We start from the raw sequence: 55,265 nt of genomic DNA on the forward strand, positions 1-55,265 counted from the left end.
ACCGATCAAGACCGAGAGGCTCGTGCTGCGTGAGCCCGAGGCCGGGGACCGTGCGGCGTTCATCGAGCTGCATGCCTCGCCGGAGGTGCACACCTACCTCGGCGGCCCCCGCCCGCGTGACGAGCTTGAGCGTGAAATGCCCGAGGTGCCCGGGCGGCGGCCCGGGATTTTCGTCGTTGATCTCGAAGGGGCGATGATCGGCCAGATCCTCCTCAGGAGAGCAACAGAGCACCTTTGCCCCCCTGCCGTGGGGAAGGTCGATCTCGGCTACCTGTTCCTGCCGCGGGCGTGGGGATTCGGGTATGCCGCCGAGGCATGCGCGGCGGCACTGGACTGGCTCGAAGACGTCCTTCCGGGTGAGCCGGTAGTGCTCGCCACCCAGACCGCCAACGTCCGTTCGATGCGCCTCGCGGCAAAACTGGGCTTCACCGAAGCGGAGCGGTTCCGGGCCTGGGACGCCGATCAGTGGCTCGGCCTGCGGACCCCGGTCACGCCCTCTGACTGAGTTCGCGCAGTTGCTTGCGGCTAGAGACCTCCCGCACAACCGATGGCGATGCGGCGGGGGCCAGCGGGCAGGTCGGCGTTGTCGGTGGGTTGGCGAGGAGCTCGCGGGCGCCGGGCGTGTTCAGGACGACGTCCTGGAGGCGGGGGTTGAGGCCGTCGAGGTCGAGTATGTCGCGGGCGGCGGCCGGGTCGCGGAGCCGGTCGCGGACGTCCTCGATCCGGTCGGCGGCGGGAGGGGAGAGCCGTCCGGGCCGGTGGGCAAGTGCAGGTAGCCGAAGTGGATCGGGCGTAAGGGTGCCTCCTGCTCTGGGTGAAGGGCAGGAACGTGCGGGAGCGCCGCGCCCGGCCTGTAAGGGCAGGGCTCGGCGCTCCGGGGGTGGTGCTACTCGGTGGAGGCGTTGGTGACCACGAGGAACTGGTCAGTGGGCAGGTCCATCACGACGTGAGCGTTGGTGCCCTGGGCGCGCTGGGCGGCGGCGAACTTTTCGGCCGGCCAGGAGCCGCGGGGGCCTCCGGCGGGGAACCGCTCCAAGACGGTGCGGGCCTGCTCGAGAGCAGTGGCCATCAGGCGTCACCGCCGTTTACGCGCTCGTGGATGTCGATGAGGGTGGCGATGGCGTCGGGGTTGTCCGCCTCGCCGACCCACTGCCCGAGCGCGGTGAAGACGGGCACCTGGTCGCGGTCGGCGTCGAAGATGACGCAGTAGTCGCCGTAGCGGTCCATCACCATGTCCCGCAGGACCGGAATGAGTCCGGTGTCCAGGACCTCCAGGGCGTCGACGGTGAGCCGGGCGGGCTCGCTGGGTGCGGGCGGCTGGACCAGGGTGCCGGTGACGCGCAGCAGGTCGCCGGGCTGTATGCCGTTCAGCAGCTCGTGGGTGATTCGGGGGTCTCCGCTGGTGCAGGTGACGACCGTGTCGGGGGCGTCGTCGGCGAGCGCGTCGATGTCGGCGGGTCGGACGATCAGGTCGAACGTGGCGGCCCCGATGCGTGCGCCGGGGGCGGGTATCGCGTCGACCCAGCCGTCGACGGCGCAGTGCTTGGTGTCCATCAGCTGGCCTCCGCCAGGGGGTCAGTGGGGCGAGGGGAGCGGGGTCGGGTGGTGCGCTGGGCGATGTCCAGCAGCTCGCGATTGCGCCGCTGCTGGGCGGGCGTGAGCGGGCGGGCCTTCACGCCGCCGTGGCGGTGCCAGAGCGGGGAGGCCGGTGGCTCGGGGTAGGCGAGGGCGTGGTCGACTTCGCGGTCGGTACTGCTCATGGGTCCTCCAGGTGGAGGTCAGGCGTGGTCGCCTTGGCCCTTGGACTTGGGCTTCGGCGTGAGGTCGGAGGCGAACCGCCCGAGGCGGGCCTCCACGGGGTGGGCGATGATCCAGTCCTCAGCGCATGCGTGCAGGGGAGGTCCTGCCGGCGGTCGAAGTGCTGGCCGTCGCGCCGAGAAGTTCGCCGGGAGCCGGAATCAGACCTGGCTCGAAGGGCGTCTTCTGCTTTGTGCGTCCCCTGCGGGTCACGGCCGGAAGTTGGGCAGCTGCTGAAACACGCGGTCCAGCAGGTCCGGTGTCGGCTTCCAGGGCACGACCTGCCCGCGTACGGGGACGGGCAGGGGCAGCTCCTGGACGTCGTCGAGCACCAGGTGCCACGCGCCTGGGTACGCCCACTCCGAACAAGGGGGCGCTCCGTCGGGGTCCTGGTGGCAGTCGGTGATCCGGGCGATGCCGACCACCGCGCCAGTGACCAGCTGGCGGCCGCGGATCGTGCGGCCAATCAGCGGGATGCGCAGGGCGGGCTGGTTGATGGTCTTGCTCGTGTGCAGCAGCACCCAGCCGGTCCTCCACCGGGCGGGCCGGTTCTCCACCGTCTTGGCCCCGGCGAGAATGCAGGCCACGTACGGCTGCCGGATGCTGATGCCGCGGATCCAGTCGCCCTCGGGCAGGGCCGCGGGGCTCATGCGGCGCGCCCCCACACGCCGGTGCCCGGACGTCCGGCCCGGCGGCCGTTGATGGACGACACGGTGGCGTGCGCGGCGGTGGCGAGGTGAGCGCGGCCGGAGTGCTTGCCGTCGTACAGGGCCGCGTCGGCCGCCCTCTGCAGGGCGGTCAGGTCGCGGGTGCCGATCACGTCCGGCGTCGCGGCGCCGACTGAGGCGGCGACGTCGACGGTGCGGCCGTCGTCCAGGACGACCGGCGTGTGCAGCATCCGGACCAGCTGCGCCAGGCGCTGTTCGCGGCGGGTGGCGGGCAGCTCCAGGACGACTGCGAACTCATCGCCTCCGAGCCTGCCAACAGACGCGCACGGGCCTGCCCACGCGGTGAGCCGGGCGCCGAAGGCCGTGAGGACGGCGTCACCTGCTGGGTGGCCCATCGTGTCGTTCACGGCCTTGAAGTGGTCGGCGTCGACCATGACCAGGGCCGTGTCGTCGCCGTGGCGGGCCAGGAGTCGGCGGGCGCGGGCGGTGTAGGCGTCGCGGCGCAGCAGGCCGGTTAGCGGGTCGCGCTTCGTCGCGGCGAGCTGCCTGTGCAGCGCGACGGCATGGACCGCCCAGCCAATCAACGGCACGGCGGCGGTCGTCAGTAAGAGGGTGCGCTGGCCGATCCGGCCCTGAACGCGCAGGAGGGACGACATTACTTGGGTTCTCCGTCTCGTCTCGTACGGGATGGGTGGGCCCGGGACAGCCGTCAAGCCGCCAAGCAAGTGCGGCTGTCCCAGGGCGGAGCTACAGCGCGTAGTCGCTGCGGGTGGTCCAGCTGACGGGGTTGTGCCAGAGGCTGGCCTTCGCGGCGGGCCACTCCATCTGCCAGCCGGGCCGCAGCCCGCGCGCTCCCCAGCTGTCCGGCTGCTTGCCGGGGATCTCGAGTCCGGCCGTGTGCGCGGCGAGGGCGGCGTCGTACACCTCGTGCGCGCGGCGCAGGGCCGCGGCCGGGGAGTCGGCGACGCCGGTGAAGACGTGCACACCGTGCCGGTCGGGGTGGTTGGTGTCGTGTATGGGGACGTCGACCTAATTCCCCTAATTCCCCTGGAAGGACGGCCGGGCCAGCACGATGGGGCGTGGTGCGTTCGAACAGCGGGATCGTCACGCCTTTTCCCATGCGTGGCCTGTAGGCCTCAGCGGAGAGCGGCGGGCGGTCCTGCGCTCCATGTGGTGGTGGTCAGGCGGGCGCCGATCGGATGCCTAACGTCAACCAGGGCAGCAAGCACTCCTACGAGACTGGCGACGGTCGGCGCCTCACCTGGCCACCACCACTCGATCAACCGTGGTGCGCTGCGTGGGCACCGGGTGGACATCTCACGTCGACCAGGCACTCGCATGCCCTCTTACGAGACCGGTGGCGCCCGGTGTCCTCGAGCACACCGCGGCTGGCGGTTGTTGGCGCCCGCGGGCGTCGGGCGGACGACTTTGGTTCACACGTCCCTGTGAGGGCTGATTAGGAAGAGCGCTCGCCGCCCGGCGCCTCGGGACGTCAACACCCGCCACTTGATCACTCGTTGGAGTTGGTGGTGCGAGCCCGCCACACGGTGACCTCTTGTGAAGCCTGAGCCCTTGAGCTCCTGCCAAGACCGAGGCCCGTGAGGCGAGCTGGTGCCACGAACAGCTACTGAGGTGGCGGACCAGCCGTAGGGCGGAGTCCTGGAATTAGGTCGCTGCGTGGCCCGCATGTGCTCGCGACCAGCACAACAACGTCATGGGGAAGGAAGACCTTGATCTACTGCGGAATCGACTGGGCCGAGCGGCATCACGACGTCGCCCTGGTCGACGACAGCGGCCAGTTAATCGCGAAGCTGCGCATCACCGACGATGCCGTCGGCTACCGCACCTTGCTTGACCTGCTGGCCGAGCACGGCGACACCGAGCAGGCGCCGATCCCGGTCGCGATCGAGACCTCGCGCGGCCTGCTGGTGGCTGTGCTGCGGACCGGGAAGCGCAAAGTTTTTGCGATCAACCCGATGGCCGCTGCTCGCTACCGCGACAGGCATAGCGTGTCGCGCAAGAAGTCCGACCCTGGCGATGCCCTTGTACTGGCAAACATCTTGCGCACGGACATGCACGCTCACCGTCCCTTGCCTGACGACAGCGAACTCGGTCGAGCGATCGCCGTGCTCGCCCGCGCCCAGCAGGACGCGACGTGGAACCGTCAGCAGATCTCCAACCAGCTCCGCTCCCTTCTGCGCGAGTACTACCCTGCCGCGCTGGCCGCCTTCGAGCCTTGGAGGAACGCTCTCTGCCGACGGGAAGCACGGGAGATCCTGAGGGTCGCCGCCACGCCGACCCAGGCTGCACGGCTCACGCGCACGCAGCTGCAGGCCGCGCTGAAGCGCGCCGGTCGTGAACGGAGCATCGCCACCGAAGCGGACCGCATCCGTGACATCTTCCGGGCCGAGTGGGCCCACCACTCGCCGCTGGTCGAAGAAGCCCTCGGCAAGCAGATGCACGCCCTCCTGGTGCAACTGGAGGCGGCCTGCACGGCTGCCGACGACCTCGCTGGGGCGGTCGAAGATGCTTTCCCTCAGCACCCGGACGCTGACATCCTCCTCAGCTTCCCCGGCCTCGGCGTCCAACTCGGCGCCCGGGTGCTTGCCGAGATCGGCGACGACCGCAATCGCTTTGCCGACGCCCGCGGCCTGAAGGCATACGCAGGCTCCTCACCCATCACCAGAGCCTCTGGGAAGAAGTCAAGCGTCTCCCGGCGATGGGTGAAGAACGACCGGCTCAACCACGCCGGCTACCTCTGGGCCTTCGCTGCCATCACTCGATCACCTGGGGCCAAGGTGCACTACCGGCGGCGCCGCGACCACGGGGACTGGCACTCTGCGGCTCAGAGGAACCTCTTCAACCGCATGATCGGACAGCTCTACTGCTGCCTGCAGCACAACCGGACCTATGACGAGGCCGTGGCCTTCCCACAGGCCGGTGCCGCCGCACAGGCGGTTGCAGCCTGAATTATCGAGCCTTCACCGAACAACGCGAATGTCTGGCAACACCGAGGCGTCCACGCCTTCCCGGGCGAGAACGGTCCGCGCCAGTTCCCGGACAGCACTCCACCCGGGGTCGCTGCCAAGAGCCGCTGTCGTCCACCGGTTCGTGGTTTCGTCGCGTGTCATCCCGTCGAAGATCGAGTCGATCACCCGCAGGTCGGGCAGCGAGTCACGGCCGAGGAGCCCTTCCTCCACCAAGCGCTCGGCCATACGGAAGGCGTGCTCGAAATCGAGGGCGATCTCGTCCGTCACGACACCGTGTTTCTCCAACCACGTTGTCTGGTCCGATGCCGGTGCCGCCATCACCGTCAGCGACTCGATCAGGAGGCGCCGGCGAAACGAAGAACCGTGAGTATCCACAGCGGGATCATCCCACTCGTCTCGGAGAAAGATCCGCCTGTTCGACCGGCCCCCAGCAGCCGACTTGACCCGTTAACCGCCTGAGGTGTCTCGTAGATCCGCAGGTGCATGACGTCCAGCTCCTCTCGCTGTTCGGTGGTGAGGGACCACCGCGACCGCCCCGGCCTCGAACAGGGAGGCCTACTGGCTGCCGCCGAGCGCACCCGGCCCGGAGATCTGATCCCCGACACCGCCGGAACCTTGCGCAGAGCCGTCGCGCCCAAGGCCGCCGGGCACCTGGCCTGGGCCGAGGAGACCTCGACCGGGCGGCGGCGGAACCTCACCTACGAGGAGACCGAAGCCTTCTGGGCCTTCGCAGCGATCGAGGTCCTGCGCCTGACCGGCATCCGCAACGAGGAGCTCCTGGAGCTGACGCACCACAGCATCACCGAATACCGGCTTCCCAGCACTGGCGAAGTCGTGCCCCTGCTATAGGTCGCACCGTCCAAGACCGACAGCGAACGGCTCCTGCTGGTCAGCCCGGAACTGGCGGACGTCCTCTCCACCATCATCCGCCGCCTGCGAGGAGGCAGCGGCGCGATCCCGCTGGTGACCTCCTACGACGTCCACGAGCGGGTCTGGAACCCGCTGATGCCGCTGCTGTTCCAGCGCAATATCGGCACCGAACACCGCGCGTTCACCCCGACCGCGCTCCGGAAGCTGCTGATCAACGCGCTGGCTGCCACCGGCCTGACCGCTGCCGGCGGTGAACCGCTCGTCTTCTCCCCACACGACTTCCGCAGAATCTTCGTGACCGACGCCATCATGAACGGTCTGCCACCGCACATCGCCCAAGTAATCTGCGGACATCGGAGCCTTGACACGACGATGGGCTACAAGGCGATCTACCCGGCCGAGACCATCGAGGCCCATCGCGCCTTCATCGCCCGCCGCAGGGCCACCCGACCCAGCGATGAGTATCGAACCCCCACTGAGGAGGAATGGGACGCATTCCTCGCGCACTTCGAGAAGCGCAAGGTCTCCATCGGCACCTGCGCTCGTGCCTTTTCAAGCCCTTGTATTCATGAACATGCTTGCGTTCGTTGCTCGCTCCTCCGGCCGGACCCGGCCCAGCTCGGCCGGTTGGAGGAGATCCGCGGCAACCTCATTGCCCGCATCGCCGAGGCCGAGCGCGAAGGCTGGCTGGGAGAGGTTGAAGGGCTCCGTGTCAGCCTGGCCGGAGCGGAAGACAAACTCGCGCAGATCACCAGACGCGCCGCCAGTGCGTCGGTCGCCCTCCCGATGCCGACCCTCCGAAGGGAGCCGTGAGCATGCCCGGGATGACGGCGCCTGCGCCAACTGGACGGAGCGTTGGTGTTTCGCTATGCACCGGAGGACAGTCGGCTCACGGCCTGGGCCCATGGCTGAGGCTCGACCAGGTCGTCCCTGTCGAAGGCGTCCTCCTCGAACCAGCCCGTCCCCGCGAGCCATGTCTCCAGCCACGCTGCGAGGCTGGCGGAGTCGAGGAACCAACACTGCTCCCACGATCCGCCGCTGTACGGGTTCGGCTCGAAGAGCAGGACCTGACCGTCCTCACTGAGACAATCAACGCCTGCGTACATGGCACAGCCCCAGGTCAGGATCGGTACGACGCCTTCGGGCCACTCCGGGTGCTCCACTCCAACGGACGCCTCACGTCGCGTCAGGTATTCGCCAACGACGCTGGAGCCCGAACCAAGCAGTGGCAACAGTCGGTAGTCAGGGCCGAAGCCTCCGTCAGCGACCTCGCGATACAGGCGCGCAAGTAGGGGATGCAGCGCGATGCCCAGTTGCCCCTCGGCCTCGGCAATCTGGGCTTCGTCGACAGGCGCGGGAAGGTCCTTGCTGTCCGATGCGGCCCGGGTGGCAACGCGTCGCACGAGGTCATCAATATCAGTCATTGCCGTGATGCTGTCAGAGCTCACTGACATGTCGACGGTCAGGGCCGCCGGGCGGACAGGTGGGCGACAGGAAGTTCAGAGAAGCCTGCATCCGCTGCCCGATGCTGAGCATCAACCCGAAGATGTTGCCCCGCCTGGACGAACTGGAGGAGGACCTCCTGGCCCGCCGCGAACGCGCCGTCGCCGAAGACTGGCGAGGTGAGATCGATGGCCTCGATCTCACCCTCACCTTCCTGCGCAGCAAGCGAGAACAGGCCTGTCGCTTTGCGCGAACCGGGCCGGTCCCGCTCGGACTTCCCGCAGTCCCTCACCAGAATCCCCAGCTCACAGGAGGGTGATCAGGAGAGCGGAGGCCAGAAGCGCTGTCTGATGCAGGGCCTGATCGGTCAAATACATGCCGTTCATCCCCGCTGCCTTCAGCTCCGCGAAGCCCTTCGACCCGATGTGCTGCAACAACCAGCGCACCGGCCATCGGCGATCGAAGAACGCATGCGTCACCGCAGACAGAGCAAGCCCTGCGGCCAAGCCGGTCCAGGACATCTGGAGCGGAAGAACGGCCCAGACCAGTGCCAGCATCATGGCCATCACCAGGTGGTACTGGGCTACGTGTCCCAGGCACGCGCCCCAGCCCCGCCGCGGGCTCACCCCGTCGGCGACCTCGGCCGCCGACGGCGCCGCCTTACCCTCGGCCTGCTGGTCGGTCTGCCCGATCACGTGGTCAGCGAGGTTGTGACCGACGGAGAGAACCGCCCACACCGCCCCGAGGGTCGCCAGGGTCGCGATCTGCTCGATGGAGGTCATCGGGCACCTCCTGCCGCCGTCAGGAGACCGTGGTCCAGAATCAGGGCATGGACGTCCCCAAGCTGCTGGAAGCCGCTTCCCTGCTGGTTCCTGAGAAGATCGCCACTGAGAACGACATCACGGTGAGCGACGTCTGGGAGTACCTCGCTCACGACGAGTGGGAAGTGGCCCTCGATCTGCTGGAAGAACTCGGTGACGTCCGCCCGCTTCCGCTCAGCTTCTGGGAAACCCTGGCCACCGCTGCCGAACAGATGAGGCTGGAGAAGAGCGCGGCCTGGTGCCACTGGCGCGCCTTCGAGACCCGCCACGGGATTCTCCGAGCCGACCTCACCCTCCGCCCGGCCACCGAAGCGCGACGACAGACGCCCATCTCTGGCGCTGGCGTCCTGCGACCGATGTGGAACATCGGCCACCGGACCGCGACCGGCGAACCGGTTCTCAACATTGCCCGGCTCTGGGTGGAGTTCACGCCTTTCCTGGAGCCCGGGGGACATGCCTCGGTACGACTCGCGCCCCTGGACCCCTCGCAGTGGCAGCACCTTCAGCCCGGCCAGGTGATCACCATGCACGAGGACCAATCGGTGGCAGGCACGGCGGTTGTCCTGGAGATCCACCGACCCCCGGCCACGTTCACCACATAAGAACGAGCGCAGTCGACTCGTGCCCTTGGTGCAGAGAAAGTCCAGGTGGAACGCCCCATTGATTCCGTGCGAGGTCAGCTTGTAGAAGCCGCCCTTGCCGGTCTTGGTGGCGATCTTCTCCAACAAGCCCTTGCCGGGAACCCTGCGGTCCGCGGCGTAATGGGTTCCGAACGAGACGGCGAGCGCGGCCGCGGCGGCGGCCGGGTGGACCCGGATGCCGAGCGCGCGGGCGCCGGCCCCGGCGACGATCGCCTGCGTGGCCGTGTAGGTCAGGCAGTGGTGCAGGCACGCCATACGGCCATCGGCCGTGCCGTGGGTCGCCTTCTCCTTCGTGTCCGGGTCCTCGTAGGTGACCGGGTGGTCGTCGGAGGCGCCCTTCACACGGGCACAGAAATCGTCCTGGACCCAAAAATCGCCGATGGCGCTGGCGGCGCGGGTCAGTCCGAGCAGGGCCGCGAAGACGGCGGGGCGATGCGTCATGCTGGATTTCTCCTGATCTCGATGGGTAAGGGAGCGGGCGGCCGGCCTTTTGCCGGTGCTGCGGCCGCCCGGTGTGCCCCGTCCCGGCCTGTGTGGCCGGGACGGGGTTCGCGCTACGCGGCCAGCCGGTGAGCGGCGGGCATCGCGGGCGCGAGGTAGCCGCTGGGGTCCACGGGCGTCCCGTCGAAGCACTCGATGCAACAGCCGAGCTTCTTCGAGAGGCAGAAGAAGAACCGCCTCCCGCAATCGCCGCAGGTCTGGCGAGCTGCCATGGCTCGGTCCAAGGCCCATTCCTGAGCGAGCGTCGGAGTCCGCTTGGGTCTCGCCAGGTCGACACGGAGCAGGAAGCCGCGGGTGGGGTGAATGCACGACCACTGCGGCCGGTACGAGCACCACTTGCAGCGCACGATCGCGACCGGGCCCTTGTTGCCGCCGGGGCTGAGGCCCATGTCCCTCAACTGGCGCCTGGTGACCAAGCCCTCCGGCACAGCGCCACGGTCAAACTCCGGCAGGAGCGCGTCGCTGCGCGGCACCCGCTTCACCTCGCGGGGAGGCCGCTTCATCCGGGGGCGCGTCATCACCTGCTCCAGGCACCGGGCAACCGGTCGGGGCGGTGCGGGTAGCGGGGGCCGGGACGCTGCGGGCGGGGCCGGCCGATCCGGCGGCGCGGGCGGGGAATGAGCACGAGCAGTTCCTCCAGTCGTCGGTGGACAGCGCTGCGCCCCGCCGACGTCGTGCAGGTGTCGGCGGGGCGCAGCTGGTGGTGCGGCTGGGTTATGCGGCGAGGCCGTGGGGTGCTATCCGGGTGTGGCCGGCGCGGGCATGGTGTGGCCCGGCCGGGGCGTCTCCGGCTGTTGCTGGGGGGCACCGTGCAGGTGGGTACCGACCAGGTAGCCGATCAGCAGACCGGCGACGCCGAAGATGTTGTGGCGGTTGCCCTTCCACCAGGTCGGGGCCGGGGGCTCGGTGAGCACGCCTATGACGGCCGGTGCTTTCGCAGCCAAAACGGGGGCTCCTTCTCGCTCGGAACGGGGTGGTGCGTGTGGCCGGGCGGCCTGTCCGGTCCTCGCCCATCCCGCGAGGGCGGGGCGAGGACCAGGCAGGGCGTCAGGTCAGCGGGCGGTGCGGGTGCGGAACTGGCGGGCGGCCCACGACCGCAGTTGGTCGAAGCGGGTGGGGTGCGTGTGCCGCCAGGCGCTGGCCTCCAGGCCGTGCTCGGTGGGGAAGGACTCGGACACGCCGCAGGTGCACGTCCAGACGTACGGCTCGGAGCGGGTGTCGTCGCGGGTGGCGGTGACCTTGGCGGGGAGGCCGTCGTGGCTCCCGTGGAAGGTGCCCACCCAGAACTCGTTCTCCTGCAGCTGCGGCTTCATCGGATTTCCCTTCGGGGCTGGTGGTGGTGGATTGCGGGACGGGGTCAGCGCTGGAGCGGGTGGATGTCGCCGAAGTCGTCACCGGCCGGGGCGGGCGCGGGGATCGTGGCGTGCAGGTGGAGCGTGGGGTTGAACTGGTACTGCGGAGGGTGGTTGTGGACGATGGGCCGCAGCGTCAGGCCGCGCAGGGCGAAGATGCTGGCCAGTGCCCACATGAGGGCGGCGAGCCCGGTGGCGGCGGCACGGCCCCCGGCGGGGGCGGTGGACCAGATCATGGCCAGGCTGCCGATCCCGAACAGCAACCAGGCGATGCGGGCTCCGGCGTTGCCGAAGAACCCGCCGACGAGACCGAGCAGCCCGGTCAGCTGCCAGAACGCGGACAGGGCGGCCGGGGCGACGGACAGGTGCGCGGCCTGGTCGGCGAGGAACACGCGGACGGGGTGGTCGACCGTGCCCCACAGTCCGCTGCCGTCACCGCCGTTCGTGGCCGGGACGGCGGACAGGCCCTTGAGCGTGACGGAGGCGATGTCGCCGGCGGCGTCCAGCATCATGACGATGAGGCTGAGCCCGCCGAACAGTGCCGCCGCCTTGATCCAGGTTGCGATCTCGTGCCAGCTGGCGTGCCGGGCCTGGAAGACCTCTTCCCACCGCTGGTAGAGGAAGCCGCCCTCTTCCCAGGACGCCTTCCACGCTGCGCGGAGCTTCGCGAGGCGCCTGGTGCCGTGCGTGCCGTCCAGCTCGAGGACCGGCGGCGGGGGCGCCTGGTCGAACAGGTCGAAGAAGGACGGGTTGTCCTGGCCGTTGACCGGTTTGTCGTTGCTGGGCATGGCGTAGCTGCTCCCTTGGTGGAGGTGGGTGGTGAGCGGTGGTGGGCTGGCCGGGTCGGTCAGCGGATCTCGTTGCGGGTGCGGGAGAACATCCCGCGCTGGTTGCTGGTGTTGTTGATCTCGGTGTTCTGGGTGACCGGGCCCTCGTAGACGTTCGTCGTGCTGCTGGACTTCGCCTTGGCGATGGCTGCGCCGCCTGCGGTGAGCACCATGGCCAGGCCTGCAAAGGGGGCGATGACGATGAGCGCGAAGCGTTCGAGGCCGGGGACGCTGACGAGGGACAGTCCCCTGAAGAGGAGCCAGGACGCGCAGCCGAGACCGGTCGATCCGGCGCCGACGCCGATGCTCGCGACGGCGATCCCGGCCGCCCAGGCCGGGACGATCCGCTTGTCGTCCTGCTTGACGGGCGGGGCATCGCCGTAGGCCGGCGGCTTGGTGTCGTCGCGGAACGAGGTGGGGTGGTGACGTACGGGCTTGCTCGCCCAGTCGTCGATCAGGCGGCGGGCTTCGGCCGCGGCCTCGGACTCGGGCATGCCGTGCTGGGTGTTCAGGGGGTCCATCGGTCTCTCCGATCACGCGGGAAGGGGAGCGCCCTCCTGGCCGTGGTGGCCGGAGGGCGCGTGGGGGAGGGGCCGCGCGCAACGGCGAAGGGCGTCGCCGGAGTGGTGTCCGGCGGCGCCCTTCGGCGTTGTGCAGCAGGTGAGTTGGGGCTGGCGGGTGGGTAGTCACCGCACCTGCGCCCCGGGCATCCTCGATCCAACAGGCGCGGGGAAGGGGATCGGGTGGAGTTCGTCTTCGAGTGCGGGTGGTGCGGCGGGGACAACTTCTTCGTGGGCAAGCAGGTCGGCTTCTGGGTCGACAAGTGGGAGGTGCCCGCGGAGTGGGACTGCCGCTTCTGCGACGGGCTCAACTACACGCACGACCCGCCGTGGACCGAGGCGTAGTTCAGAAGCTGGAGATCAGTCCGGCGAGCGAGACCAGGCCGCTGTTGATGGTCGGGGCCAGGCCGGTCGCGGCGAGGGTGAAACCGAACAGCGTGCAGACCAGTGCGGAGCCGACGCGGACGTAGCCGCCCTTGACCAGGACGACGACGATGATGCCCAGCAGCACGGCGGCAGAGATCGAGAGGGCCACGGCGGTGGTGCTCCTTCACAAGGGGTCGGGTGGGGCCGGCCGCGCTCACGCGAACCGGCCCCGGGATTGGGTGGGTGTGATCAGGCGTCGGTGAGGTTCTTGATGGCCTCCAGCGCCTGGCGAGGAGAGGCGACCTGCTCGGAGCGGCGGCCGCCGCCCTTGGAGCCGCGCCCGCCGCCGCCCTTGCCGCCGCCTCCGCCGCCGCGCCGGCGGGAGCGGCCCTCGCCCTCGTCGTCCTCGTCGGGCTCGGGCCAGAACTCGCCGGGCCGCACAGGCTCGTTCCAGTCGAACCACAGGCCGCGCTTCTCCAGCTCGCTGATCTCGTAGTCGGTGAGCCGGTTGACCTCATCGGGGAACAGCTCGGAGAGGTCGGTGTCGAAGTCGGCGTACAGCGACCGCATGAGCACGGCGCGGCCGTTGTCGAGGACGATGACCGCGACACCGCCCGTGGAGACGCCGTTCTCCGGGTCGGCCTCGCCCTTCATGGCCCGCTCGATCGCGGAGCCCTCCTGGCGGGAGTAGCGGGCCGGGATGGTCGGCACGTCGTAGGCGTTCTCCATGGTGCCCTCCGCCGCCTTGCGGGTGGCGCCGGGCGAACCCATGTTGAAGATGATCGGCCTCGAGTTCTGCCGCAGGTTGTCCTTCATCTCCGTGGAGAACCCGTTGTGCGCGAACGGCGACTGGCCCGCCGGGTTGAAGCCGATCCCGTACTTCAGCCCGGTGACCGTGAGGTCATCGCCGTCCTTCTGGATGAACTCGCCGAAGTCCCCGTCCTGCGCCGCGGTCATGAACTCATCCGCGTACACGTTGAGCTGCCGGTAGGGGCAGCGCGTGTCGCCGGGCTTGTAGTCGTGCGGCTGGCCGTCGTGCGGCCAGGGCATCTCCGCCCTGATCTCGCACAGCGCCTTCGCCGCGCGCAGCTGCCGCGCCATCCACAGTGCGTTCGAGCCCTGCCGGTCGATGTACCGACCGAGCACGGTGGTCTTCTCGTCCTTGCGGACGGTCGACAGCCACACCACCTGGCCGTCCAGGGACTGGGCGGCCATGTTGATCGCGAAGAACTGCGTCTTGCCGGAGCGGGACACCCCGAGGATGAGGCCGTGGGCTGCGGCGTTCTTGTCGTGCTGGTACACCATGGTCTTCACCGGCTGGCCGGTGATGGTGAACCCGCACACGTACATGCCCTTGGCGTCCGGGGTGAGCAGCTCGCGGGTGGCGGGGAAGAACGCGCTGAGCGGCGGGGTGTCGAAGGCGCTGATCAGGAACTCACTGCCGTCGATGAGGACGAACACGCAGGAGTCGTCCTCGGGCAGGTTCAGCGCACGGCAGACCTTGGGCAGGTCGATGCGCGGCGACTCGGTGGAGTCGGCCATCTTCGCCCGGTAGAACGTCACCCCGCGTTCTTCGTCGCGGGTCTTGTGGACCAGCTCGGAGCCGGGGGCGCCGCCCTTGGGCCCGCCGACCCGGTCCGTCCAGCGCTCCTGCGCGGTCGGCTTGGTGCGGCGGCGCTGGTTGGCGTCGGGGGTGATGCGGGCCTCCATCCAGCCGGGCCCGCCCTGGCGGCCGGGCTGGATGGCGACCTCCGCCAGGACGACGTCGCTGGAGTGCACGCCGAACGGCGCGGCGACCGCGGCCTCCGACAAGCCGGTGATCGGCCGTCCGGTCTCCGAGGCGCGCAGCAGGATCGTCATGTCGTGCTGCATGCCGGGGTGCCGGGTGGCCTTGACGATGTGCGTGCGGCCGGGCATCCCGGCCTGCTCCCACAGCACGCGCGCGTCGCGGGTGAGCAGGTCGGCGCCGTCGTCCGGCTGCTCCACCGGCTCGTCGAGGACTTCGGCGGGCGCCGGCTGCGAGGCCGGGGCGGCAAGAGCGGGGCGGTGACGGCGGCGGGTGTGCCGGGAGAACGGCATCACCAGGTAGCCGGCCGCCGCCCATCCGGCGGCGAGCAGCCCGTCCATCCAGTACGGGCCCCAGCCGGTGGTGGTCTTGGCGGCGACGTCGACGGCGGCGGCCAGGACCAGCGGAGACCAACGCAGAATCTTGCGTCCGGCGCCGGGCTCGTCGCTCTTGGCGGCGAGGAACCAGCCGCCGATCCCGGCGGCGCCGGCCAGTTGCACGACCTGGTTGACGGGGCTGTCGGGGTAAAGGTTCGGGGCCACGGCCAGCACGGGCGCGGCGAGGGTGTAGGCGAGGCGTTCGAGCGCGACACTGCGCGGCGTGGTCACCGGCTTCTCCTTCGGCGAATGAGCACGGGCGGCCCCGCGATGTGCGGGGCCGCCCGTGGCGGGGTGGGGGTGGGGGAGCGGGGTCAGTCGTTGAAGAAGCCCGGCTTGGGCGTCCTCTCGCGCCGGTTGGAGCGGATGTCGTCCAGCGCGCCGTAGAGCTTGGAGTGGGTGCGCTTGGTCTCGTAGGTGAGGTCGGCGGTCTCCTGCGCGGTGTCGTGCAGCTTCTTGACCTGGACCCCGGCGCCCCCGAGGGCGACACCGACGTTGCTGGTCAGCTCCACGAACTTCGGGTCGAGTTCGGCGTTGGCGACGTCGCGGGCCGCGTCCTCGGCACGCTTGCGGTTCTTCGCGATGCTGCGCACGAGTTCCTCCAGGCCGAGCCCGGCGTCGTCGAGTGCGCGTCCGAGGGTGTCGAGCTTGGCCTGGACGGCCTTGTAGCGGTTGTCGCCGTCGGCCACGGCGGGCGCCGCGCTGCTGGGGCGGGGTGCGAGTTCGCTGCTCATCAGCGGGTTTCCTCCCTGGTCTTAGTCGTGGTGGGCGGCGGCCGACGTGTACTTCAGGCCCGCGTCTTCCTTCGCAGCCATGTCCTGGCCGTACACGCGGGCGACCATGGCGGCCGCGAGCTTGGCGGCCTCCAGGGCCAGACCGCACTCGGTCGCGCACCGTTCGGCCTGCTGCTTCATGCGGGCCGCGGCGTCGGCCAGGTCCGAGATCAGCTCGGTGACCTCGGTGGTGACGTTGTGGTCGCCGATCAGGTCGGCGGCCATGTCCCGCAGGGCGTCGGCGACCTTGTCGAGGGCCTCCCCGAGGGCTTCGGCCCGCTCTTGGTCGGACGCTGCCTGGATGGCGATGTTCGCCATCTCCACCAGGTAGTCGCCGAACGTGATGTCCGTGCGGTGCTGGGCTCCGAGGCCGCCCGCGCCGGACGGCCTGCTGACCTGCGAACTGCTCACGCTGCTCCCTTCCGTGCTGGTCGGCCGGCTGGTGCCAGGCCGCGCGGTGTGCTTCTCCGGCGCGGGCGGCAGGCCCTTCACGCCGGTCGTCATGGCTGCGGGCCCGTCAGGGACGATGTCCGCGTTGACGATGTCGTCCTCGCGCTTGCCGTCTGTGCGCAGCGGGCGGGCAGGGCGGCCGGGCCACTCCCACGTCGGGGTGGAGTCCTCCTCGCCGAACGGGCTGTCCGCCGGACGGTCACGCCGACCGGCACGACCCGTACGACCACGTCCCGCACGCCCGGTCCGGCCGGTGCGGCGGGTACGTCCACGCCGTCCGGCCCGGCCTGTGCCGCCGGTGCGCCGGCGCCGGAACCGGCGCCGCTTCTTCGCGTCGCCAGACGCCCCGTCACCGGCCGTTGAGTCGGTGCCAGGCGCATCGCCCGCCTTGCCGTCCTTCGCGGCGCTGGAGGCCCCGTCAGGGCCGTCCTTGGCGGACTTGGCGTCCTTGCCGTCGGTGCTCTTGCCGTCGTCAGTGCCCTTGCCCTTGGAGTCCTTGTCCTTGGTCAGGCTCACCTTCTCGGTGCCGGCCTTGACGTCGGCGTCCTTGGCGTCCTTGGCGTCCTTGGCGTCCTTGGCAGCCTTCGCGTCGGCGCGGCGCTTGTCCCAGCGGCGCTGGGCTTCCTCACCGACGGCCTGACCCAGCGTGGTGCGGCCCGAGTCGGCCGACGCCGCGGCTTCCCGCTTCGCCTTCCGTGCCTCCGCCCGCTCCGCCTTCTTGGCCCGGCGGGCCTCCCACGCCTGCTGCCGCTGGGCGCGCGCCTGGTCGCGGTCCTTGCTCCGGTCCGCGACGCCGGCGGCGTGCCCAGCTGTGCGCCGCTCCTGCCGCCCGGCCTGCCGGACCCCGGCGCGCTCCTGGCGGCCGCGGGCCCGCACGGCACGGGCGCCGGACGCCTGACCCCCGCCGTCACCCTTCGAGTTGCCGCCCCGGCCGGAGCCGCCAGAGCCCGTCTGAGAGCCTTTCGACCCCCCGGACGGACCGCTGCGCCCCGGACCGGATGCACGGCCGCCAGAGCCCGTCTGAGGGCCCTTCGCGCCGCCCTTGCCGCTCCCGCTGCCCCCGGACGATCCGGACCCCGAACGGCCGCCGGGGCCTCCGGAGTTGGAGCCGCGCGAGCCGCCGGGCCGGTTCGGGCCCGAGCTCGAGTTGCGGGACGGCCCGCTGCTGCCCCCGCCGCGCGAGGACCCGCCCCCGCCGCCGGCCTTCGCGCGGCCCTTGTCCGCCCCCAGGCCGGAGCCGGACGCTTTCGTGCGGTCGGCATCAGCCTTTCCGCGGGCCGCCGCCTTGTCGCCCTTCGCTTTCATCATCGCGGCGTGGAGCTTTCCGTTCTGCTCCATCATCGCGACTTCCTGCGCGGTGCGACCCTCCAGCAGCGCCGCCTTCCGCGCTATTTCAGCCTCACGGAAAGGCGCTTCGCTTTCATGGTTGGCCCGCGCCATTTCCAGCCGAAATTCCAACCAGTCACCGAGACGGTCAGCGAGAGAACGAGGCTGTTCATATTCACCTTCCTCGTATTCACCGTCATCTTCACCGGTTTCCGGTGCGGTAATTCCTTCGGAACGCAGCGCGGTCGCAGGGTCCGGGGCCGCCGGAATCGTCGGCAGTTCCATCGTCGCTTCCTCCGGGCGCTCCGGGGGAGCCTCCGGAATGTCTTCCGGCGGTGGAATGGTGTCGATGAAATCCGGGATCGGCGGCAGCGGGTACGTGGAATCACCGCTCCAGGGACCGTGGACCAGCGTTCCGCCGCCGGTGTCGTCGGACTCGTCGGACACGGTGCACCCCCCTCCAGGGGACTTGACAGACAGTGGGGTCTCGTGTGCACGCGCGTGCACGTGCACGTGTGCACGCTTTACGCGCGCGAGGCCCCGCCGGAGTCCGGCGAGGCCTTCGTGGGTGACGCTCAGTTACGCGGGCCGTGCTGCTTGAGGACGGTGTCCGCGTACTGCATGAGGTGATCGAACAGCCGCGGGTCACCCGCCTGCCGCTTCTCCAGCACCAGCTTGAAGAGGCGGCAGACCAGCGTGAACGCGGTGATGACATCACCGCGACCGGCTTTGACTTCCCTGGTGATTTCGGACCGAGTAACGCGAAGCCAGAATTCCATCCGGCCGATCTCGCCGCGACTTTCGATCGCCTTGCGCTCTTCTTCCTGCAGCCAGCCGTTCCGCCCTTGAATGGAGCGTTCGGCACTGCTGAGGGGGCGCGTCACGCCGACTCCCTCTTACCGAGGTCGTAAATCGACGTGGGGCCACCATACACGGAATTCTGGCTCTGCGCACCCTGCTGCGGCGGGTTGGGTGCGGCCTGGAGCGTCGGCGGGTTCTTCTTCCGCTGCTTTTCCAACTCCTTTTCCTTCCTGTCCTTGGCCGTATTTACAACGGCCTCGTCGTGGGCGCGGCGCTTATAAGCGCTCTTTTCGAGGCCCTCGGTGAGGTTGTTCAGGTTCTTGAGCACGTTCCCGAGGGCCTTTTCGACGGGCATCGCGCGCAGCCTGGCGTGGTACCAGCGGTCGCCCTCCACGTGCGTGTCGCGCAGGTGCACGCGGGTCTCGTGCGCGAGGGTCTCCAGGTTCTTGCCGATGTCCAGCAGGACCCGCTGAACGTCGGCCAGGTACCGGGCGGTTGCCTCCGGGTTCTGCGCGACGTCGCGCAGAGGGAAGTGGTTCGGGTCGTTGCTGTTCATGCGAGAAGACCTCCAGGTCTCGGGGGTTGGGGAAGGGGGAAATCCGCGATCCCCGAGGCTGTTGCGCGGGGTTGGGGCGGTACTCGGTCGTGCCTGGCCCGCGCCCCGCTCGGGGCGGGAGCGGGCGAGCGGCCTGCCGGCCGTGGCCGTCACCGGTCCGCGCTCGGGGTGCGAGCGCGGACCGGTGGCGACCATGAGCGGCAGGGGTTCCGCCAGGAGGGTGAGCGCGTCAGCGCTCACCGGGCGCTCACCTACGCGCCCGGGGCGGCCTCTTCGACCTGAGCGCGCAGGCGCTGAGCGGTCGGCCGGGAGACCGGAGTGTCGGACAGGCCCGCGTCGGTGAGCGCGTCGCGGATCTCCGTCCACTCGGGGCGGCGCCCGAGCTCGGTGTAGAGCAGACGGATGCGAGCGTGGCGGCGCTCGGTAAGCGCCTCCGTCTCGCTGCGCGTACGAGCGTTCTCCGCTCGCTGAGCGTCCGTCTCCTCCGTGGCGCGCTCACCCTCGTGAGCGCCGGAGGTGAGCGCCGGGCGCTCACGCTCACCGCGAACCTCCCCGGAGGTGAGCGCGCTCACGTCGGGGTGAGCGTGCTCGGTTTCCTCCACGCGCTCGGTGGTCTGAGAGTCCTCGGGGGTGAGCGTGTCGGCGAGCGCGGCGGGCGCGCTGCCGAGCTTGAGCGTCATCCGCTGCTCCAGCGGAGCCTTCCAGCGCCACAGCAGACCGTGCTCTTCCTTGAGCTGCGCTCGCAGGTAAGTCTCCTGCTGGAGGCGGGTGAGCGCGTCCTCGTAGGAGGTGATCTCCCACAGGATCATCCGGCGGCGCAGCCGGGCGGTGGGGATCGGGGCGAGGATCCAGCGGGAGCGGCGCACCGTCTCCATCCGCTTCTTGCCGGTGACCGCGCCGATCCGCGTGGCGTACACGTGGGAGGCGATCTCCGAGAAGACGACCCACAGCAGGGTGAGGGCCGCGTGACCGAGACGCCCCGAGGTGCTGTCCGAGGCGTTCCAGTTGAGGTAGACGGTCACCGCCGTCAGTGCCCTGGGCACCCAGCGGATCCAACGCAGCTCCATGCCCATGCGGATCAGCACCAGGTTGGCGCCGGTGAAGGCCGGGATGGCGACGTCGATGCCGACCGGCAGCAGCCACGGCCACTCCCAGCCCCACCCGGCCGCCTTGGTCTCCAGCGCGGTGTAGGAGGACAGTAGGCCGAGGGTGGAGACGACGGCGGCCGCCAGGACGATCGCGACGACCAGCACCAGTTCCTGCCCGGACAGCGGCGGGACCCCGCCGGCGGGCCGGGCGTCGGCCCGAGCCTTGCGGCGGGCGGCGCGCGACTCGGTCCGGATCTCGCGGCGGCGGGCCCGCTGCACGGTGCGCTGCGTCGCCGCCTCCATGACCCGTTCGGCCTCGGCTCGGGCCTGCGCGGCGGCGGCCTGGTCGGCCGTGGCCTTCGCCGCCGCCTCCCGGGCCGTCTTCGCGTCCGTCTCCGCCTGCTCGCGCAGCCGGGCAACGTCCTTGTCGGCGGCGGCCCGCAGCTCCTCAGCGGTGGACCGGGCGTCGGCCAGGGCGCGATCGGCGTCGGCACGAAGGCCCGCGGCCACCTTCTCGGCTCCGGCCCGCACCTGCACGGCCTGGTCGTCCGCGCTCTCGCGCATCCGGTCGGCCTCGCCCCGCGCCCGCTCCAGCACCTGTTCGGCGTCGGTGGTGGCGCGGGTGCGGGTCTCAGCCGCGGTGCGCTCCGCAACCGCGAGCAGCTCGGTGCGCTTGGTCTCCGCGTCGGTCCGGACCTGCTCCGCCTGCGCGGCCGCCGTGGTGGTGACCTCTTCCGCCTGGCGGCGGGCGTCGGCGAGCATCTGCTCGGCAGCCGCCTTGGCGTCGGTGAGGACCTGGTCGGCCTCGCCGGTCGCCGTCGTCGTGACGGTGTCGGCCTCGCGGCGCGCGTGGGCGAGCAGCTGCTTGGCCTTCGCTTCGGCGTCGGCAAGGACCTGCTCCGCGTCGGCGGCCGCGGCACTCGCGGCGTCGTTGCGGACCTGGTCGGCTTCGGCCTGGGCGTCGGCGAGGATGCGGGCCTGCTCGGTCGTGGCGGCCTCGGTGATCGTGGCGGCCTCGGTGCGCGCGCCGTCCAGCAGTTCGGCGGCGCGCTCCCGGCCGTCGGCGAGGATGCGGGCGGCGTCGGCGGCGGCCTGGTCCCGGAGGTCGGCGCCGCGGTCGGCGGCGTCGGCCAGGTGCGGGTCGGCCTCCGGGTGCACCAGCGGCGCGGTGGTCTCGGGGGCGGTGGCCTGGGCGGGGATGGAAGCCGGCGGCGTCGGCGCCTTGGCGCGCCCGTTGGCACGAGGCTTCGCAGCCGGGGCGGTCTGGCGCCTGCGGCGGGTGGTGCTCTTGGGGGCCACGGGGTGTCCTCTCTTACGTTGTGGCGCCTCCGTGCAAGAGGTCACCGCGGGTCGGCGTCGGTCGGTAGGGTCTTGACCAGGTCCTCCGGGGCCTCGGCAGCTCTAATGCCGGGGACTCGGAGGACCGTCTGCGTGGAGCAGGTGGTCAGCGCTGGGCGGGCAGCGCGGCGGCGAGGGGGCGGTGCGGGGCGACGACCCGGCCGTCGGGGAGCAGCTCGCCCGTGTCCTCGAACAGCAGGACGCCGTTGCACAGCAGGCTCCAGCCCTGCTCCGGGTGAGCGGCCACGACGTGCGCGGCCTCGCGGTCCGGGCTGTCGGCCGACGGGCACTTCGGGGTGTGCGTGCACAGCGAGTCCGGCATCCGGGTGGTGCCGGCGGTCGTCGCGGTGTCGAGCTGGGTGCTGCTGCGCATGGGCTCTCCTGCGGGGATGCGGGCCCGAGACTCTCCCGGGCTGGAGGCGTGCGAAAGGCCGGCCGCCCGTAGCGTGGGCGGCCGTTCGGTGGCAGTGCTGCAGGGCGGGCAGGAAGTTGCCCGCCGCTCCCGTCCGGCGGGAGTCAGGCGGAGGCGGCGGCGCGCTCGCGGGCCGCGCGGCGCTTGAGGGAGCGGCGCTCCTTCTCGGACAGCCCGCCCCACACGCCCGCGTCCTCGCCCCGCTCCAGCGCGCCCTCGAGGCAGCTCTCCATGAGCGGGCAGCGGCGGCAGACGGCCTTGGCCTCCTCGATCTGGAGGAGCGCCGGGCCGGTGTCCCCGATCGGGAAGAACAGCTCGGGGTCCTCATCGACGCAGGCCGGACGGGGCCGCTCGATCACGTCGGTGGAGACGGGCGCGTAGGCGTGGCTGCGTACGACGGCGACGGACACTCGCATCTTCATGTGGGCCTCCCAGAAGGTCCGTGTACGAGGCAGCCCCGGGGCGGTGTCCCCGGGGCTGCCTCATGGGTTGGCGGCGGGCTGAACTACCTGGCGTCGGCGATGCGGCAGCGGATCTGCTTGCCGACCGGAGAGGGCACGATGTCCCAGCCGGGCGCCAGCATGTCCAGCAAGCCCAGGCCGCGCCCGGACTCCGCGTTGTCGCTGTCCATCGCCACCGCGCTGCGGTGAGGCAGCAGATCGGCGGCGGGGTCGTGCACGTTCACCTGGACGCTGCGCCCGGTGACGTACACCTCTACGACCAGCGGCACGTGATCACCGCAGGCCCGCACGGCGTTGCCGAGCAGCTCCGAGACGAGCCACTCAGCGGTGTCGGCGGTCGCCTGGCCGGCCCCGTACGCCTTCAGCACGGACACGGTCAGACCGCGCACCGTGCTGAAGGCGACCTCGGAGGCCGTGATGTGGGCGACGAACCCGCGGTCGCGGTGCTGGACGTACAGGCCGGGGACGCATGCCGGAAGCTCCGGCCGCTGCGAACGGCGCTGGTCGTTCATGCGGGCCCGGCGCAACATGTCGTCCATGTCCGGGCTGCTGTCTCCCCGTGCACCGGGAGGCGCGGGAGATGTCATGATGGGACTCAAGGTTTTTCCTCTCACGGAGTGACCTGCTGAACGGCCCTGGGGCGGAATCCCGGGGCCGCTCGTTTTGGCTGGTCGTACGAGCAGCCACGGCCCCGGCCGCCCCTCGATGTGGGGCGGCCGGGGCCGTGGTCGTTCGTCTCGGCGTGCGGGTCAGACGGTTGACGTGCTCGGAGCCTTCCGCGCGTACTGCTTGCCCAGTTCGGCCTGGCGCCGGTCGTACGCCTCCTTGTCTCGCGGTGTCAGCGGGACCGCGGGGCCTTCCGTGGGGGCGGCGCCGGCGGGCACGGCACGGCGGTTCTTGTCGGCGTCTGCCACGCGGGGCAGCACGGCGTCCCAGTCGGCCACTCGCCTGGCCGGCGTGCGCTCCGCGCGAGCCCGCAGGGTCCGGTCGGTCTGCGGACTGAATGCCTTCGGCAGCACCGCGGTGGCCGTCCGGCTGGAGGCTTCCTTGATGGCGTCGGTCAGGGCCTGGCACCACTCGGGGATCGTCATGTCGAACTCGACACGGCGGTTGCTGCCCCGGCAGCGGACCGCATCAGCGACACCGGCCTCACCTTTGTGGTGCGGGACCAGCTTCTGCACCTTGTCCCGCATGCCTGTGATCGGGCACCAGGTCTTGCAGTACTCGCAGACCAGGACGGCCTTGAGCGGCTGCCGGAGGTCGATGTGCGACGGCGGGAGCTGGGAGAGCTTGATGGCGGGGAGGCTGCTGACCCGCTTCGTACGGGTCTGGGTCTTCCGCTGTTTGGCCTTGGGCATCGCGGACGTGATGGTCATGCGGAATCTCCTTGCGTGCGGAGGGGTTGGGCTGCGTCGCGGTGCTCTCTCCGCCCGCCAGGCGCACGGGAAGCCCGGCGTCCTGGAGGACGGACAGCGCATCAGCGCTGCGACGTACATGCAGGGAGTCGAGAACCCGGGAGTTTGGTGGTGCCACATCCCGGCCCCCTCTTGCGAGGCGGACGACTTACTGCGGTCTTGCTGGTAGGGGACCGACGTTCCGGCTCCCTCATCCGGCGCCGCCTGCGGGCGGTTCCAAGTGGGGGAGCCGGGCCTGTAAAGACCCGGCAGAACCTTACCGACTTACTTAGCTTGGTTGATACAGTGCAGCACGCAGCAAGACTGTGTCAACCAAGTTGGGGAAGCTATCTAGACTGATGAAGGAGCTCTACGATGTGGCTCATGACGGCCGAGGACTTGCAGCCCTACCAACGCATCACGCAGGACGTGAAAGACCAGGTCAGACTGGGTCGCCTGCAAGGCAACGACAAGTTGCCCAGCACCCGAGAGCTCGCCGACCACTATGGGGTCGCCCCCGGAACGGTGCAGCGCGCGCTCGCAGAGCTCCGCGCTGAGGGCGTCGTCTACTCCCACCAAGGGCGCGGATCCTTCATCCGTGAGTCGGCCATCGACGTCGTTGCCGACCCGACCGCCCAAGCGATCAAGCGCCTGGAGGAGCAGGTAGCTGAATTGACTGAGCGGCTGGAACGGCTTGAAGCCAGCAGTGACCCCAAGAGCTGACTGAGCGCCATGAAGAAGGGTGACCGGCATTGCTTCGGACACGGCTCTCACCGATCCCGCCTGCTGGAAGCCCCCAGCAGGGCTTTCCAAACCAGCCCTGTCAGGCCAGTGCTGGCTACGGCGATCACGATGTCGCGGATGACGACCAACAGCACCGATACGACCAAGCCGGCCGCCAGAATCGCAGCCACACGTATCACCACTGCGGCAGGCCTGCCGCGAGATCGGGGCCCTATAACCTGCCTCATGCAAGGGCAATTGTGCGTCGACGTCGCCTCTGTGAGCGCAAAGTTGATCTGTCGACCATGTGCATCAGCAACGGTGTGCGCAAGGTCGTGGACATGCCAGACTTGGGTCATCTCACCCTCCTGAGTGGCAGTTGAGAACGCGGGCTGGTGTAGTTGCCACTACAGGTGTAAGCGTGATCTTCCCCAGCTTCTACGGTGGGTTTGTATCCGTCGGACGGATACAGAGACTTGGATACATGGAGGGGGCCCGAAATGGGGCAGCGGCCCAATGTGCTGACGCCGGATCAGTCGCCCCAGCACCGTCTCGGCTACATGATCCGGGAGCTGCGCGAAGCGCGCGGCATGTCCATGCGGGACCTCGCTAAAGGGACGTTCGTTTCGCACTCCAAGGTGCAGCGATGGGAGAACGGCGAGCGGCCCCCGAAGGACCGGAGTGAAGTCGAGCTCATCGACCAGGCGCTTGGTGCTAGCGGGCTCCTGATCGAGCTGTGGCAGGAGATCGACCGGGGCGTCACCGGGACCGGACATGTATCCGATCCGGCGCTCCATGTATCCGATACATCGTCAGGCCTGGCCATGGCCCTGTCCCAGGCGGCAGCGTCGGACGGTGAGGGGATCTTCGTCCCTCGACGTCTTGACGATGGAACGGTGGTGCTCGTGGCACTCGATCGACGCGCGCTGTTGCGCGCCGGTGTGGGGATCGGCACGGCGGCGATGGCTGGTCTGCCCGCGCCAGCGGCCGCGGTGGTCAGTCCGGCCGACGATCCCTTCGGGTTTGCGAGAACTGCCTCCGAGGCTTGGTCCGGGCTCCGACTTTCCCGGCCAGTACCGGACTTCGGGGTCGACTGGCAGGCCTTGCTGCCGGGCGGCCGTTCCATGCTCGGCTCCCAGCTCTCCCTGCAGGTCCACCCCGCGCGCATCGAGGGGAAGCGGGTGGTCGTATCCATCCCCGATCAGCGACGTGTACAGGAGTTCCTGTCCCGGCCGCATCGCAGCCTGCTGGTCGGCGCGGTCAGCACTGAGGGCATCTCGAAGTTCTACGTCCTTGATGGGCGCGCGGCCCAGAAGAAGCTCGCACACAACGGCGGCATGTACGAGGTCGCCGCGCCCGCCGCGTACGAGCTGGACGATCTCACCTACGGCATCCTGTGGGCCGTCAGCAACTACGACGACGCACTCCAGGCCGATGACCAGTCTCTTTCTGAGACTCGCAGTGATCTCAAGGCCTATGAGCGGCTGTCCTCCTCCGCGGTCAGCCGGGAAGCCGCGCCCGGCCTGAACTCCGTGGCCCACATGTGGTTGGGCTCGGACTTCTGCGCCCGCCACATCCTGAAGGCCCTGCCAGAGTTCCCGGAGCTGCCCGCGTTCTGGACGCGGGAGCAACGCGGCGAGGAGGCCAGCGCCTGGCTGATCTTCGATCACAAGTACCCATACCTGCGGGAGACCACGAAGGCGCTCGGCAGCACCAGCACCCGGGCGTTCTGCATCCCAGAAGAGGTCGTCCGCTCGTCCCCGAGATACGAGCGGATTCTGCTGTTCCTGGCCGTGGCGCTGATGGAGTCGCTCGGGATCCACGCCCAGTTCACGTCCGATCCTGCCTACGAGGCGGTGGAAGGTTTCGTGGTCGCGCCCGATAAGGAAGCGATTATTGCGAACTGGGTCCGCGGGGACGGCATGTGGCACGTCGACGTGACCGCCCGGGCCTCGGTCGTCCGCGAGTTCACGATCGCGGCGCGCGACGTCGACGCTGACTCGCTCACTGCGGCACCGACAGCCGCCGGACGACTGCGTGCTCTGGCGCAGTACCTCGATCTGCCGTGGTCCTGGTTGATCCAGCGGTGCGGCCAGCTCTCCCGGCATGGATCGTCCGGGCTGATCCAGTCCCGCAGCCGGCTGGTCTCGGCAACTGGCGTCGACGCCGCATGCGCGTATGTGGCCTCACTTCCTGCCGATCACTGATCCCGCACCACTACCTGCCTGTTCATAAAGGAGAAAGAGGCCATGGCCGACAATGATCGGCGCGTCGCAGTGATCTCACTCGGCGGCACCATCGCGATGACCGCGCAGACCGATGGCGGCGCGACGCCGACGCTGTCGGCCGACGACCTCGTCGCCGCGGTACCGGGTCTCGCCGACACCGGCATCCACGTCCAGGTGCACGACTTCCGCCGTCTGCCCGGCGCATCGCTGGGTTTCTCAGATCTGATCGAGCTCACCGCGACGATCGAGACGCTCACGGTCGATGGCGTGGTCGTCACTCAGGGAACAGACACGATCGAGGAGACCGCGTACCTACTGGACGTCGTCACCACCGGCGACATGCCGATCGTGGTTACCGGCGCCATGCGCAACGCGAGCATGGCGGGAGCGGACGGCCCCGCGAACGTGCTGGCAGCGATCCGTACCGCAGCCAGCACCGAAGCGCGGGGCGCCGGCTGTGTGGTGGTGTTCGGAGAGGAGATCCACGCTGCCCGCTGGGTCCGCAAGACCCACGCCACCAGCCCCACCGCCTTCACCTCGTACCCGGGACCAATCGGCTACGTGGCAGAAGACCGCGTCCGGATCCTGGCCCGCCCCGACGCGACCCCGCCGATCAACCGCCCCAGCGCCGCCACCTCCATCCGCACCACCGTCTTCACCGTCGGAATCGGCGACGACGGGACGCTCCTGCAGGCACTTGGCGACCATGTCGACGGCCTGGTGGTCGCGGCATTCGGGGCCGGCCACGTCCCGATGGCCTGCGTGGACACCCTCACCGACCTCGCCAAGCGCATGCCCGTCATCCTGGCCACGCGCACCGGATCTGGCCCTGTCCTGCGGCAAACCTACGGCTTTCCCGGCTCCGAGTCGGACCTGCTCGCCCGCGGGCTGATCTCCGGCAACACGCTGGACCCGGTCAAGGCACGGATTCTGCTGCACCTGCTGCTGCTGTCCGGATCCGACAAGGACCAGATCACCCAAGTCTTCAGCTCCCTTTCGTAACCGCCCCAACAGCCCCGGGACTTCATCTTGCGTAGCTACGAGCTCACCACTGGCCGGACCTTCGGTGTGACCTTCGACCATGGCGACGACTTTTTTCCCACGCTCGCCGACTTCTGCCGCCAGAATGGCGTGAAGCACGGCTACATCCCCATGTTCATCGCCGGCTTCGCCGAAGCCGAGATCGTCGGCGCCTGCGAGAAGCTGGAGAACCCGGAGGCTCCTGTGTGGAGCAAGGTCCATCTGACCGGAGTAGAGGCGATGGGCTGCGGAACGCTCGCATACGACGCTGACACCGACGCGGTCCTGCCGCACATCCACACATCGCTGGGAGAGAAAGCTCGATCGGCCACCGGCCACACGAGCCACCTGCTCAGTGCCCAGGTGCAGTTCCTTGTGGAGATGCTCGTAGTCGAAGTCACCTCGCCCGTGATGACCCGGCCCAAGAACCCTGACCTCTACGACGTGCCTTTGCTGACCTTCGATGACCGGAGCAGGGCGTGACAACAGGGCGTGAAATACAGGGTCAGGTCTACGTGATCGGCTCGCAGGGCTCGGACATCGTCAAGATTGGCTACAGCAAGGCCCCGGCCAAACGGCTCTGGTTCCTCCAGGTTGGGTCGCCTGTCGAGTTGTCTCTCCTTGCCGTATTCGAGGGCGGCCAGAATTTGGAGAACGCGCTGCACCACCACTTCCGCGGCTGCCAGGTGCGTGGAGAGTGGTTCGATCTCGGCCACGACCCCGTGGAAGCCGTCCGTGCTGCGGTGGCGGTGGGATTGCCTGGCCTGCTCTCCGGGGCCGCGGCCAGGCCAGAGCATCGGGGTAATCGATGCCGTACCGCTCTGGACTCGCCCGAGTGGCGCTTGCACGGCCCCGACTGGGACGTCCGGTTCCCTGAATTGCCTCGTGGCCGTGCTGTGTCCCTCCTTGCGGTTCATGGAGTCCTGACTGCGCCACACGATGCTGTGGCTCATCCGCCTGAGGGATGTCCCGATCGACGCGCTGGCCATCCCGCGTATCTGTCGTCGCCTGAGTTCGTAGTACGCGATACAAGTTGGGAAGCCCAGTCCTTCGGTGATCGATTCCCCGAGATGCTTTCTTCGGGAAGGAGTTAATGGGTCTCCTCCTGGCTGGCCTCCCGTCTCGCAGGAAGCAGAAGAAGGTAGTTTCCCGCCTCACGGTATCCACGGGGGTCTTTGTGCAAATCCTCTTGGATTCCAGACCGCTTCCTGTTGGGATCATCGGCACTTGCCGTGCCTCAGCACAGTTGGTCCCCGTGAAGCGCGAATTCAGCAGGGAGGTAATGTCGTGATGGACCGTCAGCGGTTTGCCGGTACGACACGTGCACCCTGGGGAGGCACGGAGTTCGGCGGGAACGGTACAGTGGCCCGCAGCGTTGATCAAAAAGAAAAGTGGCCCCGTCGACCGGCCTTGGACAAGCCGGGAGGGGCCACGTGGCCGACGGACCTTGTAGTGGGGGTCCGAGAGCCTGCCGAGCACCCTTTTCGCGAGAAGGAAGGTGCCGACGTGATCAGGGTACCCGTACCCGTCACCCGACACACAGCACCCCGCCGTGGGGGCAGCAGCCATGCCGGTTGCTGGCTCTTCGACGGGGCGTTCGTGCTGTCCGCATACACCCCGGTCCGCCGCTCTATTGAGGGGGTCGGGATGACGTAGCTCTCGGGGGGGGGCGGCGCCTGCATCGCAGGACTTCTGACCGCCCCCGGGCGCGGTTCCCGGTGATTGCCGTCACCGCTACCAGCGCCCATCTGCTCTCCGTGAGGCTTGCCGGCCTCTTGGAGGAGCTGCCCGCCCCGGTGCCACCCGGCTGCGAGCGGTTCGATCTCGGTTCTCCCAGAACCCGAAGCTCTCCAAGGAGGGCTTCGTCCCACCTGCTTCTGTAGAAGGAGGGCATCGTCATTCTGCACGACTGCTTGGGCCTTCGCCAGCCCACACATGCCTGTTTCATCCATATTTGGGGCCCTATTGCGCCCCGACTTGAGGGATTTCACAGCCCGTTTTGCCCTGTGTGTCCTGCTCTGAAGCGGGAAGGGGCGCAGCTTGCCGCTGTCTCGTACGCAAGCAGCCGGGGCTACGCGCTATCGGGGACGTGCCGGCTTGAGGTGCACCGGTGAGCGCCGTGGTGGCGGAGGCCGGTGCCCTGTCGGAGTCCATCGACAACTCCGCCGGCGAGACCGCGCCGGTTCGTCGGCAGCGGGTTCGTGTGCCGATGCGTCTGGTTTGGTCGCCGTACTACCAGGACGTGGCGTTGTCGGTGTACGTGAAGGTGAAGGCGCTCGGGCTGCGGCCGGAGGGATGCCAGGCGAAGTCCGCGACGATCGCCTCGTATCTGGGGCTGTCGCCGGCGTCGGTGGAGCGGGGGATGACGCAGCTGCGCCGTCCGGGTCCGGACGGCGTGGTGGAGCTGTTCTCGGATCGTCGGACGCTGCCGGGCGGCACGGGCACGTCGGCGGTTCGGACGGTGCGGGCGATGACTCGTACGGAGGCGTTCGTGTGGCTGCCGGTGGCGGCCGCGGAGGATCTCACGCCCCGGCAGCTGCGTGCGTTCGCGTTGATCGCGTATGCGCAGGCGCGGGGGATCGCGCTGACGGAGGCGGAGCTGGCGGCCGGCCTGCGGCACCACTCGGGAAAGAGCGCGGGTCAGCCGATCTCGGTGACGGCGGCGTCGGCGGTGGTGGACGAGGTGGAGGCGGCGCGCTGGGTGACGGTGCAGCGGCGTGCGGGGGCGCAGGGACGCCACCGGTACATCGCACACGACATCGCTCCCGAGGCCCGTCCGGACGGTTACTGCGCGGCGGTCGCCGTGGCTGCTGAGACGGCTGTGACCAGTGGTTCTCAGGAGTCGGTCAGTTCCCAAGTTGGTGAGGGATCGGGTTCGCCGGTTGGTGAGGGATCCCTCGCGGATAGGGAATCACTTAGGACTGACTCACCTGATGACGAGGGCGCGTTCTTCTCATCCGCCGTAGGCGAGGTACCGGTAGTTGAGGCCGCTGGGGCGGTGGAAAACCCGGTTGGTGCTGCTGCGCGTACGGAATCTGGCGGTGGTCTCGCGCTTCGCGCGGGTGGAAACAGCCAGCCCTCTCCCTCGAAGCCGGAAGCCGAAAAGCGCAGCAGCAGGGGCGGAGGGTCGGCGCGGTTGTCGTACGACGAACCGCAGCTGGCGATGAGCCCGCAGATCTACGTCGTACTGGAGCCGGTGCACCTGCTGCTAAAGCGGGTGAACAGCGATTTCGTCGTCCGGCAGATCGCCCGTGAGGTGGGCCGCCAGCTACGTGAGGGCACCGACGCCGAACGCCTGCATCACCGGCTCACCGCCCGGTTCGCCAAGGTGATGCTCTCGGAGATCCGCGACCCGGGCCGGTGGCTGCTCGGGGTGGCCTTGCCGCGCTGGGGCTGCGGTTTCCAGGACTGCGAGGCCGGTGTCCTGTGGTCGACCGGCAAGGACTGCGGGGTGTGTGCCGAGATCGTCCAGGACAAGGCCGCCGCCCGCAGGCGTGCCCAGCGCATCGAGCAGGGCCCGTGCCCCGAGCACGGCACCCGGCCCGGCCCGGGCGGCCGCTGCGTCGACTGCGTGCTGGACGACGCGACCCGCCACCCGGCGTCGGCCCCGGTCCCGGCACAGCGCGAGCCGGAGGGTCCGCCGCGCGGTTCCTGCCGGGACTGCGGCGCCCGGATCGTCGTGGTCGGCCGCGCCCTCGAGGACGGCCTGTGCAAGCTCTGCCGCGAGGAAGCCGCCGCGCTGGCCGCTGCCTCCGCACCCGCGGCCGCGCCCCGCCAGGTGGGCCACGCGACGGCTGAGCAGCAAACCTGCTCGGGCCGGGACGGAACCGTGCCGTGCGGGCGGAAGCCCCTGCCGTCCCGCGGCGTCTGTGGCATTCACCGCGTCCAGGAGCTGGCCGGGGAGGTCGCGTGATGACCGATACCCCGCAGCTCAGTGGCATCGACCTGGCTCGCGTCGCACTGCGCGCCGCCAAGGTGGCGGCGCAGAAGAACGGCGGCGGCCGTACGGCGCAGCCGAAGCCGTCGCCCAGCACAGCGCACAGCCGCCGGAGGAAGGGCAGTGGGACGGCGGGCGGATCACGGACACCTACGACGACTTTGCATCCCGCTATGCGTTCGCGTTCTGGCGGCTCGCCGCCCAGGGCGTCACAGTCCTCGGTACCCCGCGGGAACCCGGCGAGGACAGCTCCCGGAGCCGGCTTGGGGCAAAGCCGGCGGGCCCCGACGTTCGCGTCATCCGCCTCGCCAACCAGGTGCCCGCGCAGCGTTCGGCGGAGGGCGGCGAGACGAGCCGGGCCTACCACCACCGATGGACGGTCCGGATGCACAACGTCCGACAGTGGTACCCCAGCGCTCAGGAGCACCGCCTTATCTGGCGCGGTCCCTACATCAAAGGCCCGAACCGAGGCGCCCTTCATGTTGGGCGAGAAGGCGTACTCCGTGGGCTGATGGCACCCGGCCATGCAGAGAACGAAATAGCCGCTGCCTCCGGCCAAGACCGTCCGGCAGACGGGCCGAGTCCGCGGCGGGTGCCGTGGCCAGCAAGCCCGGCCCCGTACTTCTTCGTGTACGGGACCGGGCGATGCTGCGCCTGCCGGGAATCTACTGGCTGTGACGCTCCAGGTAGATGGACGTGAACACGGCGACTTTGGCGCGCAGGGCCCACGGGTCGAAGGGCTTGCTGATGTAGTCGACGGCGCCGGCCGCGTATCCGCGGGCGGAGTGTTCAGATTCTGTGCCCATCGCAGTCAGGAAGATGATGGGGACGTCCTGGGTCCTTGGGCGGCGTTTGATGTGAGCGCAGGTCTCATAGCCGTCCATTTCCGGCATCTGCACGTCCATGATGATGACGGCGAAGTCGTCGTGGTCGAGCAGGGCTTTGAGGGCTTCCCTGCCGGAGGAGACGGTGACGAGTTCTTGCTCGAGCGTCGCCAGAACTGCGGTCATCGCCAGCAGGTTGTCCGGCTGATCATCGACGATGAGGATCTTGGGCATGTCCTGCGGCCCTGTCGGCAGCGCAGCCGCTGTGGCCTGCTCGACGGCGTCCAGCTGGCGTTCGAGCAGATCGCAGCGGCCCTCCGCCGCAGCACGCTGAGCCTGTGCCTCCTGGAGGGCTGCTCCGAGGCGCTCGACTTCCAGCTGGAGCGCGTTGCGTTCCTGGATGAGGCCGGAGACATCCGGATGGGCCTGTGCGAGCGCGTCCGCCCGCTTCTGCTCCGCAATGCGGTCGGCTTCCAGCTGGTTGAGCCGCGTCTCCAGGTCGGCGATGCGCTGTGTCCGGTCCAGCAGGGCATCGCCCAGGACGTCGCCGCGGACGCTGGACCGCCGGGAGACATGGTCGGCGTCGGCCAGCTGCTGCTCCAGGATCTCGACAGCGTGTTTGGGGGACGAGGCGGCGTCCACGGCCGACCCGTACAGGCTCCGTACCAACTCGATGGCCTCGGTGGTGACTGCGGTCCCACGATGCTCGGCAACATCGGTGAAGAGATCGCTGATTACCTGCCACGGAGGTAACCGGGTGCCGTTCAGGTAGCGCGAGACCGTGCCCGGATCGAGTCTGCGCCGGGCCGCATACCGGCGGACGGACAGATGAAGGCTCTCGAAAAGCTCGCGCAACGCCTGGGCCAGAGCCCGGGAAGCATCGTTGAGGTCGTCTCCCAGAGGTCGCAGCTCACCCATTGCTCTCCTCCTCGATCCTGCTGGCGCCGACGGTGTTTGGTGGCTGGACGGTGCTGTCCTCGGTGGCGATGAGGTGGTTGAAGAAGGGCACGGCCAGTCCTGTGGCGGCAAGGCCCGCGAGCAGGCTGCGCGCGACACCTTCCCCGGCGAGGGCCGTCAGCCCGCTTGCCGCCCCGCCGGCGAGCAGGGCGAGCAGAAATATCAGGGCTGACCTCGGTGACAGCAGAGGACGGTCCACCGTGCTCTCCATTCATCCAACCCGCCGCAGTGTGACGGGACTTGTTCTCCATCCGGCCGATTGCGGATGGAGAAACCAGGATGAATGAAGCCAGAGGTGTTGCAGTCCACGATCCGAAAGCGGGGCAGTACGGACTCCCCAGTTGCGTAGGCGTTGCCGCCGTTCGCGGCGCACTCCTGGCCGGTCAAGAGCTGGTAGCCAGCTCTGTTGCCGAAGCGTTGCTCTGCAACGCTTCCGATCTTTAGCAACGCCCGGAGGACACCGAGGCGTGCACCTGCTGCAATTGACCCGCTCGGAGATCTTGATCAGCGGTCAACGGTCAATGACGAACCCGTCCAGACCTCGCCGCGCACCCGTCCGTCGCACCCACGCGGCGGCTGGACCCGAGCATCGCGGAAGAAGTCGAGCGACAGGCCCGCGCAATGCGTGAGCTCAGCGGACGCGCCATTCCCGCCCGGAGGAGTTCTCGGACGACCAGCCGACTCCGATTGAGCAGTCCCGCGTTCAGCGCACTGCGGAGCCGAAGCGGCCCACGCGGCTGCCGTGCTCCGATCCCGAGTTGAGCGTGCCCAGCGATCGGGTGGCCCGGTCGGCGCTCAGCCGCTACCGTGCCGGTGTCTCCGGGGCTGAAATGTCGGCGGCTCGGGTCAGATAGTCGAGTGCGGTGGCCAGGCGGAGCCGGCCCTCCTCCGAATCCTGGCCGATCCAGTTGGCCGCGTCGAGGTTGGCCGCGGCGTAGCCGATGGATGACCGTCCGCTTCGCTATCTGGGACCAGGTCACCGGCGCCGCCGGCCGGCCGCGGCCTGAGCCCAGGGGGGCACCCGGCCCCACCACACCTCGACACACCGTCAGACACCCGCAACAACGTGACAGCGCCCACCAGAGAGCCCGAAGCTCACGATCTTTGCTACTGGTGACAGAAAGGCTGCCTAATGAGTATTTGTGACAAGTAGCGTGCCTCGCTGGTGACAATCCAGCCGCTTCGACCGGTCTCATTCACCGGCTCAACCCGCTCTTCCGGTGACAGCTACCGCTTCGCGCGGAGTTGCCGTGGGTTGTTGGGGACCATCCCCGCGCGTGCGGGGAGCAGAGCGCCGGCTTCCATGTCTTGTCGTCGAACGTGGGACCATCCCCGCGCGTGCGGGGAGCAGGTGGGCGATGGCGAGGTCACGCTCGCGGCGCAGGGACCATCCCCGCGCGTGCGGGGAGCAGGCGCACGGCACGGTCGTCAGCGCCGACGCGGAGGGACCATCCCCGCGCATGCGGGGAGCAGACCCCGCCGCCGTACCAGCGCGCGGCCCCCGGGACCATCCCCGCGCGTGAGGGGAGCAGGGTTGCTGTCAACCGGGGCCCCCGCGCTGCTGGGGACCATCCCCGCGCGTGCGGGGAGCAGACCTGCTCCCGGTAGAGGTCAGTGTGCCGGTCGGGACCATCCCCGCGCGTGCGGGGAGCAGGAGTGGTCCCACTGGAAGTACAGGCCGGAGTAGGGACCATCCCCGCGCGTGCGGGGAGCAGTCGGCCAGCCGTCGATGGCGCATCATCACGTGGGGACCATCCCCGCGCGTGCGGGGAGCAGTCGAAGCCGACGTCGCCCTCGCCGTCGATGTCGGGACCATCCCCGCGCGTGCGGGGAGCAGACTGAATCACCTGCACGTTTCTCCCAAGCGAGGCTCGTTTCTCGGCACTTTCACCGACTCCGGCATCACGTGCGGGGAGCAGTGGCTGGCCGTACTCCGGTGGCCACCGGAGTGGGACCATACCGCGCATGCGGGAGCAGCTGTCGGGTGCAATCGATCAGCATATGCCTAGAACCAGCGCGGCAAGTCGCTGTTCCATCATGAACTCGATGATCACCTCCACTTTCTGGAATCAAGTCTTGTGGGCAGCGTCTTGCGTGTAGGCATATTGCATGATGAGTGGGGGGACGTCCTTTTCCGGCCTGCTGTCGCGGCTTCGGTCGCCGGCGCGGGCGGTGTGGGCAAAGCATGATCGTGGCAGTGATGGCTGGCTGCCGTTGTGGCGGCATATTGAGGACAGTGCTGCTGTCGCCGGCCTGTTGTGGGACGAGTGGCTGCCCGCTGGTGTGCGGAGGTTGATCGCTGCCGCGTTGCCGGGTGGTGAGGTGGACGGGCGCAGGCTCGTGGTGTGGCTGGCGGGTGTGCATGACATCGGTAAGGCGACGCCAGCTTTTGCCTGTCAGGTCGACGATCTTGCTGACGTGATGCGGCAGCAGGGCTTGGAGATGCGCTCTCGTTCGGCGATGGGAGCGGATCGGCGGCTGGCTCCGCATGGACTGGCCGGTCAGGTGCTGCTCGGTGAGTGGCTGGGGGAGCGGTACGGCTGGGGGACCAAGCAGTGCGGGCAGTTCACGATTGCTGTCGGTGGCCATCATGGGATGCCGCCGGAGAGCGGCCAGGTCAAGGCGTTGTATGACCGTGAGGAGTTGTTGCGTACTCCGGGCCGCAGCGCTGATGCGTGGCAGCGGGTGCAGACGGAGTTACTGGATGCGTGTGCTGAAGAGTTCGGCGTCCGGGAAAGGCTCTCGTCGTGGGGGTCGGTTATGTTGCCGCAGCCGGTGCAGGTGCTGCTGAGTGCGGTGGTCATCGTGGCCGACTGGATCGCCAGTAACCCGGAGCTTTTCCCCTACTTCCCCGAGGGCGCTGACCGTACGGGTGCGGAACGGCTGGCGGCGGCGTGGCGGGGGCTGGATCTGCCGGCGCCGTGGCGGGCGGAGGAACCGGTCGGGGATGCGCAGGAGTTGTTGGCGTCCCGGTTCGGGCTTCCGGCGGGGGCGAAGGTGCGTCCGGTTCAGGAAGCGGCTGTGGAGTTGGCGCGTGAGATGGATGTGCCGGGACTGATGGTCATTGAGGCTCCGATGGGGGAGGGGAAGACTGAGGCCGCGCTCGCGGTGGCGGAGATTTTCGCTGGGCGTTCGGGTGCGGGCGGGGTGTTTTTTGCGTTGCCGACGATGGCGACGGGCAATGCGATGTGGCCGCGGTTGCTGAAGTGGCTGAAGCGGCTGCCGGGCGACGGTGAGTCTCGGCGTTCCGTGCATCTGGCGCATTCGAAGGCTGCTCTGAACGAGGACTTTGCCGGCCTGCTGGCTGAGAGTGCGCGAGTCGCGGCTGTCGATATGGATGCTGAGGTTCCGGTGGTTCGGGCGGGGGAGGAACGGCGGGTTGCGGCGGGTGAGCTGGTGGCGCATTCGTGGCTGCGGGGCCGTAAGAAGGCGATGTTGGCGTCGTTCGTGGCCGGCACCGTGGACCAGCTGCTGTTTGCCGGGCTGAAGAGCCGGCACCTGGCGCTGCGTCATCTGGCGGTGGCGGGCAAGGTGGTCGTGATCGATGAGGCGCACGCCTACGACGCGTACATGAGCGTCTATCTGGACCGGGTGCTGGCCTGGCTGGGTGCCTACCGTGTTCCGGTCGTCGTCTTGTCCGCGACGCTGCCTGCCGTGCGCCGCCGGGAGATGTTCGCGGCGTACGCGGGGGTCGCCGTCCCGGAGGCTGAGGTGGTGCAGGGGAACGGGGTGTATCCGTTACTGACGGCGGTGGCGCCGGGCGGTGTGCCGGTGGTGCGGTGCCCGCAGGCGTCGGCCCGGGCCGGGGATGTCCGGGTGGAGCGGCTGTCCGACGGCCTGGACGTCCTCGCGGGTCGGTTGGGGGAGGAGCTGGCGGACGGAGGATGCGCTCTTGTCGTCCGCAACACGGTCAGGCGCGTGTTGGAGACCGCGCGGGTGCTGAGAGACCGGTTCGGCGACGACGCTGTGACGGTGGCGCACTCGTGTTTCGTCGATGTCGACCGGGCCGCCAAGGACAGTGATCTTCTCTGGCGGTTCGGTCCGCCCGGTGAAGCGAGTGACAGGCCCGCCGGGCGGCACATCGTGGTGGCCAGTCAGGTGGCCGAGCAGTCCCTGGACGTCGACTTCGACCTGCTGGTCAGTGACTTGTGCCCGGTGGACCTGCTGCTCCAGCGGATGGGCCGCCTGCACCGCCACCAGCGCGGTGAGAACCAAGACGATCGGCCCAGGCGGCTGCGGCAGGCGCAGTGCCTGGTGACTGGCGTGGACTGGGATCCGCAGGTGCCGGTTCCGGTGCGGGGGTCGGTTGCGGTGTACGGCGCGTACGCACTGCTGCGGTCGGCAGCCGTGCTCCTGCCCCACCTCGACGGCGGGCCGAAGCGCCCGGTGCGGCTGCCTGCGGACATCAGTCCCCTGGTACAGGGCGCCTACTCGGACGCCCCAGTAGGGCCGCCGATTTGGAAGGAGGCGCTGGAGGTGGCTCGGACGCGGTTCGACCGATTCCGGGCCGACCAGGCCGAGCGGGCAGCGGTGTTCCGGCTCGGCAAGGTCGGGCAGCCGGGTCGGCCACTGATCGGCTGGGTGGCGGCCGGGGTGGGAGATGCGGACGACACCCGGACCGGGCGGGCGCAGGTCCGCGACAGCCGGGAAAGCCTGGAGGTCGTCGTCGTACAGCGGCGCTCCGACGGCAGCCTGGCCACGCTGCCGTGGCTGGGCGTGGACAAGAAGGGCCGGCAGCGCGGAGGGCTCGACCTCCCGCAGGACCAGACGCCTACGCCGTTCGCGGCACGCACGGCGGCGAGCTGCGGACTGCGGCTGCCGATGCAGTTCTCCTACGCCGAGACCCTGGACCGTGCGATTGCCGAGCTGGAGCAGCTGTATGTGCCGGCGTGGCAGGGCAAGGACAGTCCGTGGCTGTCTGACCAGCTAATCCTTGCGCTTGATGAGGATTGTCAGACCCGGCTGGCAGGATTCTCGCTCCACTACAGCCCCGCCGACGGCCTGGAGGTGACCCGTGACTGATTCCACTGGGAGCAGCGCGCCCCGTATTCCGTTATTCGATCTGACCGACCAGCCGTGGATCGGGGTCCTCAGACGGGACGGTGGCCAGGCGGAGTTGTCGCTGCGTCAGGTGTTCGCCCAGGCCGGCGACGTGCGGCGCATCGTGGGAAATCTGCCCACGCAGGAGTTCGCCCTGCTGCGGCTGCTCCTGGCCATCGCCCATGACGTTCTGGACGGCCCTGAGGACATCGACGATTGGGGCGAGCTGTGGGCCGACCCTGAGTGTTTCGCCGGTGTCGTGGCGTATTTGGACGCCCACCGTGAGCGGTTCGATCTCTTCCACCCGCTCACGCCGTTCTTTCAGACGGCTGGGCTGCGGACGGCGAAGGACGAGGTGTTCTCTCTCGCCCGGATCGTGGCTGATGTCCCCAACGGGGAGCCCTTCTTCACGGCCCGGATGCCCACTGTGGAGCGGCTCACCTTCGCCGAGGCGGCCCGCTGGGTCGTGCACGCCCACGCCTACGACACTTCAGGGATCAAGTCCGGTGTGGTCGGTGACGACCGGGTGAAAGGCGGCAAGGTGTATCCGCTGGGCACCGGCTGGGCCGGAGCCCTGGGCGGTGTGATCGCCGAGGGTGACACGCTGCGGGAGACGCTACTGCTGAACTTGGTGGCCGCCGACACCGAGACACTGGAGTGGACGTCGGATGACCGGCCGGCTTGGCGCCGCGAGCCGAGTCCGCCCGGTGGCGGCGAACGCACCCCCACCGGTGTGCGGGACCTGTACACCTGGCAGACGCGCCGGCTGCGCCTCCATCACGACGGGGAGGGCGTTACCGGCGTCGTCCTGGGCTACGGTGACCCGCTGGCCTCCCGGAACATGCACCGGCGCGAGCCAATGACCGGGTGGCGGCGCAGCCTGACGCAGGAGAAGAAGCTGCGTCAGTCGCCGATCTACCTTCCCCGTGAGCATGACCCGGCACGGTCCGCCTGGCGGGGTGTCGCCTCGCTCATCGCCGACCGTTGCGAGGGGGTGCGGGGTGGGGAGGCCGCCTCGTATCTGCCGCCTGGTGTGCTGGAGTGGGTGGCCCGGCTGGTCACCGAGGGCGAGCTACCGCGGAACTTTCTGATCAGGGCCCGGGTCGTCGGCGCCCGGTATGGCACGCAGCAGTCGGTGATCGATGAGGTCGTCGATGACCACGTTGCGATGCCGGTGGTGCTGCTGCACCGGCAGGACCGCGTCTGTGCACGGCAGGCGATAAGGGCGGCTGAGGATGCCGACCTGGCCGTGCGGGCACTGGGTGACCTTGCCACCGACCTGGCGCGGGCAGCCGGTGCCGAAGGGGACGGGCCGCGGTCGGCAGCCAGAGACCTGGGTTTCGCCGAGCTGGAGAACCCCTACCGGACATGGCTGCTCGCCCTCGCGGACGCCGAGGACCCGTTCGAGGAGCGCCGTGCCTGGCAGCGTGAGGTGCACCGCATGATCAGCCGGATCGGTGACCGCCTCATTCCCCAGGCGGGCGACGCCGCCTGGCAGGGCCGCACCGTTGCGGGCAAGAAGGGCGCGCAGTGGCTGAATGCGGGCTCGGCAGACAAGTGGTTCCGTGTGCGGCTGTCCAAAGCGCTCGGTGACCCCCACGGAAGCGATCAGCAGCCTGGCGACGTCCCTGCCGGAACCGGCCCGCTCCCGCCGGCCGACCCGGTCCCGGCCGACTTCTTTGTGACCGACTCGGAGGTGCCCGCATGACCCACGTCTCCGCCTCGACGGCCATCCGCGCGAGAGTCGGCGATCTTGCTGCGGCACAAATCACCGCGTGGCAGGAGGGATACCTGAAGGACCGTCCCCGGGACGTCGCCGCCCTTGCCCGGCTGCGCCGCGGTGCCGGTCGTGAGCCTGGTGTGCTTGCGGATCTGTGGAGCCTGGTCGACACCGGCCCCCTCCACATCCGCCTGGAGGGCGAGCGGCCGCTGGGGGAGACGCAGTTGGTACGTGCGGAGAACGCGCTGCACGCGGCCCTCACCCTGTGGGCGCTGCACCAGCAGTCCCGCGGTGTGCGCATGCACCGTCCGCATACCCCGCAGCGGCCGGCCGGGCTGGGGGCAGCCGTGCGGCGCCTGATGCCGGCGAACGACATCGACGAACCAGTGCGCAAACGGCTGGTACGCGCCGGCATCGCCCCCGACCTGACCAGCCTGTCCCAGCGGCTGCGCGACCTGGTCGTGCTGCTGCGCCGCCAGGACATTGCGCTCGATTACGGCCTGCTCGCCGGGCAGCTCTACGCGTGGCAGGCGCCCGGCGGCGCCGACATGGTCCGCCGCGAATGGGGCCGCTCCTTCCACTCCTGGGAGCCGCCGGCCGCGCAGCCCGGCAACGGCAGCACCGATGATCTTGCCCGCACTCCCGACAGCGACAAGGACGCCTCGTGACCCGCATCTTCTTGGACGTGCACGCTCTACAGACGGTCCCGCCCAGCAATATCAACCGTGATGACACGGGCGCGCCGAAAACGGCCCTGTACGGGGGTGTACCGCGGGCCCGGGTCTCCAGTCAGGCGTGGAAGCGGGCGACGCGTACCTACTTTGACGACGAGCACCTGCTGGAGCCCAGCGAACTCGGCGTGCGCACCAAGAAGGTCGTGGAGGTGCTCGCCGAACGGATCACCGCCCTTAATCCGTCCCTCGGCGGGGAGGCGGCGCTCACGCTTGCTGACGAGATGGTGAAGGCAGCCGGCCTGAAGACCGAGGTGCCCAAGCGAAAGGCCGACGCGGCGAAGGAAGCGGGCGGTGTGGCGGCGCCCGAGGCCAAGTACCTGGTCTTCCTCAGCGCCCGCCAGCTCGAGGGCCTGGCGCGCCTCGCCATCGACGGCGCCGCTGACATCGCGGCGTTCTTGAAGGAGAAGAAGAACAAGGAGCAGGTCAAAGCGATCGCGGACAGCCGGCACTCCGTCGACATCGCCCTGTTCGGCCGGATGGTCGCTGACGCCGCCGACTACAACGTGGACGCGGCCGTGCAGGTCGCACACGCCATCAGCGTGCACCGGGTGGAGAACGAGTCGGACTACTACACCGCTGTCGACGACCAGAACACCGACGAGGAGACCGGCGCCGGCATGATCGGCACCATCGACTTCAACTCGGCCACCCTGTACCGGTATGCCGCTCTCGGCGTGCATCAGCTCGCCGCCAACCTCGGTCAGGGTCTGCGTGAGGAGGAGCCGCGCACCGAGCCGGTGCGCCGCGCGGTCGAGGCGTTCGTGCACAGCTTCGTCGCCTCGCTGCCCACCGGGAAGATCAACACGTTCGGGCACCACACCCTGCCCGACGCCGTGATCGTCAAGCTGCGCACCACCCGGCCGATCAGCTTCGTCGCCGCCTTCGAAGACCCTGTCCGTGGCGACCAGGGCGGCCACGTCCGTGAAGCCTGCGACCGGCTCGCCGCCTACATCCCCGACATCGAACGCGCCTACGGCGACGCTGACTCCACCCTCACCTGGGTGCTGCGCATCGGCCCCAACACCCTCAAGCTCGCAGGCGTCGGCACCGAAGTCGGCGCCCTGGGCGACCTCGTCACCGCCGTCGGCCAGGCGGTCACGGAACGGCTGGACAAGCCGGCATGAGCAGTGTGCTCGTCCTGCGTCTGGCCGGACCCATGCAGTCCTGGGGTGCCTCGTCCCGCTTCACCCGCCGCACCACCGAGTCCGCGCCCACCAAGAGCGGTGTCATTGGACTCCTCGCTGGCGCCGCGGGCATCGAACGCGGTGACGACGCGCGCTTGGCCCCGCTGGCCGCATTGCGGTTCGGCGTGCGCATTGACCAGCCCGGCACACGGCTACGGGACTTCCAGACCGCGCAACACGGCGTCACCGGCAAGTCGATGCCGCTGTCGGAACGGTTCTACCTCGCGGACGCCGTCTTCGTCGCCGCGCTCGAGGGCGACCACGCCCTGCTCGCCGACCTGGATGCCGCAGTGCGGGCACCGGTGTATCCGCCGTTTCTGGGCCGGCGTTCCTGCCCGCCGGCCGCACCGCTCGAACTGGGCCTCCACCACAACGCCCGGCTGGAGACCGTGCTGGCGAGCGTGCCGTGGCAGGCGTCTGCCTGGTACCGCAGACAGCTGCGCAACCAGCGCGCGGACGGACTGAGCGTGCTGCGGGAGGCGGCAGCCGACGAGCGCAGTGCCGCCGACGCCCTGCGCGACCAGCCGCTCAGCTTCTCCGCCGCGCACCGCCGACACGCCCTTCGCACCGTCATCACCACCACGGTGCCCGTCCCACAGCAGCAGGCTGCGGCGGCGAGTGCGGTGCGCCACGACCCCTTCGATGCTCTGGAGGATGAGAACAGCTGATGTTCCTCTCCCGCTTCCGCGTCAACACCGCGCGGCCCGGCGCCCGCCGCCTGCTGTCGTCGCCGCAGGCCATGCACGCGGCGGTCAAGTCCTCGTTCCCCGGCCTGCTGCCCAGCGACACACCCAGCCCGGATGCGCCGCGGGTGCTGTGGCGCCTGGACCACCAGGCACGTGCCGAGGTGCTCCTCTACATCGTCAGCCCCGACCGCCCCGACCTGACCCATCTGGTCGAGCAGGCCGGCTGGCCGGCCGTGGCCAGCGCGCAGGAACCCGGCTGGCAGACCAGACTTTACGGCCCGCTCCTGGACAAGCTGGCCGCAGGCGACCGCTGGGCCTTCAGACTGACCGCCAACCCCGTTCACACGATCCGCCGCACCGACAACGAACCCCGCAAGATCACCGCTCACCTCACACCGGTCCACCAGATGGGATGGCTGCTGCAACGCCAGGAAGCCTGCGGCTTCCGCATCATGGAAAAGTCCCCCGACCAGCGGCTGCTGCCCAGCGGTACCACCCACCAGGGCAAACACGAGCATCACGGCGACCGCTACGAACTGTCCGTCGGCCAACAGCAAAACCTCGCCTTCGACAAGTCCCGCAACGAAGGCAGCAACCGGCGGGGAAAGCCCGTCAACTTGGTCACCGTCACCTTCGACGGCCGGCTCGAAGTCACCGACCCGCACTCCCTGCGCCGCACCCTCAGCCACGGCATCGGCCGCGCGAAAGCCTACGGCTGCGGCCTCATCACCCTCGCACCACTCACCCCTGCCCCACAGCAGGCGCCATGACCACGGTCTCCCAGCGCACAACCCTGACCCCACGGCAGCTCACCCGCACCGCCGAGCGCATCTCCTTCATCTATCTCGAACGGTGCACCGTCCACCGGGACGCCAACGCCATCACGGCACAGGACGCAGAGGGCACCACGCACATCCCCTCGGCGACCATCGGCACCCTGCTCCTCGGTCCCGGAACACGCGTCACCCAACAGGCGATGAGTGTCCTGGCAGAGACAGGCGCGGCCGTCTGCTGGGTCGGCGAACACGGCGTGCGCTTCTACGCAGCAGGCCGCGCGCTCAGCCGCTCGTCCGCCCTGATGGAGGCGCAGGCCCGGCAGTGGGCCAACACACGCAGCCGGCTTGCAGTCGCCCGAGCGATGTACCGCATGCGCTTTCCCGACGAGGACCCCGCCGGCCTGACCCGTCACGAACTCCTCGGCCGCGAAGGACGCCGCGTCAAAGACTGCTACCGGGCACACGCCGCCCGTACCGGCATCCTGTGGCGCGGCCGCCAATACATTCCCGGCGACTTCACCGGCGGCGACCCGGTCAACCAGGCCATCACCGCAGCCGCCCAGTGCATGTACGGAATAGCCCACGCCGTCGTCACCTCACTGGGATGCAGCCCAGCCCTCGGCTTCGTGCACTCCGGCCACGAACTCTCCTTCGTCCTCGACATCGCCGACCTCTACAAGACCGAGATCGGCATCCCACTGGCATTCGACATCGCGGCCCAGGACGCGGAAGACATCGGCGCCCGGACACGCCGCGCCCTGCGGGACCGCATCAACGAGACCAGCCTGCTCAACCGCTGCGTCGACGACATCAAGCGCCTACTTCTGCGAGAAGAGGACGGCTCCTTTGACCCAGGCAGTGATCAGGATTTAGTCACGCTCCAGAGCGACGGCGGCCGCCAAGTTCCTTCCGGTCTCAACCACGATGACGACAGGCACGGCTACGAGCGGGTGAGCTGGTGACCGTCATCGTCCTCACCAACTGCCCTGTAGGACTGCGTGGCTTCCTGACACGCTGGTTACTGGAAATTTCGGCAGGCGTGTTCATCGGCAACCCGTCAGCCCGGATCCGCGACGCCCTCTGGGACGAAGTCCGCCAGTACGCCGGCCAGGGACGAGCACTGCTGGCCCACACCACCAACAACGAACAGGGCTTCACCTTCCGCACCCACGATCACGCATGGCGCCCCATCGACCACGAAGGCGTCACACTCATCCACCGCCCCGCCCCGAAACCATCCACGGACACCAGCCTCACAACGCCTGCCCCCGCCGGATGGAGCAAGGCTGCGAAGCGCCGGCGCTTCGGAAGAGATCGATGAACCTCAAGGGCGGTTTGGGAGAATTGCCGGTTTCCGTGAAAGTACTCCAAAACCCGCCGGGTCTGACGTAAAACCCCTGGTGGCGCAGTCTGCTCCCCGCGCCCGCGGGGATGGTCCCGATCGGGACCAACGCCTCCACCACCGGAATCACTGCTCCCCGCGCCCGCGGGGATGGTCCCCGTGTGGGGCGTCCAATCGGCGGGCTCCACTTCTGCTCCCCGCGCCCGCGGGGATGGTCCCTCGGCAGCCTCGGCACTGGTCGCCCTGTGCTGCTGCTCCCCGCGCCCGCGGGGATGGTCCCTCGGCCGGGACCGCAGGGTCGACGGACGAGTCCTGCTCCCCGCGCCCGCGGGGATGGTCCCACGCGATTCGAACGCGCCGCCGCCGCAGGCGACTGCTCCCCGCGCCCGCGGGGATGGTCCCGCATCAGCGCTGCGGGGTGGTACTCGCTGCAGCTGCTCCCCGCGCCCGCGGGGATGGTCCCCGACTCCGCGGCGGCCTCGTCGCCGCCGGCGTCTGCTCCCCGCGCCCGCGGGGATGGTCCCGAGACCGGGCGGCCACCCACGGGGGTGACCGCCTGCTCCCCGCGCCCGCGGGGATGGTCCCAAAGGCTCCGTCTCCAAGGCGGTTGCCGCGCTCTGCTCCCCGCGCCCGCGGGGATGGTCCCAGCTCGCCTTCGCCTGCTGACCGCCTGGTCACCTGCTCCCCGCGCCCGCGGGGATGGTCCCGTTCCTGACTGCCGGTGTTGACGGCGTCGGGGCTGCTCCCCGCGCCCGCGGGGATGGTCCCGTCTACCTCGGTCTCCCGTATCGCGTCACAAGCTGCTCCCCGCGCCCGCGGGGATGGTCCCCGAATCGGCCTATGCCGCTGTCCGCGTAGTAGCTGCTCCCCGCGCCCGCGGGGATGGTCCCCAGTCGTGCTGTTCGGCGAGCTGGTGGGCGTACTGCTCCCCGCGCCCGCGGGGATGGTCCCAGTACATGCGCATCATTTCCCAGACCGCGTGTCTGCTCCCCGCGCCCGCGGGGATGGTCCCGAGCCCGCCCTGCTCCGCAAGGTCGGGGAAGACTGCTCCCCGCGCCCGCGGGGATGGTCCCGGCATGAGGACCTCGTCGCCGGTCTCGGTGTCCTGCTCCCCGCGCCCGCGGGGATGGTCCCGCGCCACTGCCGTTCGTCGTGGACCGCTCCGGCTGCTCCCCGCGCCCGCGGGGATGGTCCCGACAGCCGCCGCGACTCGGTACGGAGGAGGTCCTGCTCCCCGCGCCCGCGGGGATGGTCCCGCGATCGTGGTGCCTGCCCTGCGGGTCCTGACCTGCTCCCCGCGCCCGCGGGGATGGTCCCGAGGGGAAGCTCCGCGGCGGCGGGTGGCCCTCCTGCTCCCCGCGCCCGCGGGGATGGTCCCCAGGACGGCGACGCCGAGCGCCTCCGCAACAGCTGCTCCCCGCGCCCGCGGGGATGGTCCCGGCCAGGATGACGATCGTCGCGGCGGCCTTGCCTGCTCCCCGCGCCCGCGGGGATGGTCCCCCGGAATGGGGTCCGTAACCGACCAGTCGTCGCTGCTCCCCGCGCCCGCGGGGATGGTCCCCAGTACGGGCAGTTGGCGCAGTTCTTGTGCGTCTGCTCCCCGCGCCCGCGGGGATGGTCCCCTTCCGGCAAATCGGTGCCAGGATCACCACCACTGCTCCCCGCGCCCGCGGGGATGGTCCCGACCCGTTGGCGTAGGGGATGACCGACCCCGCCTGCTCCCCGCGCCCGCGGGGATGGTCCCGGCTCGACGCACGGCGGCGGCCTGGTGTTCCCCTGCTCCCCGCGCCCGCGGGGATGGTCCCTGCCGCCGGTCTGGTCGCAGGATCTGGAGACCCTGCTCCCCGCGCCCGCGGGGATGGTCCCACGGCTCTGGTCTGCGCGTGCGGGGAGAAGCGCTGCTCCCCGCGCCCGCGGGGATGGTCCCACGGCTTCAAGCTGGACACGCCCAAGGGCGGCCTGCTCCCCGCGCCCGCGGGGATGGTCCCGCGGCCGAGATGACGCCGCGCCCGACGCCATACTGGGGGTGTGACCGAGATACGGGTCAAAGGGGCAACGGGATGATCTTGAAGCCCTGAGCGCCATCGGCCGTCACCCATTCGGCTCAGTGTCGTTGGTGGTGATGTTGAGCGTCGTCTGGGGCCTGGGGTGGGTTGTGACATCGATCGAACGGACCGCGTATCCACGGTTCAAGCGGCTGATCACCGCGCATGAGCTGCATCTGTTCTTCTCGCCGACTCGCGATGAGCTTTAGTGGGCGGCTGATGCCACAGACTGCGATGAGCATCTGCTGGCCCTGTTGGTGATGTTGAAGTCGTACCGGCGCATGGGGTGTTTCCCGGCGCTGGAGGACGTCCCGGTGATGGTGGTGGACTTCGTGCGGCGGGCGGTGGAGCTGCCGGAGGGCACGCTGCCGGTGTACCGGGCGGAGAGGACGGCGAAGCATCACCGTGGCCTGGTCCGTAAGCGGGTCGGCGTGACGTACGACCAGGCCAGGGCCCGGGGGATCGTCGAGCAGTCGATCCGCAAGGAGGCCGCGGCGAAGAACCGCCCGGCGGATCTGATCAACATCGCGCTGGAGAAGGTAGTGGAGGCGGGGCTGGAGCTGCCTGGGTTCTCCACCTTCGACAAGATGGCCTCGAAGATCCGCACCGAGGTGAACGTCTCGATCCGCACGGGCATCCACGACCGCATGAGCACCGCTCAGCGGGCAGGGCTCATGCGGCTGCTGGAGGAGCGCGACAGCGACGGGACGACGCTGTTCAACCGGCTGAAGAAGCCCGCCAAGGGCCCGACCTGGTCGCACTTCAAGAACCTGACCAAGCGTCTGGAATGGCTGGACGGTCTTGGCGACAGCGATGTGTGGATGGATGGAGTCGCCGCGGGGAAGATCACCGACTTTGCCGGGGAGGCGGACGCGGCGGATGCCTCGGAGCTGCGGGACTTCGTCCCCGTCAAGCGCATCGCGCTGGTCGCGGCCCTGACGCACAAGGCGCGGATGCGGGTACGGGACGACCTCGCGACGATGTTCTGCAAGCGCGTGGCGACGAAGATCAAGAAGGCCAAGGCGGAGCTGGAGGAGATCCGGCTCGCCGAGCGGGAGATCGTCGAGGCCCTGATCGGGAACTACCGCACGGTGCTCAAGTACATCGATGCGGGCGGTCCGGCCCAGGAGGCGCTCACGAAGGCTGCGGCCATGACCGCCGAGGTCCGCCAGGCGCTGGAGGGCCTGGACGAGGATGCGTCGGTGGACGAGGTCGCCACAAGGCTGGAGGGCAGGGTCTCCCCGGCCGTCCTTGCTCTGGTGCATGCCCAGGTGGTGCAGGCCGGCGGGCTCGGCGCCATCAGGCGGGCGGTGGAGGGTTTCGGCGGGTTCGCGGGGCAGTACGAGCAGATCGAGAAGGTCTCCGCCCACCACGGCAACTTCTGGGAAGTGCTGCTGTACGGGCAGATCGGCCGGGACCGGGCGGTGATGTTCGACCTGGCCGGCGCAGAGAACCTGGTGTTCACCGCGACCAGCGAGGACAACCGGGTGCTGGACGCGCTGGCACACGCCCAGCGTCACCAGGCGGCCCGCGGCGAGTACATCACCGCCTTCAACGAGGAGGGCAAAGAGGTCGACATCTCCTTCGCCACCCAGAACTGGCGCAAGGCCGTCCTCGACAAGACCCGGACCGGCAGTTCGTCCGCAAGCACTTCGAGGCGATGGTCTTCACCGCACTCGCCGAGGAGCTGCGTACCGGCGACGTGGCGGTGGTCGGCTCGGAGGAGTATGCCGACTGGTCCGAGCAGCTGCTGGACTGGGAGAGCGTCCAGGAGACACTGGGGTCCTACCTGGTGGAGGTCGGCCTCGCCGAGCCGGGCGAGAGCGCCGAGTTCGACGCGAAGTCCTTCCGCCGGCAGCTGGAGGACAAGCTGCGAAGTGCCGCCGCGGCGGCCGATGCCGGGTACCCGGAGAACGAGGGCCTGGTCATCGACCCGGAGACGGGCATCCCGTTGCTGAAGGCGTTCCGGGCTGACGGGCAGCGGCCCTCGGCGAAGCGGCTGGAGCAGGAGATCAAGGCGAGGATGCCGGAGCGTTCCCTGATGGGGATCGTGGCCCGGACCGCGTACTGGGTGGAGTGGCGGCGCCGCTTCGGCCCGCCGTCGGGCAACGAGCCCAAGCTCACCGACCCCTTGGGCCGCTACGTGATCGTCACGTTCGTCAAGGGCACCAACATGGGCCCGTACGAGGCCGCCCGGCACATCCCGGGCGTGAGCGGGCACGAGCTGTCGTACGTCGCCAACAAGCACTTCTCGATCGTGCTGCTGAACGAGGCGATCGCCGACCTGGTGAACGCGCATGCCCGCCTGGACATCTCGCAGGCGTGGGGCGACGGCACCACGGTGGCGGCGGACGGCACCCACATGGACACCTATCTCGACAACCTGCTCTCCGAGACGAGCGTCCGGTACGGCAAGCCGGGCGGCATCGCCTACCACCACGTCTCGGACACCTACATCGCGCTGTTCACGCACTTCATCCCGTGCGGGGTGTGGGAGGCCGTCTACATCATCGAGGGCCTGCTGAAGAACACCAGCGAGGTGCAGCCGACCACCGTGCACGCGGATACCCAAGGCCAGAGCTTCCCTGTCTTCGCGCTCGCCCACCTGCTGGGCTTCGATCTGATGCCCAGGATCAGAAACTGGAAGGAACTGACCTTCTACCGGCCGAGCAAGCAGACGGAGTACGTGCACATCGACGCCCTGTTCGGGGAGCCGGGCAAGCACGTCATCGACTTTGACCTGATCGAGTCCCAGTTCCGCCACCTGATGCGCGTGGCCGTCTCCGTACGCGAGGGCACCATCTCCTCCTCCACACTGCTCAAGCGCCTGCGCTCCGGGTCGAGGAAGAACGCCACCTACGCCGCGTTCCGCGAGGTCGGCCACGTGATCCGCACCGTCCAGCTCCTGCGCTACCTCTCCGACGCACCGCTGCGTCGGCGGGTGACCGCGGCGACCAACAAGGTTGAGTCGTTCAACGGCTTCTCCCAGTGGATCGGCTTCGGCAACCGCGGCGTCATCGCCGACAACGACCCGATCGAGCAGGAGAAGGCGATGAAGTTCAACGCCTTGCTCACGAATGCGGTGATCTTCCACAACGCCCTGGACATCGCGGAGATCGTCCGCCAGCTGCTGGAGGAGGGATGGGCGATCGACCCGGAGGACTTGGCGCACATCTCGCCGTACCTGACCGAGCACATCAACCGGTTCGGCGAGTACAGCACGCGCGAGCTCGGCATCCAGCCCGACGCGTACGACCCAAAGCTCGACGTCGACTTCACCCCGCTGCGCGAGCAGGACCTGACCACCGCCGGCCTCGGCCAAGCCGCGTGAGTCTCGCGATTCAGTAGAGCCGCACGCGCGATGTCGCCGAGGTCAGTGGTGTGGTCGGCGCAGCCCTGCGACGAGGAGTTCGACCATGCGGCGTGCGTCGTAGCGGGGATCGCTGTCCGCGCCGATGCAGAGGTTACCGACGCCGCGCATGAGCTGGTACGCATCGATGTCGGGGCGGATCTCGCCAGTGACGGCTGCGGCTTCGAGCAGCTCGGTGCAGACGGGTACGAGGCGGTCGAGGAAGTAGGCATGCAACGCCTCGAAGCCGGCGTTGTCGGCCTGCAGCACTGCGGCGAGTCCGTGTTTGGTGACCAGGAAATCAGCGAAGAGGTTGATCCACCGCCCTAGTGCGGAGTGCGGAGAAGGGCTAGTCGCCAGCAGGGCCGGACCGGCCTCGGCGCAGGCGTCGACCTGGTGCCGGTAGACGGCGATGATGAGGTCCGCTCGCGTCGGGAAGTGGCGGTAGATCGTGCCCACCCCGACGCCGGCCCTGGCCGCGATCTCGCGTACCGGCGCTTCCACGCCCGACGTGACGAAGACCGCGGCGGCCGCATCGAGTAGGGCCTTCTGGTTGCGCCGGACGTCCTTCCGCCTGGCCGGGGCCGCCTGCCCTGCACCCTCGTCGCTGTCGTTCACCGCGCCGCTCCTTCCACTCACCGCTTGCAAAAGCGGAACAAGGTTCCGTATTGTTCCGGAGCATGGTTCCGTTTTGCTCATGATGTCAGAGCAAGGGCCCGGCAACCAAGCCATGCAATGCATCACGCTTCACCCACAATGAGGAGACACGGCCATGCAGTACCGCACCTTGGGCCGCACCGGTGTGCAAGTCAGCACCCTCGCGCTCGGAGCGATGAACTTCGGAAAGATCGGGCGCACCACCCAAGAGGAGGTCACCGCCATCGTCGACGCCGCCCTGGAGGCGGGGATCAACCTGATCGACACTGCCGACGTGTACAGCGGCGGCGAGTCGGAAGAAATGGTCGGCAAGGCCATCGCGGGCCGCCGCGACGACATCGTGCTGGCCACGAAGGCGACCATGCCGATGGGCGACGAGCGCAATCGCCAGGGCAGCTCGCGCCGCTGGCTGGTCACCGCGCTGGAGGACAGCCTGCGTCGGCTCGGCGTCGACCACGTCGACCTCTACCAAATCCACCGGTGGGACCCGAACACCAGCGACGAAGAGACTCTGTCGGCGTTGACCGACCTGCAGCGCGTGGGAAAGATCCGCTACTTCGGCTCCTCGACCTTTCCGGCCTACCGCATTGTGCAAGCCCAGTGGGCCGCCCGCGAGCACCACTTGAGCCGTTACGTCGCCGAACAGCCCAGCTACTCGATCCTGCAGCGCGGCATTGAGGCCCATGTGCTGCCCGTGACCGAGCAGTACGGGCTCGGTGTGCTGGCATGGAGCCCGCTGGCCTCGGGCTGGCTGTCGGGCGCGATCCGCGAGGGCAGTGAGATCACCACCAGCCGCTCAACGTTCATGCCGCAGCGCTTCGACACCGCCATTCCCTCCAACCGGGCCAGGCTCGACGCCGTCGAGCAACTGGCCAAGGTCGCCGACGAGGCGGGCCTGACGATGATCCAGCTCGCGCTCAGCTTCGTGACCACGCACCCCGGCGTGACCAGCGCGCTCGTCGGCCCCCGCACACTGGACCACCTGCACTCGCAGCTTGCCGCCGCGGACATCACGCTCTCCGCCGACGTACTCGACGCGATCGACGCCATCGTCACCCCCGGCACCGACCTCGCCGCACACGAGAAGAACGACACCCCGCCCGCGCTGCTCGACCCGTCCCTGCGGCGCCGCCGATCGTCCCAGTAACAGCCTCCACGTGCGCGACATCCCGAAGCTGCTGCGAAGTGACAAGTAGCTCAGCATGAGGCTCCAGCCTTGGGCCATGGATGAGGACCAACGGGCAATGGATGGCGGTAGCAGTAATTCCGCTTCATGGTCGGCTTACGGAACTTTCATCACCCGGCGGTCCATCAGTAATCTGCCGCAGTAAATGCCGGATTTACTGCGGCGGACCTTCTACCGTGATCGTCGCGACCTGCGGCGGGGCGATCCGGCCGCCGGGGTGAGGTGTACGCATTTACTGCGGCAGTGCCGGGGGCGGGACGGGCGTGACGATCGAACCGGTGACCGAACTCGGAGGCGGGGGCGCGGTGCGGCTGCCGCGCGCCCGCGTCGTGCCCATGTCCGCCCCGCCTGCGTCGTACACCGCGGCGGTAGAGCGCTACCTCACCGGCGCGGGCATCGCGAAGTCCTCCGCGCGGATCTACCGGATCTCGCTGACAACGTGGGGGTGGATGCTCGCCGGCGAACCGGCGCCGACCGGCCCGGCTCGCCGGGGCGCGAAGCCGCCCGTCTTCCCCGTCGCCGCGATCGACGACCCGGCAGTGCCGGAAGTGCTGGCCGAGCTGGCGGCGGCTCGGGCGGACGAGATGGACGCCGACACCGTCAACCGCGAACTGTCCATCGCGCGCAAGGCGATCGGCTGGTGGCAGCGCCAGGGCTGGATCGACGGGGACCCGACGATCGGCATCGAGCGGCGGCCGGCACCGCCCGACCGCACCAAGGCCCTGGCCGAGAACCAGATCGCCGCCCTGTGGCGCCTGGACGTCGGGATTCGGGAGAAGACGCAGTGGAAGATGCTCTACGAGTCGGCGGCGCGGGCCGACGAGGTGCTGTGCCTGAACGTGGAAGACCTGTACCCGCAGGACAAGCGCGGCAGGATCACCGCCAAGGGCGGGGCGACCGAGTGGATTCACTGGCAGTCCGGCACCGCCCAGCTCCTGCCCCGCCTCATCGCCCGCCGTACCCGCGGCCCGCTGTTCCTCACCGACCGCAAGGCCCCGGCCGGGACACCGACGCTCGACGTGTGCCGGGAGACCGGCCGGGCCCGGATCTCCTACCGCCGGGCTGAGGAGGTCTTCGAGGAGAACACCCGGCTGCTGGCCAGCCCCCTCGCCTCACCCGAAGACATCGAGGACCTGGACGGTTGGACCCTTCACCGGCTCCGCCACAGCGCCCTCACACACGACGCCGAAGACGGCACGTCCACGCCGATGCTGCTGGCGCGCTCCCGCCACGCGTCCGTCCGCTCCCTGGAGCGGTACGCCCGCCCCGGCGTCGACGCGGTCGCCCGACACGTCGCCGAGCGAGACCCCGCCGCTCGCCGTCGCAAGTGAGTCCGAGCGCTCAGGGCTTCAAGATCATCCCGTTGCCCCTTTGACCCGAATCTCGGTCACGCCCCTACTGCTCCCCGCGCCCGCGGGGATGGTCCCACCGGTCCGGCTTGGAGGAGGGCGCAGAGTTCCTGCTCCCCGCGCCCGCGGGGATGGTCCCCGCGCCGAAGCCGTCCACATCGTCAAAGCCGGCTGCTCCCCGCGCCCGCGGGGATGGTCCCTCCAGGACTGGCAGGACAACGTCGCACCCGCCCTGCTCCCCGCGCCCGCGGGGATGGTCCCTCGGCCGTCTCGAACATTCAGGTCAGCGTCAGCTGCTCCTCGCGCCCGCGGGGATGGTCCCAGTGCCCGGCCAGGGGGTGCATCCCTGGCCAGCTGCTCCCCGCGCCCGCGGGGATGGTCCCGGCACGCTCGGGCAAGCCCTCGGCTCAGCGTCCTGCTCCCCGCGCCCGCGGGGATGGTCCCCAGGGGTCGCCCTGCGTGATCAGGTTCATGGACTGCTCCCCGCGCCCGCGGGGATGGTCCCTCGACTCCAGCCGTCGCCGGATCCAGTCCCCACTGCTCCCCGCGCCCGCGGGGATGGTCCCTGCTCAAGCACCTGAACACCTGGCCCGGTCTGCTGCTCCCCGCGCCCGCGCGGATGGTCCCGCCGCCAGCTCGCCCTCTCCGGGGTCACGGCCCTGCTCCCCGCGCCCCTTCCCGCCGTGGCGGGCGGTGTGCGCGGCGAGGCCACCGTATGCGGCACACGGGCGAAGGCAGGCGAGGAGCGTGTGGCTGGCGAAGCCCGTTCAAGACGTACGCGCCTGGGCGGGTGTGCTGTCCAGGGAGGCGAGGAGCTGACCGAAGGTGATCTTCTCGTCGTTTAGTGGAAGGTCATGGCGGCGGCGAGTGCCTCCCAGCGTCCCGTGCTGCGCCCGCAGTGGTCCAACAGGATCTTCAGGGCGACGTCGGGTTCGTGGCGGACGAGGACCTCGTCGGCGGGGATCTGACGCAGGTGCTCCAAGGTTCGGTAGCGGGACTTCACGACGGCGCGGTAGACCTCGGAGCGGGAGAGAATCTCACCGGTGGCAGGGGAGTCGAGCCAGGACTGCAGGACAACCGCGGGGTCGGGGTGCTTGCCGAGTTCGTCGTCGTCCAGCAGCCGCACCACACCGTCGTCCTCGTCCTGCGGGGTCGGGACGGCGGCCGCCGCGGCCAGAAACCAGTCGGGCCCGCTGGCCTTCTCGGCGATCCAGGCCAGTTCCGCCGGATGCAGCCCGTTCAGGACGTCCACGACGGCGGTGTGCGGGTTGGCGGCGAGGGTGGACAGTGCCTGAACCCGGCGATGTTCGTAGTGGCGTTCTAGGAGCCGGGCTGGGCGGTCGTGGTTTGGATCGACGTTGTCGAGGATGTCCTCTGACACTGAACATGGACCGATTGCCAGGGAAGTTGGACAACCATTACGTTCCTGCTATTGATGTTGGACCGAAGGGCTGGGGGCAGGGTGGGGGCACCGGCTCTTGCGTACGAGGACGCCGCGGTCTCTTCCCTTGAGCTGGACCTTCTTGAGTGGAGACGTCGGCGACGGCAGCCCCTGGGCCAGGTGCGAAGGCCGACGGGCCGACGGAGATATCGAGGATCATGGTCGCCTTCCACGCGTCCGCGCTGGACGGAGTCGCCCGCAACCCGGTGCTGCCGACACCGTTGCTGCTGCGCTTGCTCGCCTTCGACGGCGGCGGTGACGGTCCGCCCCGTCACGCCCTCCAGCGGGCCGGACTTCCCGAGCCCGCCATTGCGTTGATCCTGGCTCACCCGAACCCAGGTGCTCGGATCGACTTCGCGATGAGCGCCAGGGCCGAAGCCGCACAGCGGGCCCGGCTCGTGGACGACCCCTCCCCTAAGGTGCGAGCTGCCCTCGCGTACGGACCCGAGGAGCGCAACCCGCGTACGAC

At 69.4% G+C, this 55,265-nt stretch carries 55 protein-coding genes, 1 pseudogene and 3 CRISPR repeat arrays (2 of these 59 cut by a window edge); of the genes and pseudogenes, 26 read left to right on the forward strand and 30 right to left on the reverse strand.

What is annotated here, in order from left to right; genetic code table 11:
* Nucleotides 1-505, forward strand: partial view of a GNAT family N-acetyltransferase gene (locus ACZ5Y0_RS28140; protein WP_469131539.1) — the 3' portion only. The gene continues 35 nt to the left of window position 1, outside the view; 505 of the gene's 540 nt are visible here — the last part of the coding sequence; the start codon falls outside the window, past its left edge; it ends in the stop codon at nt 503-505.
* Between the two features lie 381 nt (nt 506-886).
* On the opposite strand, the gene ACZ5Y0_RS28145 is transcribed toward ACZ5Y0_RS28140, so the two are convergent.
* The 6 genes from ACZ5Y0_RS28145 to ACZ5Y0_RS28170 all read right to left on the reverse strand — a co-directional run bounded on the left by ACZ5Y0_RS28145 (nt 887) and on the right by ACZ5Y0_RS28170 (nt 3,449).
* Nucleotides 887-1,069 (reverse strand): hypothetical protein, encoded by a 183-nt coding sequence (locus tag ACZ5Y0_RS28145; RefSeq protein ID WP_469131488.1) that lies wholly within the window; start codon nt 1,067-1,069, stop codon nt 887-889.
* The gene (locus ACZ5Y0_RS28150) at nt 1,069-1,554 is read right to left on the reverse strand and encodes a hypothetical protein (RefSeq protein WP_469131489.1); all 486 of its coding nucleotides are present in this window, start codon (nt 1,552-1,554) and stop codon (nt 1,069-1,071) included. The genes ACZ5Y0_RS28145 and ACZ5Y0_RS28150 overlap by 1 nt, the downstream gene beginning before the upstream one ends.
* Complete coding sequence (locus tag ACZ5Y0_RS28155; protein WP_469131490.1) at nt 1,554-1,760, reverse strand: hypothetical protein; 207 nt, start codon at nt 1,758-1,760, stop codon at nt 1,554-1,556. The genes ACZ5Y0_RS28150 and ACZ5Y0_RS28155 overlap by 1 nt, the downstream gene beginning before the upstream one ends.
* 246 nt (nt 1,761-2,006) lie before the next feature.
* On the reverse strand, nt 2,007-2,447 hold the full coding sequence (locus ACZ5Y0_RS28160) for an ASCH domain-containing protein (protein ID WP_469131491.1): 441 nt from the start codon (nt 2,445-2,447) through the stop codon (nt 2,007-2,009).
* Nucleotides 2,444-3,121 carry a GGDEF domain-containing protein gene (locus ACZ5Y0_RS28165; RefSeq protein ID WP_469131492.1) on the reverse strand — a complete coding sequence of 226 codons (678 nt, stop codon included), beginning with the start codon at nt 3,119-3,121 and terminating at the stop codon, nt 2,444-2,446. Before ACZ5Y0_RS28165 ends, ACZ5Y0_RS28160 begins: the two co-directional genes overlap by 4 nt.
* A 91-nt stretch (nt 3,122-3,212) precedes the next feature.
* On the reverse strand, nt 3,213-3,449 hold the full coding sequence (locus ACZ5Y0_RS28170) for a hypothetical protein (RefSeq protein WP_469131493.1): 237 nt from the start codon (nt 3,447-3,449) through the stop codon (nt 3,213-3,215).
* 746 nt (nt 3,450-4,195) lie between these two features.
* Here ACZ5Y0_RS28170 and ACZ5Y0_RS28175 point away from each other — a divergent pair.
* Nucleotides 4,196-5,434 (forward strand): IS110 family RNA-guided transposase, encoded by a 1,239-nt coding sequence (locus ACZ5Y0_RS28175; protein WP_469131494.1) that lies wholly within the window; start codon nt 4,196-4,198, stop codon nt 5,432-5,434.
* 12 nt (nt 5,435-5,446) lie between these two features.
* On the opposite strand, the gene ACZ5Y0_RS28180 is transcribed toward ACZ5Y0_RS28175, so the two are convergent.
* On the reverse strand, nt 5,447-5,830 hold the full coding sequence (locus ACZ5Y0_RS28180; RefSeq protein WP_024126858.1) for a hypothetical protein: 384 nt from the start codon (nt 5,828-5,830) through the stop codon (nt 5,447-5,449).
* A 108-nt stretch (nt 5,831-5,938) separates the two neighbouring features.
* Between ACZ5Y0_RS28180 and ACZ5Y0_RS28185 the strand changes: the two genes are divergently transcribed.
* Nucleotides 5,939-6,304 carry a hypothetical protein gene (locus ACZ5Y0_RS28185; RefSeq protein ID WP_469131495.1) on the forward strand — a complete coding sequence of 122 codons (366 nt, stop codon included), beginning with the start codon at nt 5,939-5,941 and terminating at the stop codon, nt 6,302-6,304.
* Nucleotides 6,305-6,418: 114 nt separating this feature from the next.
* Nucleotides 6,419-7,138, forward strand: coding sequence for a site-specific integrase (locus tag ACZ5Y0_RS28190; protein WP_469131496.1), 720 nt, complete (start codon nt 6,419-6,421; stop codon nt 7,136-7,138).
* 53 nt (nt 7,139-7,191) lie between these two features.
* Here ACZ5Y0_RS28190 and ACZ5Y0_RS28195 read toward each other — a convergent pair whose 3' ends face one another.
* On the reverse strand, nt 7,192-7,749 hold the full coding sequence (locus ACZ5Y0_RS28195; RefSeq protein ID WP_469131497.1) for an SMI1/KNR4 family protein: 558 nt from the start codon (nt 7,747-7,749) through the stop codon (nt 7,192-7,194).
* 101 nt (nt 7,750-7,850) lie between these two features.
* Between ACZ5Y0_RS28195 and ACZ5Y0_RS28200 the strand changes: the two genes are divergently transcribed.
* Nucleotides 7,851-8,087, forward strand: coding sequence for a recombinase (locus tag ACZ5Y0_RS28200; RefSeq protein ID WP_469131498.1), 237 nt, complete (start codon nt 7,851-7,853; stop codon nt 8,085-8,087).
* Here the strand turns inward: ACZ5Y0_RS28200 and ACZ5Y0_RS28205 are convergent.
* Nucleotides 8,074-8,550, reverse strand: a complete 477-nt coding sequence (locus tag ACZ5Y0_RS28205; RefSeq protein WP_469131499.1) for a hypothetical protein — start codon at nt 8,548-8,550, stop codon at nt 8,074-8,076. The two genes, ACZ5Y0_RS28200 and ACZ5Y0_RS28205, sit on opposite strands and share 14 nt — an antisense overlap.
* 47 nt (nt 8,551-8,597) lie before the next feature.
* Between ACZ5Y0_RS28205 and ACZ5Y0_RS28210 the strand changes: the two genes are divergently transcribed.
* Entirely contained in the window at nt 8,598-9,191 is a 594-nt protein-coding gene (locus ACZ5Y0_RS28210) for a hypothetical protein (protein WP_469131500.1), read from the forward strand.
* Between the two features lie 593 nt (nt 9,192-9,784).
* Here ACZ5Y0_RS28210 and ACZ5Y0_RS28215 read toward each other — a convergent pair.
* The 5 genes from ACZ5Y0_RS28215 to ACZ5Y0_RS28235 all read right to left on the reverse strand — a co-directional run bounded on the left by ACZ5Y0_RS28215 (nt 9,785) and on the right by ACZ5Y0_RS28235 (nt 12,431).
* Entirely contained in the window at nt 9,785-10,249 is a 465-nt protein-coding gene (locus tag ACZ5Y0_RS28215) for an RRQRL motif-containing zinc-binding protein (protein ID WP_469131501.1), read from the reverse strand.
* 219 nt (nt 10,250-10,468) lie between these two features.
* Complete coding sequence (locus ACZ5Y0_RS28220; RefSeq protein ID WP_469131502.1) at nt 10,469-10,675, reverse strand: hypothetical protein; 207 nt, start codon at nt 10,673-10,675, stop codon at nt 10,469-10,471.
* 108 nt (nt 10,676-10,783) lie between these two features.
* Nucleotides 10,784-11,044 carry a hypothetical protein gene (locus tag ACZ5Y0_RS28225; protein ID WP_469131503.1) on the reverse strand — a complete coding sequence of 87 codons (261 nt, stop codon included), beginning with the start codon at nt 11,042-11,044 and terminating at the stop codon, nt 10,784-10,786.
* Between the two features lie 44 nt (nt 11,045-11,088).
* Nucleotides 11,089-11,871 (reverse strand): hypothetical protein, encoded by a 783-nt coding sequence (locus tag ACZ5Y0_RS28230; protein WP_469131504.1) that lies wholly within the window; start codon nt 11,869-11,871, stop codon nt 11,089-11,091.
* Nucleotides 11,872-11,930: 59 nt separating this feature from the next.
* A complete protein-coding gene (locus ACZ5Y0_RS28235) occupies nt 11,931-12,431 on the reverse strand; it encodes a hypothetical protein (RefSeq protein ID WP_469131505.1) in 501 nt (166 codons plus the stop codon).
* Between the two features lie 222 nt (nt 12,432-12,653).
* Here ACZ5Y0_RS28235 and ACZ5Y0_RS28240 point away from each other — a divergent pair, with 222 nt between their 5' ends.
* Nucleotides 12,654-12,815, forward strand: a complete 162-nt coding sequence (locus ACZ5Y0_RS28240; RefSeq protein ID WP_210595504.1) for a hypothetical protein — start codon at nt 12,654-12,656, stop codon at nt 12,813-12,815.
* Nucleotide 12,816: 1 nt separating this feature from the next.
* Here ACZ5Y0_RS28240 and ACZ5Y0_RS28245 read toward each other — a convergent pair whose 3' ends face one another.
* From ACZ5Y0_RS28245 to ACZ5Y0_RS28295, 11 genes are all read right to left on the reverse strand, one after another.
* Nucleotides 12,817-13,005: a hypothetical protein gene (locus tag ACZ5Y0_RS28245; protein ID WP_469131506.1), complete on the reverse strand. Its 189-nt coding sequence runs from the start codon at nt 13,003-13,005 to the stop codon at nt 12,817-12,819.
* 80 nt (nt 13,006-13,085) lie between these two features.
* Nucleotides 13,086-15,230: a chromosome segregation protein ParM gene (locus ACZ5Y0_RS28250; protein ID WP_469131507.1), complete on the reverse strand. Its 2,145-nt coding sequence runs from the start codon at nt 15,228-15,230 to the stop codon at nt 13,086-13,088.
* Between the two features lie 83 nt (nt 15,231-15,313).
* Complete coding sequence (locus ACZ5Y0_RS28255) at nt 15,314-15,733, reverse strand: conjugal transfer protein TraB (protein WP_469131508.1); 420 nt, start codon at nt 15,731-15,733, stop codon at nt 15,314-15,316.
* 21 nt (nt 15,734-15,754) lie between these two features.
* A complete protein-coding gene (locus tag ACZ5Y0_RS28260) occupies nt 15,755-17,098 on the reverse strand; it encodes an ATP/GTP-binding protein (RefSeq protein WP_469131509.1) in 1,344 nt (447 codons plus the stop codon).
* Between the two features lie 1,025 nt (nt 17,099-18,123).
* Nucleotides 18,124-18,432, reverse strand: coding sequence for a hypothetical protein (locus tag ACZ5Y0_RS28265; RefSeq protein ID WP_432197068.1), 309 nt, complete (start codon nt 18,430-18,432; stop codon nt 18,124-18,126).
* The gene (locus tag ACZ5Y0_RS28270; protein WP_469131510.1) at nt 18,429-18,905 is read right to left on the reverse strand and encodes a hypothetical protein; all 477 of its coding nucleotides are present in this window, start codon (nt 18,903-18,905) and stop codon (nt 18,429-18,431) included. The genes ACZ5Y0_RS28265 and ACZ5Y0_RS28270 overlap by 4 nt, the downstream gene beginning before the upstream one ends.
* 251 nt (nt 18,906-19,156) lie before the next feature.
* Entirely contained in the window at nt 19,157-21,292 is a 2,136-nt protein-coding gene (locus tag ACZ5Y0_RS28275) for a DUF2637 domain-containing protein (protein ID WP_469131511.1), read from the reverse strand.
* Between the two features lie 145 nt (nt 21,293-21,437).
* Nucleotides 21,438-21,641, reverse strand: a complete 204-nt coding sequence (locus tag ACZ5Y0_RS28280) for a DUF5999 family protein (protein ID WP_469131540.1) — start codon at nt 21,639-21,641, stop codon at nt 21,438-21,440.
* A 206-nt stretch (nt 21,642-21,847) separates the two neighbouring features.
* On the reverse strand, nt 21,848-22,159 hold the full coding sequence (locus ACZ5Y0_RS28285; protein WP_469131541.1) for a WhiB family transcriptional regulator: 312 nt from the start codon (nt 22,157-22,159) through the stop codon (nt 21,848-21,850).
* A gap of 89 nt (nt 22,160-22,248) precedes the next feature.
* Nucleotides 22,249-22,743, reverse strand: coding sequence for an ATP-binding protein (locus ACZ5Y0_RS28290; RefSeq protein WP_469131512.1), 495 nt, complete (start codon nt 22,741-22,743; stop codon nt 22,249-22,251).
* 210 nt (nt 22,744-22,953) lie between these two features.
* A complete protein-coding gene (locus ACZ5Y0_RS28295) occupies nt 22,954-23,580 on the reverse strand; it encodes a hypothetical protein (protein ID WP_469131513.1) in 627 nt (208 codons plus the stop codon).
* Between the two features lie 402 nt (nt 23,581-23,982).
* Between ACZ5Y0_RS28295 and ACZ5Y0_RS28300 the strand changes: the two genes are divergently transcribed.
* On the forward strand, nt 23,983-24,321 hold the full coding sequence (locus tag ACZ5Y0_RS28300) for a GntR family transcriptional regulator (RefSeq protein ID WP_469131514.1): 339 nt from the start codon (nt 23,983-23,985) through the stop codon (nt 24,319-24,321).
* A gap of 47 nt (nt 24,322-24,368) precedes the next feature.
* On the opposite strand, the gene ACZ5Y0_RS28305 is transcribed toward ACZ5Y0_RS28300, so the two are convergent.
* Complete coding sequence (locus ACZ5Y0_RS28305; RefSeq protein WP_469131515.1) at nt 24,369-24,512, reverse strand: hypothetical protein; 144 nt, start codon at nt 24,510-24,512, stop codon at nt 24,369-24,371.
* Nucleotides 24,513-24,821: 309 nt separating this feature from the next.
* Between ACZ5Y0_RS28305 and ACZ5Y0_RS28310 the strand changes: the two genes are divergently transcribed.
* The 5 genes from ACZ5Y0_RS28310 to ACZ5Y0_RS28330 all read left to right on the forward strand — a co-directional run bounded on the left by ACZ5Y0_RS28310 (nt 24,822) and on the right by ACZ5Y0_RS28330 (nt 31,482).
* A complete protein-coding gene (locus tag ACZ5Y0_RS28310) occupies nt 24,822-26,528 on the forward strand; it encodes a helix-turn-helix domain-containing protein (RefSeq protein WP_469131516.1) in 1,707 nt (568 codons plus the stop codon).
* A gap of 42 nt (nt 26,529-26,570) precedes the next feature.
* The gene (locus ACZ5Y0_RS28315) at nt 26,571-27,551 is read left to right on the forward strand and encodes an asparaginase (protein WP_469131517.1); all 981 of its coding nucleotides are present in this window, start codon (nt 26,571-26,573) and stop codon (nt 27,549-27,551) included.
* 27 nt (nt 27,552-27,578) lie between these two features.
* Entirely contained in the window at nt 27,579-28,052 is a 474-nt protein-coding gene (locus tag ACZ5Y0_RS28320) for a PPC domain-containing DNA-binding protein (protein WP_469131518.1), read from the forward strand.
* Between the two features lie 32 nt (nt 28,053-28,084).
* Nucleotides 28,085-28,663 carry a GIY-YIG nuclease family protein gene (locus ACZ5Y0_RS28325; protein ID WP_469131542.1) on the forward strand — a complete coding sequence of 193 codons (579 nt, stop codon included), beginning with the start codon at nt 28,085-28,087 and terminating at the stop codon, nt 28,661-28,663.
* Between the two features lie 1,016 nt (nt 28,664-29,679).
* Nucleotides 29,680-31,482, forward strand: coding sequence for a hypothetical protein (locus ACZ5Y0_RS28330; RefSeq protein WP_469131519.1), 1,803 nt, complete (start codon nt 29,680-29,682; stop codon nt 31,480-31,482).
* Nucleotides 31,483-32,171: 689 nt separating this feature from the next.
* On the opposite strand, the gene ACZ5Y0_RS28335 is transcribed toward ACZ5Y0_RS28330, so the two are convergent.
* Entirely contained in the window at nt 32,172-33,248 is a 1,077-nt protein-coding gene (locus ACZ5Y0_RS28335) for a response regulator (protein ID WP_469131520.1), read from the reverse strand.
* A complete protein-coding gene (locus ACZ5Y0_RS28340) occupies nt 33,241-33,486 on the reverse strand; it encodes a hypothetical protein (RefSeq protein ID WP_469131521.1) in 246 nt (81 codons plus the stop codon). The genes ACZ5Y0_RS28335 and ACZ5Y0_RS28340 overlap by 8 nt, the downstream gene beginning before the upstream one ends.
* Before the next feature lie 1,062 nt (nt 33,487-34,548).
* Nucleotides 34,549-35,124: a CRISPR direct-repeat array (repeat unit 29 nt; unit sequence GGGACCATCCCCGCGCGTGCGGGGAGCAG).
* A gap of 272 nt (nt 35,125-35,396) precedes the next feature.
* Between ACZ5Y0_RS28340 and cas3 the strand changes: the two genes are divergently transcribed.
* From cas3 to ACZ5Y0_RS28390, 10 genes and pseudogenes are all read left to right on the forward strand, one after another.
* Nucleotides 35,397-38,309, forward strand: coding sequence for a CRISPR-associated helicase Cas3' (gene cas3 / locus ACZ5Y0_RS28345; protein WP_469131522.1), 2,913 nt, complete (start codon nt 35,397-35,399; stop codon nt 38,307-38,309).
* A complete protein-coding gene (casA, locus tag ACZ5Y0_RS28350) occupies nt 38,302-40,035 on the forward strand; it encodes a type I-E CRISPR-associated protein Cse1/CasA (RefSeq protein WP_469131523.1) in 1,734 nt (577 codons plus the stop codon). The genes cas3 and casA overlap by 8 nt, the downstream gene beginning before the upstream one ends.
* Nucleotides 40,032-40,715, forward strand: a complete 684-nt coding sequence (gene casB / locus ACZ5Y0_RS28355) for a type I-E CRISPR-associated protein Cse2/CasB (protein ID WP_469131524.1) — start codon at nt 40,032-40,034, stop codon at nt 40,713-40,715. Before casA ends, casB begins: the two co-directional genes overlap by 4 nt.
* The gene (gene cas7e, locus ACZ5Y0_RS28360) at nt 40,712-41,905 is read left to right on the forward strand and encodes a type I-E CRISPR-associated protein Cas7/Cse4/CasC (protein WP_469131525.1); all 1,194 of its coding nucleotides are present in this window, start codon (nt 40,712-40,714) and stop codon (nt 41,903-41,905) included. The genes casB and cas7e overlap by 4 nt, the downstream gene beginning before the upstream one ends.
* Nucleotides 41,902-42,633 (forward strand): type I-E CRISPR-associated protein Cas5/CasD, encoded by a 732-nt coding sequence (cas5e, locus tag ACZ5Y0_RS28365; protein WP_469131526.1) that lies wholly within the window; start codon nt 41,902-41,904, stop codon nt 42,631-42,633. Before cas7e ends, cas5e begins: the two co-directional genes overlap by 4 nt.
* The gene (gene cas6e / locus ACZ5Y0_RS28370; RefSeq protein WP_469131527.1) at nt 42,633-43,421 is read left to right on the forward strand and encodes a type I-E CRISPR-associated protein Cas6/Cse3/CasE; all 789 of its coding nucleotides are present in this window, start codon (nt 42,633-42,635) and stop codon (nt 43,419-43,421) included. Before cas5e ends, cas6e begins: the two co-directional genes overlap by 1 nt.
* Nucleotides 43,418-44,389 (forward strand): type I-E CRISPR-associated endonuclease Cas1e, encoded by a 972-nt coding sequence (cas1e, locus tag ACZ5Y0_RS28375; protein WP_469131528.1) that lies wholly within the window; start codon nt 43,418-43,420, stop codon nt 44,387-44,389. Before cas6e ends, cas1e begins: the two co-directional genes overlap by 4 nt.
* Nucleotides 44,386-44,748 (forward strand): type I-E CRISPR-associated endoribonuclease Cas2e, encoded by a 363-nt coding sequence (gene cas2e, locus ACZ5Y0_RS28380; protein WP_469131529.1) that lies wholly within the window; start codon nt 44,386-44,388, stop codon nt 44,746-44,748. The genes cas1e and cas2e overlap by 4 nt, the downstream gene beginning before the upstream one ends.
* Nucleotides 44,749-44,837: 89 nt before the next feature.
* Nucleotides 44,838-46,757: a CRISPR direct-repeat array (repeat unit 29 nt; unit sequence CTGCTCCCCGCGCCCGCGGGGATGGTCCC).
* 302 nt (nt 46,758-47,059) lie between these two features.
* A pseudogene (locus ACZ5Y0_RS28385) lies at nt 47,060-47,401 on the forward strand (DUF4158 domain-containing protein); the annotation flags it as partial.
* Nucleotides 47,402-48,606: 1,205 nt separating this feature from the next.
* Entirely contained in the window at nt 48,607-50,145 is a 1,539-nt protein-coding gene (locus tag ACZ5Y0_RS28390; RefSeq protein ID WP_469131530.1) for a transposase, read from the forward strand.
* Between the two features lie 42 nt (nt 50,146-50,187).
* Here ACZ5Y0_RS28390 and ACZ5Y0_RS28395 read toward each other — a convergent pair whose 3' ends face one another.
* Nucleotides 50,188-50,781: a TetR/AcrR family transcriptional regulator gene (locus ACZ5Y0_RS28395; RefSeq protein ID WP_363087606.1), complete on the reverse strand. Its 594-nt coding sequence runs from the start codon at nt 50,779-50,781 to the stop codon at nt 50,188-50,190.
* A 154-nt stretch (nt 50,782-50,935) separates the two neighbouring features.
* Here ACZ5Y0_RS28395 and ACZ5Y0_RS28400 point away from each other — a divergent pair, with 154 nt between their 5' ends.
* Nucleotides 50,936-51,967: an aldo/keto reductase gene (locus ACZ5Y0_RS28400; RefSeq protein ID WP_351364913.1), complete on the forward strand. Its 1,032-nt coding sequence runs from the start codon at nt 50,936-50,938 to the stop codon at nt 51,965-51,967.
* Nucleotides 51,968-52,284: 317 nt separating this feature from the next.
* Nucleotides 52,285-53,337, forward strand: a complete 1,053-nt coding sequence (locus ACZ5Y0_RS28405; RefSeq protein WP_469131531.1) for a tyrosine-type recombinase/integrase — start codon at nt 52,285-52,287, stop codon at nt 53,335-53,337.
* A 67-nt stretch (nt 53,338-53,404) separates the two neighbouring features.
* Nucleotides 53,405-53,982: direct repeats of the CRISPR family, unit length 29 nt; unit sequence CTGCTCCCCGCGCCCGCGGGGATGGTCCC.
* 214 nt (nt 53,983-54,196) lie between these two features.
* Here the strand turns inward: ACZ5Y0_RS28405 and ACZ5Y0_RS28410 are convergent.
* Nucleotides 54,197-54,736, reverse strand: a complete 540-nt coding sequence (locus tag ACZ5Y0_RS28410) for a hypothetical protein (protein ID WP_469131532.1) — start codon at nt 54,734-54,736, stop codon at nt 54,197-54,199.
* Between the two features lie 218 nt (nt 54,737-54,954).
* Between ACZ5Y0_RS28410 and ACZ5Y0_RS28415 the strand changes: the two genes are divergently transcribed.
* Nucleotides 54,955-55,265, forward strand: partial view of a Mucin-2 gene (locus ACZ5Y0_RS28415; protein ID WP_469131533.1) — the 5' end (the start) only. The gene runs 1,081 nt beyond the window's last position; 311 of the gene's 1,392 nt are visible here — the first part of the coding sequence; its start codon is at nt 54,955-54,957; its stop codon lies beyond the right edge, outside the window.

It is taken from the genome of Streptomyces sp. NPDC033216 (assembly GCF_055577115.1).

Excerpts from the sequence above, each read along its gene's own strand:
- ACZ5Y0_RS28145 (WP_469131488.1), bottom strand. The coding sequence starts at position 1,069 with ATGGCCACTGCTCTCGAGCAGGCCCGCACCGTCTTGGAGCGGTTCCCC.
- ACZ5Y0_RS28150 (WP_469131489.1), bottom strand. The coding sequence starts at position 1,554 with ATGGACACCAAGCACTGCGCCGTCGACGGCTGGGTCGACGCGATACCC.
- ACZ5Y0_RS28155 (WP_469131490.1), bottom strand. The coding sequence starts at position 1,760 with ATGAGCAGTACCGACCGCGAAGTCGACCACGCCCTCGCCTACCCCGAG.
- ACZ5Y0_RS28160 (WP_469131491.1), bottom strand. The coding sequence starts at position 2,447 with ATGAGCCCCGCGGCCCTGCCCGAGGGCGACTGGATCCGCGGCATCAGC.
- ACZ5Y0_RS28165 (WP_469131492.1), bottom strand. The coding sequence starts at position 3,121 with ATGTCGTCCCTCCTGCGCGTTCAGGGCCGGATCGGCCAGCGCACCCTC.
- ACZ5Y0_RS28185 (WP_469131495.1), top strand. The coding sequence starts at position 5,939 with ATGACGTCCAGCTCCTCTCGCTGTTCGGTGGTGAGGGACCACCGCGAC.
- ACZ5Y0_RS28195 (WP_469131497.1), bottom strand. The coding sequence starts at position 7,749 with ATGACTGATATTGATGACCTCGTGCGACGCGTTGCCACCCGGGCCGCA.
- ACZ5Y0_RS28200 (WP_469131498.1), top strand. The coding sequence starts at position 7,851 with ATGCTGAGCATCAACCCGAAGATGTTGCCCCGCCTGGACGAACTGGAG.
- ACZ5Y0_RS28205 (WP_469131499.1), bottom strand. The coding sequence starts at position 8,550 with ATGACCTCCATCGAGCAGATCGCGACCCTGGCGACCCTCGGGGCGGTG.
- ACZ5Y0_RS28210 (WP_469131500.1), top strand. The coding sequence starts at position 8,598 with ATGGACGTCCCCAAGCTGCTGGAAGCCGCTTCCCTGCTGGTTCCTGAG.
- ACZ5Y0_RS28215 (WP_469131501.1), bottom strand. The coding sequence starts at position 10,249 with ATGACGCGCCCCCGGATGAAGCGGCCTCCCCGCGAGGTGAAGCGGGTG.
- ACZ5Y0_RS28225 (WP_469131503.1), bottom strand. The coding sequence starts at position 11,044 with ATGAAGCCGCAGCTGCAGGAGAACGAGTTCTGGGTGGGCACCTTCCAC.
- ACZ5Y0_RS28230 (WP_469131504.1), bottom strand. The coding sequence starts at position 11,871 with ATGCCCAGCAACGACAAACCGGTCAACGGCCAGGACAACCCGTCCTTC.
- ACZ5Y0_RS28235 (WP_469131505.1), bottom strand. The coding sequence starts at position 12,431 with ATGGACCCCCTGAACACCCAGCACGGCATGCCCGAGTCCGAGGCCGCG.
- ACZ5Y0_RS28255 (WP_469131508.1), bottom strand. The coding sequence starts at position 15,733 with ATGAGCAGCGAACTCGCACCCCGCCCCAGCAGCGCGGCGCCCGCCGTG.
- ACZ5Y0_RS28270 (WP_469131510.1), bottom strand. The coding sequence starts at position 18,905 with ATGAACAGCAACGACCCGAACCACTTCCCTCTGCGCGACGTCGCGCAG.
- ACZ5Y0_RS28285 (WP_469131541.1), bottom strand. The coding sequence starts at position 22,159 with ATGCGAGTGTCCGTCGCCGTCGTACGCAGCCACGCCTACGCGCCCGTC.
- ACZ5Y0_RS28290 (WP_469131512.1), bottom strand. The coding sequence starts at position 22,743 with ATGGACGACATGTTGCGCCGGGCCCGCATGAACGACCAGCGCCGTTCG.
- ACZ5Y0_RS28295 (WP_469131513.1), bottom strand. The coding sequence starts at position 23,580 with ATGACCATCACGTCCGCGATGCCCAAGGCCAAACAGCGGAAGACCCAG.
- ACZ5Y0_RS28300 (WP_469131514.1), top strand. The coding sequence starts at position 23,983 with ATGACGGCCGAGGACTTGCAGCCCTACCAACGCATCACGCAGGACGTG.
- ACZ5Y0_RS28310 (WP_469131516.1), top strand. The coding sequence starts at position 24,822 with ATGGGGCAGCGGCCCAATGTGCTGACGCCGGATCAGTCGCCCCAGCAC.
- ACZ5Y0_RS28315 (WP_469131517.1), top strand. The coding sequence starts at position 26,571 with ATGGCCGACAATGATCGGCGCGTCGCAGTGATCTCACTCGGCGGCACC.
- ACZ5Y0_RS28335 (WP_469131520.1), bottom strand. The coding sequence starts at position 33,248 with ATGGGTGAGCTGCGACCTCTGGGAGACGACCTCAACGATGCTTCCCGG.
- cas3 (WP_469131522.1), top strand. The coding sequence starts at position 35,397 with ATGATGAGTGGGGGGACGTCCTTTTCCGGCCTGCTGTCGCGGCTTCGG.
- casB (WP_469131524.1), top strand. The coding sequence starts at position 40,032 with ATGACCCACGTCTCCGCCTCGACGGCCATCCGCGCGAGAGTCGGCGAT.
- cas5e (WP_469131526.1), top strand. The coding sequence starts at position 41,902 with ATGAGCAGTGTGCTCGTCCTGCGTCTGGCCGGACCCATGCAGTCCTGG.
- cas6e (WP_469131527.1), top strand. The coding sequence starts at position 42,633 with ATGTTCCTCTCCCGCTTCCGCGTCAACACCGCGCGGCCCGGCGCCCGC.
- cas1e (WP_469131528.1), top strand. The coding sequence starts at position 43,418 with ATGACCACGGTCTCCCAGCGCACAACCCTGACCCCACGGCAGCTCACC.
- ACZ5Y0_RS28400 (WP_351364913.1), top strand. The coding sequence starts at position 50,936 with ATGCAGTACCGCACCTTGGGCCGCACCGGTGTGCAAGTCAGCACCCTC.